54 protein-coding genes are annotated in these 57405 nt (G+C 47.7%); 29 read left to right on the top strand and 25 right to left on the bottom strand.

Annotated features, from left to right (window positions below):
* The first annotated feature begins 121 nt into the window (after positions 1-121).
* The gene (locus tag QGP82_RS18975; protein ID WP_499060683.1) at positions 122-790 is read left to right on the top strand and encodes a hypothetical protein; all 669 of its coding nucleotides are present in this window, start codon (positions 122-124) and stop codon (positions 788-790) included.
* Here the strand turns inward: QGP82_RS18975 and QGP82_RS18970 are convergent.
* Positions 758-988, bottom strand: coding sequence for a hypothetical protein (locus QGP82_RS18970; RefSeq protein ID WP_499060682.1), 231 nt, complete (start codon positions 986-988; stop codon positions 758-760). The genes QGP82_RS18975 and QGP82_RS18970 overlap by 33 nt on opposite strands.
* A gap of 135 nt (positions 989-1123) precedes the next feature.
* On the opposite strand from QGP82_RS18970, the gene QGP82_RS18965 reads away from it, so the two are divergent.
* Entirely contained in the window at positions 1124-1429 is a 306-nt protein-coding gene (locus QGP82_RS18965) for a Uma2 family endonuclease (protein ID WP_499060681.1), read from the top strand.
* Between the two features lie 40 nt (positions 1430-1469).
* Here the strand turns inward: QGP82_RS18965 and QGP82_RS18960 are convergent, their stop codons facing one another.
* Positions 1470-1691, bottom strand: a complete 222-nt coding sequence (locus QGP82_RS18960) for a hypothetical protein (RefSeq protein ID WP_348918081.1) — start codon at positions 1689-1691, stop codon at positions 1470-1472.
* Between the two features lie 106 nt (positions 1692-1797).
* Here QGP82_RS18960 and QGP82_RS18955 point away from each other — a divergent pair, with 106 nt between their 5' ends.
* Together QGP82_RS18955 and QGP82_RS18950 are read left to right on the top strand one after the other, a co-directional pair.
* Positions 1798-2967: a DUF58 domain-containing protein gene (locus QGP82_RS18955; protein WP_499060680.1), complete on the top strand. Its 1170-nt coding sequence runs from the start codon at positions 1798-1800 to the stop codon at positions 2965-2967.
* Positions 2968-3166: 199 nt separating this feature from the next.
* The gene (locus tag QGP82_RS18950; protein WP_163702728.1) at positions 3167-4033 is read left to right on the top strand and encodes an MBL fold metallo-hydrolase; all 867 of its coding nucleotides are present in this window, start codon (positions 3167-3169) and stop codon (positions 4031-4033) included.
* Positions 4034-4115: 82 nt separating this feature from the next.
* Here the strand turns inward: QGP82_RS18950 and QGP82_RS18945 are convergent, their stop codons facing one another.
* A complete protein-coding gene (locus QGP82_RS18945) occupies positions 4116-4862 on the bottom strand; it encodes an SDR family NAD(P)-dependent oxidoreductase (RefSeq protein WP_499060679.1) in 747 nt (248 codons plus the stop codon).
* A gap of 283 nt (positions 4863-5145) precedes the next feature.
* Between QGP82_RS18945 and QGP82_RS18940 the strand changes: the two genes are divergently transcribed.
* Positions 5146-5268 (top strand): photosystem II protein Y, encoded by a 123-nt coding sequence (locus tag QGP82_RS18940; RefSeq protein WP_006516626.1) that lies wholly within the window; start codon positions 5146-5148, stop codon positions 5266-5268.
* A 92-nt stretch (positions 5269-5360) separates the two neighbouring features.
* Here the strand turns inward: QGP82_RS18940 and QGP82_RS18935 are convergent, their stop codons facing one another.
* A complete protein-coding gene (locus QGP82_RS18935) occupies positions 5361-6146 on the bottom strand; it encodes a Uma2 family endonuclease (RefSeq protein WP_163702727.1) in 786 nt (261 codons plus the stop codon).
* Between the two features lie 87 nt (positions 6147-6233).
* On the bottom strand, positions 6234-6812 hold the full coding sequence (rdgB, locus tag QGP82_RS18930; protein WP_499060678.1) for an RdgB/HAM1 family non-canonical purine NTP pyrophosphatase: 579 nt from the start codon (positions 6810-6812) through the stop codon (positions 6234-6236).
* Between the two features lie 100 nt (positions 6813-6912).
* Here rdgB and QGP82_RS18925 point away from each other — a divergent pair, with 100 nt between their 5' ends.
* Both QGP82_RS18925 and QGP82_RS18920 read left to right on the top strand, forming a co-directional pair.
* Positions 6913-8667 carry an ABC transporter ATP-binding protein gene (locus QGP82_RS18925; RefSeq protein WP_499060677.1) on the top strand — a complete coding sequence of 585 codons (1755 nt, stop codon included), beginning with the start codon at positions 6913-6915 and terminating at the stop codon, positions 8665-8667.
* Between the two features lie 150 nt (positions 8668-8817).
* Positions 8818-9894, top strand: coding sequence for a formylglycine-generating enzyme family protein (locus QGP82_RS18920; protein ID WP_499060676.1), 1077 nt, complete (start codon positions 8818-8820; stop codon positions 9892-9894).
* Positions 9895-10082: 188 nt separating this feature from the next.
* Here the strand turns inward: QGP82_RS18920 and QGP82_RS18915 are convergent, their stop codons facing one another.
* The 3 genes from QGP82_RS18915 to QGP82_RS18905 all read right to left on the bottom strand — a co-directional run bounded on the left by QGP82_RS18915 (position 10083) and on the right by QGP82_RS18905 (position 13762).
* Positions 10083-11762, bottom strand: a complete 1680-nt coding sequence (locus QGP82_RS18915; protein WP_163666537.1) for a sodium:solute symporter family protein — start codon at positions 11760-11762, stop codon at positions 10083-10085.
* A complete protein-coding gene (locus QGP82_RS18910) occupies positions 11752-12066 on the bottom strand; it encodes a DUF4212 domain-containing protein (protein ID WP_490793344.1) in 315 nt (104 codons plus the stop codon). Before QGP82_RS18910 ends, QGP82_RS18915 begins: the two co-directional genes overlap by 11 nt.
* 238 nt (positions 12067-12304) lie before the next feature.
* Positions 12305-13762, bottom strand: coding sequence for a protein kinase domain-containing protein (locus QGP82_RS18905; RefSeq protein ID WP_499060675.1), 1458 nt, complete (start codon positions 13760-13762; stop codon positions 12305-12307).
* Between the two features lie 298 nt (positions 13763-14060).
* Between QGP82_RS18905 and QGP82_RS18900 the strand changes: the two genes are divergently transcribed.
* Positions 14061-15050 (top strand): hypothetical protein, encoded by a 990-nt coding sequence (locus tag QGP82_RS18900; RefSeq protein WP_499060674.1) that lies wholly within the window; start codon positions 14061-14063, stop codon positions 15048-15050.
* 40 nt (positions 15051-15090) lie between these two features.
* On the opposite strand, the gene QGP82_RS18895 is transcribed toward QGP82_RS18900, so the two are convergent.
* Positions 15091-15912 carry a lysophospholipid acyltransferase family protein gene (locus tag QGP82_RS18895; RefSeq protein ID WP_163666544.1) on the bottom strand — a complete coding sequence of 274 codons (822 nt, stop codon included), beginning with the start codon at positions 15910-15912 and terminating at the stop codon, positions 15091-15093.
* Between the two features lie 428 nt (positions 15913-16340).
* On the opposite strand from QGP82_RS18895, the gene grxC reads away from it, so the two are divergent.
* A complete protein-coding gene (grxC, locus tag QGP82_RS18890; protein ID WP_499060673.1) occupies positions 16341-16649 on the top strand; it encodes a glutaredoxin 3 in 309 nt (102 codons plus the stop codon).
* Between the two features lie 39 nt (positions 16650-16688).
* A complete protein-coding gene (locus tag QGP82_RS18885) occupies positions 16689-17555 on the top strand; it encodes a DUF72 domain-containing protein (RefSeq protein WP_163666549.1) in 867 nt (288 codons plus the stop codon).
* A 755-nt stretch (positions 17556-18310) separates the two neighbouring features.
* Here QGP82_RS18885 and pdxA read toward each other — a convergent pair.
* The 3 genes from pdxA to QGP82_RS18870 all read right to left on the bottom strand — a co-directional run bounded on the left by pdxA (position 18311) and on the right by QGP82_RS18870 (position 22259).
* Complete coding sequence (gene pdxA / locus QGP82_RS18880; RefSeq protein WP_499060672.1) at positions 18311-19327, bottom strand: 4-hydroxythreonine-4-phosphate dehydrogenase PdxA; 1017 nt, start codon at positions 19325-19327, stop codon at positions 18311-18313.
* Between the two features lie 130 nt (positions 19328-19457).
* Entirely contained in the window at positions 19458-20582 is a 1125-nt protein-coding gene (locus QGP82_RS18875) for a tyrosine-type recombinase/integrase (protein ID WP_499060671.1), read from the bottom strand.
* 354 nt (positions 20583-20936) lie between these two features.
* Entirely contained in the window at positions 20937-22259 is a 1323-nt protein-coding gene (locus tag QGP82_RS18870; RefSeq protein ID WP_499060670.1) for an AAA family ATPase, read from the bottom strand.
* A gap of 298 nt (positions 22260-22557) precedes the next feature.
* On the opposite strand from QGP82_RS18870, the gene QGP82_RS18865 reads away from it, so the two are divergent.
* The 5 genes from QGP82_RS18865 (at position 22558) to QGP82_RS18845 (ending at position 25029) form a co-directional block, all read left to right on the top strand.
* Positions 22558-22815, top strand: a complete 258-nt coding sequence (locus QGP82_RS18865) for a helix-turn-helix domain-containing protein (protein WP_499060669.1) — start codon at positions 22558-22560, stop codon at positions 22813-22815.
* A gap of 412 nt (positions 22816-23227) precedes the next feature.
* Positions 23228-23815 (top strand): hypothetical protein, encoded by a 588-nt coding sequence (locus QGP82_RS18860; protein ID WP_499060668.1) that lies wholly within the window; start codon positions 23228-23230, stop codon positions 23813-23815.
* 27 nt (positions 23816-23842) lie between these two features.
* Positions 23843-24262, top strand: a complete 420-nt coding sequence (locus tag QGP82_RS18855; RefSeq protein ID WP_499060667.1) for a hypothetical protein — start codon at positions 23843-23845, stop codon at positions 24260-24262.
* A 1-nt stretch (position 24263) separates the two neighbouring features.
* The gene (locus QGP82_RS18850) at positions 24264-24629 is read left to right on the top strand and encodes a hypothetical protein (RefSeq protein ID WP_499060666.1); all 366 of its coding nucleotides are present in this window, start codon (positions 24264-24266) and stop codon (positions 24627-24629) included.
* On the top strand, positions 24619-25029 hold the full coding sequence (locus tag QGP82_RS18845; RefSeq protein WP_499060665.1) for a hypothetical protein: 411 nt from the start codon (positions 24619-24621) through the stop codon (positions 25027-25029). The genes QGP82_RS18850 and QGP82_RS18845 overlap by 11 nt, the downstream gene beginning before the upstream one ends.
* A gap of 167 nt (positions 25030-25196) precedes the next feature.
* Here the strand turns inward: QGP82_RS18845 and QGP82_RS18840 are convergent, their stop codons facing one another.
* The 7 genes from QGP82_RS18840 to QGP82_RS18810 all read right to left on the bottom strand — a co-directional run bounded on the left by QGP82_RS18840 (position 25197) and on the right by QGP82_RS18810 (position 28326).
* Complete coding sequence (locus tag QGP82_RS18840; RefSeq protein ID WP_499060664.1) at positions 25197-25481, bottom strand: hypothetical protein; 285 nt, start codon at positions 25479-25481, stop codon at positions 25197-25199.
* 63 nt (positions 25482-25544) lie between these two features.
* The gene (locus tag QGP82_RS18835; protein WP_499060663.1) at positions 25545-25892 is read right to left on the bottom strand and encodes a hypothetical protein; all 348 of its coding nucleotides are present in this window, start codon (positions 25890-25892) and stop codon (positions 25545-25547) included.
* A 7-nt stretch (positions 25893-25899) separates the two neighbouring features.
* Entirely contained in the window at positions 25900-26568 is a 669-nt protein-coding gene (locus QGP82_RS18830) for a hypothetical protein (protein WP_499060662.1), read from the bottom strand.
* The gene (locus QGP82_RS18825; RefSeq protein WP_499060661.1) at positions 26568-27161 is read right to left on the bottom strand and encodes a hypothetical protein; all 594 of its coding nucleotides are present in this window, start codon (positions 27159-27161) and stop codon (positions 26568-26570) included. The genes QGP82_RS18830 and QGP82_RS18825 overlap by 1 nt, the downstream gene beginning before the upstream one ends.
* Positions 27158-27664 (bottom strand): hypothetical protein, encoded by a 507-nt coding sequence (locus QGP82_RS18820; protein ID WP_499060660.1) that lies wholly within the window; start codon positions 27662-27664, stop codon positions 27158-27160. Before QGP82_RS18820 ends, QGP82_RS18825 begins: the two co-directional genes overlap by 4 nt.
* A gap of 3 nt (positions 27665-27667) precedes the next feature.
* Positions 27668-28054 carry a hypothetical protein gene (locus tag QGP82_RS18815; protein WP_499060659.1) on the bottom strand — a complete coding sequence of 129 codons (387 nt, stop codon included), beginning with the start codon at positions 28052-28054 and terminating at the stop codon, positions 27668-27670.
* 38 nt (positions 28055-28092) lie between these two features.
* Complete coding sequence (locus QGP82_RS18810) at positions 28093-28326, bottom strand: hypothetical protein (RefSeq protein WP_163702913.1); 234 nt, start codon at positions 28324-28326, stop codon at positions 28093-28095.
* Between the two features lie 354 nt (positions 28327-28680).
* On the opposite strand from QGP82_RS18810, the gene QGP82_RS18805 reads away from it, so the two are divergent.
* Both QGP82_RS18805 and QGP82_RS18800 read left to right on the top strand, forming a co-directional pair.
* Positions 28681-28995 carry a hypothetical protein gene (locus tag QGP82_RS18805; protein ID WP_499060658.1) on the top strand — a complete coding sequence of 105 codons (315 nt, stop codon included), beginning with the start codon at positions 28681-28683 and terminating at the stop codon, positions 28993-28995.
* A 227-nt stretch (positions 28996-29222) separates the two neighbouring features.
* Positions 29223-31265: a hypothetical protein gene (locus QGP82_RS18800; RefSeq protein ID WP_499060656.1), complete on the top strand. Its 2043-nt coding sequence runs from the start codon at positions 29223-29225 to the stop codon at positions 31263-31265.
* Between the two features lie 128 nt (positions 31266-31393).
* On the opposite strand, the gene QGP82_RS18795 is transcribed toward QGP82_RS18800, so the two are convergent.
* Entirely contained in the window at positions 31394-31756 is a 363-nt protein-coding gene (locus QGP82_RS18795) for a CU044_2847 family protein (RefSeq protein WP_499060655.1), read from the bottom strand.
* A gap of 88 nt (positions 31757-31844) precedes the next feature.
* On the opposite strand from QGP82_RS18795, the gene QGP82_RS18790 reads away from it, so the two are divergent.
* The 3 genes from QGP82_RS18790 (at position 31845) to QGP82_RS18780 (ending at position 37519) form a co-directional block, all read left to right on the top strand.
* Positions 31845-34982 (top strand): NB-ARC domain-containing protein, encoded by a 3138-nt coding sequence (locus QGP82_RS18790; protein WP_499060654.1) that lies wholly within the window; start codon positions 31845-31847, stop codon positions 34980-34982.
* 394 nt (positions 34983-35376) lie between these two features.
* Positions 35377-36135, top strand: coding sequence for a DsbA family protein (locus QGP82_RS18785; RefSeq protein ID WP_499060653.1), 759 nt, complete (start codon positions 35377-35379; stop codon positions 36133-36135).
* 61 nt (positions 36136-36196) lie between these two features.
* Positions 36197-37519: a four-carbon acid sugar kinase family protein gene (locus tag QGP82_RS18780; protein WP_499060652.1), complete on the top strand. Its 1323-nt coding sequence runs from the start codon at positions 36197-36199 to the stop codon at positions 37517-37519.
* Here the strand turns inward: QGP82_RS18780 and hslO are convergent, their stop codons facing one another.
* Positions 37520-38428 (bottom strand): Hsp33 family molecular chaperone HslO, encoded by a 909-nt coding sequence (gene hslO / locus QGP82_RS18775; protein WP_163666557.1) that lies wholly within the window; start codon positions 38426-38428, stop codon positions 37520-37522.
* 219 nt (positions 38429-38647) lie between these two features.
* Here hslO and QGP82_RS18770 point away from each other — a divergent pair, with 219 nt between their 5' ends.
* On the top strand, positions 38648-39052 hold the full coding sequence (locus QGP82_RS18770; RefSeq protein ID WP_163666559.1) for a hypothetical protein: 405 nt from the start codon (positions 38648-38650) through the stop codon (positions 39050-39052).
* 16 nt (positions 39053-39068) lie between these two features.
* Here the strand turns inward: QGP82_RS18770 and hisD are convergent, their stop codons facing one another.
* Positions 39069-40361, bottom strand: a complete 1293-nt coding sequence (gene hisD / locus QGP82_RS18765; RefSeq protein WP_163666561.1) for a histidinol dehydrogenase — start codon at positions 40359-40361, stop codon at positions 39069-39071.
* A gap of 160 nt (positions 40362-40521) precedes the next feature.
* Here hisD and rpsT point away from each other — a divergent pair, with 160 nt between their 5' ends.
* The 5 genes from rpsT to QGP82_RS18740 all read left to right on the top strand — a co-directional run bounded on the left by rpsT (position 40522) and on the right by QGP82_RS18740 (position 51546).
* Positions 40522-40818: a 30S ribosomal protein S20 gene (gene rpsT / locus QGP82_RS18760; RefSeq protein WP_163666563.1), complete on the top strand. Its 297-nt coding sequence runs from the start codon at positions 40522-40524 to the stop codon at positions 40816-40818.
* A 6-nt stretch (positions 40819-40824) separates the two neighbouring features.
* Positions 40825-41634, top strand: coding sequence for a TatD family hydrolase (locus QGP82_RS18755; protein ID WP_163702721.1), 810 nt, complete (start codon positions 40825-40827; stop codon positions 41632-41634).
* Positions 41635-42086: 452 nt separating this feature from the next.
* On the top strand, positions 42087-45440 hold the full coding sequence (gene rpoB, locus QGP82_RS18750) for a DNA-directed RNA polymerase subunit beta (RefSeq protein WP_163666567.1): 3354 nt from the start codon (positions 42087-42089) through the stop codon (positions 45438-45440).
* 187 nt (positions 45441-45627) lie between these two features.
* Positions 45628-47493 (top strand): DNA-directed RNA polymerase subunit gamma, encoded by a 1866-nt coding sequence (locus tag QGP82_RS18745; RefSeq protein WP_163666569.1) that lies wholly within the window; start codon positions 45628-45630, stop codon positions 47491-47493.
* A 54-nt stretch (positions 47494-47547) separates the two neighbouring features.
* On the top strand, positions 47548-51546 hold the full coding sequence (locus QGP82_RS18740) for a DNA-directed RNA polymerase subunit beta' (protein ID WP_499060651.1): 3999 nt from the start codon (positions 47548-47550) through the stop codon (positions 51544-51546).
* A 232-nt stretch (positions 51547-51778) separates the two neighbouring features.
* Here QGP82_RS18740 and QGP82_RS18735 read toward each other — a convergent pair whose 3' ends face one another.
* Positions 51779-52954: an HhoA/HhoB/HtrA family serine endopeptidase gene (locus QGP82_RS18735; RefSeq protein WP_163666573.1), complete on the bottom strand. Its 1176-nt coding sequence runs from the start codon at positions 52952-52954 to the stop codon at positions 51779-51781.
* Between the two features lie 262 nt (positions 52955-53216).
* Here QGP82_RS18735 and QGP82_RS18730 point away from each other — a divergent pair, with 262 nt between their 5' ends.
* The 3 genes from QGP82_RS18730 to QGP82_RS18720 all read left to right on the top strand — a co-directional run bounded on the left by QGP82_RS18730 (position 53217) and on the right by QGP82_RS18720 (position 55034).
* Positions 53217-53630: a glutaredoxin family protein gene (locus QGP82_RS18730; RefSeq protein WP_499060650.1), complete on the top strand. Its 414-nt coding sequence runs from the start codon at positions 53217-53219 to the stop codon at positions 53628-53630.
* Between the two features lie 120 nt (positions 53631-53750).
* Positions 53751-53855, top strand: coding sequence for a cytochrome b6-f complex subunit PetM (gene petM, locus QGP82_RS18725; protein ID WP_006516600.1), 105 nt, complete (start codon positions 53751-53753; stop codon positions 53853-53855).
* 222 nt (positions 53856-54077) lie between these two features.
* Positions 54078-55034, top strand: a complete 957-nt coding sequence (locus QGP82_RS18720; RefSeq protein ID WP_163666577.1) for an SDR family oxidoreductase — start codon at positions 54078-54080, stop codon at positions 55032-55034.
* Between the two features lie 18 nt (positions 55035-55052).
* Here QGP82_RS18720 and QGP82_RS18715 read toward each other — a convergent pair whose 3' ends face one another.
* Both QGP82_RS18715 and QGP82_RS18710 read right to left on the bottom strand, forming a co-directional pair.
* Positions 55053-56558, bottom strand: a complete 1506-nt coding sequence (locus QGP82_RS18715; protein WP_163666579.1) for a sensor histidine kinase — start codon at positions 56556-56558, stop codon at positions 55053-55055.
* 194 nt (positions 56559-56752) lie between these two features.
* A complete protein-coding gene (locus tag QGP82_RS18710; RefSeq protein ID WP_163666581.1) occupies positions 56753-57079 on the bottom strand; it encodes a late competence development ComFB family protein in 327 nt (108 codons plus the stop codon).
* Positions 57080-57405: the final 326 nt, after the last annotated feature.

The raw sequence follows: 57405 nt of genomic DNA, 5'->3' as shown, positions 1-57405 counted from the left end.
TGTGCCCTCATATTTTTAGAATGAAATAGCCCTACTAGTATTAAAGAATCATGCGGTTTGGTTGATGTGTGCGTTGAAAAAATTAGAGAAAAGCATCTCAAACCATATATTTGGTCATACTATGCCGCTGCATGAGTTCAAAAAAATTGTCCAAGGCACTACCCATAAACATCGTCACAATCTTGGAAAACTAACCGCCTCTGGTTTTGGTAGTGATGTTGATACTCTGTGTAATCACATTCGCTATCTCAGGGCAGGTAGTATTGGGCAATTGTTTTGGGATGAATCGTGGAAACAAGTTGTAACTGATGTAGCTGATCACATTGGTATTGAATGGTTAGCCACCCTCAAAGGACGACGCTGGAAACAATTAGAAACTCATGAAATTGAAACAGCTGTGGTCGCTAAGGTTTTTCAAGATATGTTCGACCGCCTGACTCTAGAGCAACAAGAGCAAGTAATTATGGAGACGCAGCGCAGTAGTAATGACCCCAGAGTAGAAGCTTTTTTACTTACAGGTAGTGTTATGACTGTTGCTAAGGTCAGTGGGTTTGGTGTGTATCTGATGGCCAGTACCGTACTTGGAGGGCTGACTAGCACTCTGGGTATTACTTTGCCTTTTGCTGTGTATATGGGAATGAGTCAAGCAATTGCCCTCGTGATTGGTCCAGTGGGTTGGTTAGCCCTTTTGGGCGGTCTCTCATTTACGCTTAACCAGCCCAACTGGAGTCGTCTTACTTTGGCCGTAGTTTATGTTTCAATGATTCGCAATTCTCCTGCGACAAAATAGCTCTGGTAGTAAAGTGAGCCAGTCATTTAAGGCTCTTGGTTGGTTCCTGAAACTCTTTTGTGGAAGTAGTGCGAGATTGTCACTGACCTCGATAATCTCCAAACCAAAATCAACACCCTCCGCACCCTCCAACCCCAAACCGCCATCGAACTCGATGCCCTGCTCCCCGCCATCCTCGACAAAGCCTTCAAAGGCCATGTCTAAAGACCTATCCACCCATCACCCAAATCCCATCACCCCACCGCTGAGTAAATTGCGCCTGTACTAGGCTTAAACCCAGGCTCCATAACGAGTTGAAGGTTCCTTATGGTTCAGGGGCGGGTAGCAAGCCCGATGAATTTTGAGGCTTTCCTGGATTGGTATCCAGACGATGGTTATCGGTATGAATTGATTGAGGGCGTTGTGGTTGAGATGTTGCCAACCGGTCCCCATGAAGATATCGGCGGCTTTTTGAGCGCAGAGTTCAATTTTGAAATTCGGCGAAATAAGCTACCTTATTCGATTCCTCGTACTTGTCTAGTGAACCCCCATGCAGAAAAGTACCAAATTCGATGGTTTGTAGCGGGAGAAAAGTTGGTTTCTAGGGTATTTCCTGAGTTGGATTTGACTACAGATGCCGTATTTGCGTCAGGGACCTAAATCTCATCTGGATCGATGCCGAGCGATCGCAACTTCTCTGCTAAAGCGTCAGCTCAGGTGAGATAACGGCCTTGGGGTTTCCTTCTTCGTAATAGACAAATAAATTGCCAGACACATAAACGCTGCCACGGCTTTTAAAGTAAAGTCTGAGGGCTTCAACGCTATAAAACAAATAATCGCGAGTAGCGTCACTTTTCGCTATTGGCTGGCCGTCGGACTCAGGATATGTAACGTTGTGTAGCGTAGAGCGGGGATTAGGCATGGTTAAATCGCTCAGAAGCCATCTATGGTGTCATTAGTTTAACCTAATTACTTAGGGCATCCTGAAGCGCAGAAAGGTAGCCAATCGTTCTTTTCGAGCATAGTTGATGTTTTTATTAAAACGTTTATCTCATTGGATGGAAGCCAACTGGGTGACCCCTGCCTATAGTGGTTGGGTGCTGCTGGGGATTACGCTATGTTTTTTCGGCGCGGCAACTAACACCATGGCAGGTTGGCTGTATGTGATTAGTGGCATCATGATTGCCTTATTGTCGGTGTCGTCGATTTTGCCGCAGCGAGCGTTGCATGGGCTATCTGTGGCTCGACAAATGCCGCGTCCTGTCTCGGCAGGAGAGGCCCTAGCTATGGTGGTGACGCTGAAAAATGCCACTGCTTCCCCTAAGAGTTTGCTCCAGATGCAAGACCTTGTACCTGCTAAGTTAGGGTCTCAGCCGACCCATGCCATTGCCAGTTTGCAGGCGCGATCGCAACACACTTGGCGTTACGAAATTCCAACTGAAAAGCGAGGTATTTATACCTGGCCTGATGTCCGTCTACGAACGGCGGCCCCTTTAGGATTGTTCTGGTGCAGTCGTTTGCATGCCGCTCACGCAAAGGCTGTCGTCTATCCTCAAATACTGCCCTTAGAGCGTTGTCCAGTCATCGACTCCTTGGGCGATGAAACAGGACGGCGGCAGCTGCAAAAAACGGCCATCAATGCCAGTGGCACGGAAGGTATCACTCGTGCTCTGCGCCCCTATCGCTGGGGTGACCCCACTCGATTAATCCACTGGCGCACCAGTGCCCGCTACGGAGAACTGCGGGTGCGCGAGCTAGAGGTGTTAACCAGTCACCAGAGTTTAATTATTGCCTTAGATACCTCTGAGTCATGGGATATTGATAGTTTTGAACGAGCCGTAATCGCAGCAGCATCACTCTATCACTATGGTCAGCGCCAAGGTCTGGCGACTCAGTTTTGGAGTTCCAGGACGGGGCTAGTGCATGATTCAACAGCGGTTTTGACGGTGTTGGCAGGCATTCAACTAAACGATGTCGGTAATCAAAAATTGCCAGCCCCACCCATCATATGGCTGACAGCGCAAGCGGGTAAACAATTGCCCCGCAACAGCGCTGAAGTTTTGTTTTTATCAAAAACTGCCGCCCACTCTAGTGAGTATCTTCCCAATGAAAGCGAGATTTCTGGCTTGGTGATTAATCCTGTCGATGATCTACAACAGCAATTACAAAATAATCTGAATGCCAGTCCAACAGTTTAAAAAGCGCCTTCATTACTCATATGCCCAGGCGAATGGACGATGGATTGTAGTTTGATATGTCAGATCTGGCGGCTCTTTTCTGGAGATTCTTTTCAACTAAGAGTCTCTTTCGTAGGTTCTTTTCTTTGATAATTTCTTGTATATATTAAACAGTTTCTAATGCATTGACTAAACTGGAACTATAACAAATGGTGATGTTATGGCTCAGCTTAAAGCTCGTCGTCCAGAGAATGTAGAAGGTGACTTTTTTGTTGATACTACGTGTATCGATTGCGATACCTGCCGCTGGATGGCTCCTGAGGTGTTTGGTCGAGATGGAGAGATGTCGGCGGTGCATGCTCAACCGACAACTACAGAGCAGCGGATTCAAGCGTTAAAAGCATTGTTGTCGTGTCCTACCGCATCGATTGGGACGGCGGCTACACCCAAGGATATTAAACAGGCCCAGGAGCAACTGCCGGATCTAATTGAGGACAATGTTTATCATTGTGGCTATCATTCCGAGAAATCCTATGCGGCGGCCAGCTATTTTATTCAACGGCCTGAGGGAAATGTTCTGATTGATTCTCCTCGGTTTACCCCACCTTTAGTAAAACAATTGGAGGCTATGGGTGGGGTGCAATACCTCTATCTCACCCATCGGGACGATGTGGCGGATCATGCTAAGTTTCAGGAGCATTTTGGGTGCGATCGCATTCTCCACCAGGACGATATCACCAGCGATACCCAATCCGTCGAAATTCAGCTTAAGGGACAGGACCCTTACCAACTAGCACCAGATATCACCATCATGCCCGTCCCTGGCCACAGTAAAGGCCATACCGTACTGCTGTATCAGAACAAATTTCTGTTCACAGGCGATCACCTGGCCTGGTCGGCTTACCTGGAGCACCTCTACGGTTTCCGGCGTTATTGTTGGTACTCCTGGGATGAGCAAATCAAATCCATGAAGCGCCTGACCGATTACTCGTTTGAATGGGTTCTGCCGGGGCACGGTCGTCGCTTCCACAGTAGTAACATGGCAAGCGAGTTGCAGACATGTATTGAGTGGATGGAAACAGCCTAAGACGCTTACAACTAAAACCCATCCACTCATCTACCCATTCACCGATCCACCGATCCACATCAGACTTTGATGTCTATGCCCCCTAACTCGATTGCTGAGTCGGCCTTAGCAAGATGTCATGGACCTGTACATGGTCGGGTTGGCTGAGGACATAGCCAATGGCATTAGCAATGTCATTGGGCTGGAGTACCGGAAATTGATTGTAGACCTGTTGAGCTTGTTCTTGACTGCCGGAGTATTTTTCGGCAAACTCGGTTTCCACAAAGCCAGGGCTGATGGATGAGATGCGAATGGCGCTGCCGTCTGCTCGGAGCTCCTGACGTAGTCCTTCTGTGAGGGCACGTACGGCAAACTTAGAGGCGGAGTACATGCCGCTGCTGGGAACTCGATGGCCTGACATGGAGCTGATGTGGACAACATGACCCTGGTCTTTGCCAAGGTTTTGCATTAGCTTAATGGCTTCGCGGGTGCAGATGGAAAGGGCAATAACGTTAACATCAAGAGTTTCGCGCCATTTTTCGGTACTGCCGCTGGTGAGGGATTCTTGATAGCCGAGACCAGCGTTGTTGATCAGCACATCGAGGTGGTTAAAGCGGGTTGCGATCGCGCTAAACCAGGCCAAAATTTGGGATTCATCGCGCAGATCAACGCTTTGAGTTAACACTGCGGCCCCATGTTGCTGCGATAACGTATCGGCTAGTTCTGTCAGACGCTGCTGACGACGGGCACACAAGGCTAAGTCATATCCATCCGCCGCTAGGCGAGTGGCAATAGCACTACCAATACCGCTAGAGGCTCCGGTAATAGCGGCGACAGGCCGGTTAGTCATAGTAATTATAGAAATGATTTATGAACCTTTTTGATGTTGTGAACGGAAGCGTCCGCTGTCAAACCTGAGATGCTTGAGGTGTTTGGTTTTGCGACCCGCTCTAAATAAAATTATCTACATAAAAAGCCATGTACACCCATGGGGCTAACCCTATTTCCCGCTCCTTTCACCACTCATTAACCTTCGGCGAAGATCTTATCCCCACTTCAAACTGCGCCTAGTTTATGAGAATATTATATATAAGTATTTACATAAAACGTTTTTCTCCGCAGGAGGTTCGGTAATGGACATTGATTTCCGGGTTGTAGCTGTACTTGCTCCCATTGCCCTAGCTGCGGGCTGGGCTGGTTTTAACATTTTCCAAGCTGCACTGGGCCAGATTCAATCCATGTTTGGCGAAGAATAAAGAAAGCCCTTTTCGTAACGAAAAGTTATCGAATTACTCATATAAGCTGCCTTCTCCTGAGAAGGCAGCTTTTTATTGATGCTGACACAGGGTTAATTAGAGGCCTGTATTGAAATGACAGCTTTTTCAGATAGGGTCAACGCTTCAGCTACTTGTTGAGTGGTTAGTCCCATGGATAGTAACTTAAGAACGGCTGCATTTCGAGTTTTCTCAGCCTGTTCTGCTCGTTGGCGCTCTTGGGCAGATAGCTCGCTGCCCCAAAGCAGTAACTGTCCCTGGGTATCCCACCACCGTAGCCAATAACCTGAACGATTTTCACGAATACCTTCCCACACTCCCAGGGAAAGACCCATATTTTCTATCAAGTAGCCATTCTGGTTATCAGGCATCTGTAGTTGATACCCATTGGCGTCATCCAGACGATAGACTTCGAGGCTACCATTGGTCGGCTCAAAGATGATGTAATAGGGCACTTTGAGAATGCTCTCATAGTAGAACCATTTACCCGGTGGATAGGTGGCTTTAATGGAGTATTCACCTCCCTCGGTAGCTGACAGAAACTCCATCACCACTGTGGGCGGATCACCTTCTAGATATGGGGTATAACTTCGTTCGATATCTGCTCTAGGTACGGTGATGTGGGGAATAAATGCCCAATCAGGAGCTTTGACTACGGTTTTGTCATTGACTGTGGCACAGAGACCATAGTTGGTTGTTATCAGGGCTGTTTCCGAAATCCGACCAGCAATAGAAAGACTTTCACTCAACGCAGCGGCAATAAAGGGTTGGCTGATATTGTCCACAGGGTCATCCGGTAGAACATAATGCTTGGGTAGCTTTTCCCAACGAATGCTCAGTTTGGTGGACGTGGCAACCATAGGTTTCGGGAATTCAAACGCTAGCCTCAGTATATTGTAGGTTCATTTGTACTTGTTTTTGATGACCCCCTAACTTCACTTGTTTGCTTAGGGCATTGGCAATTGCCTCAGCTGCTCCATAATTTGAGCAAAGGCAACACCCCGATGGCTGTGGGTTTCTTTTTGTGGGTCGCTCATTTCAGCAAAGGTTTTACCCTGGCTCGGGACGTAAAAAATAGGGTCGTAGCCAAAACCGTTGCTACCCTTGGGCTCAGTCAGAATTTCCCCAGGACAGATGCCTTCTGTTTCGAGGGAGATGGTGCCATCGGGGCGGGCGAGGGCCAGGGCACAGACAAACTGAGCACTACGGTCCTCATTGCCGCTTAACTCCCGCAAAACTCGATTAATGCGATCCTGGTCATCCTTGCCATAGCGGGCTGAATAGAGACCTGGTGCACCGTTTAAGGCATTAATTTGCAGCCCTGAGTCATCGGCAATGGCCCACTGGTTGGTTGCGATCGCAACTTCCCTTGCCTTGAGCCGCGCATTCTCAATAAATGTTATCCCTGTCTCATCCACATCAATTTCTTGGGGCTTTAGCTGCAAATCCCAGCCCAGGGGTGTCAGATACACCTGCATTTCTTTGAGTTTGCCAGGGTTACCCGTAGCGACGATGACGGTAGGCATAATGATGTGCGAGTCTCCAATGTGCGTTCATTTTAACCACGGTATTTAACCACGGTAGGGGCGGTGTCTTGTACCTGCCCGGAACCTGGTAGCGTAATCCATGACACGCCTATTGGTTCAAAACGCCTTGGATAATCGCCCCAACTATTGGCAGCTGCTGCCCTACATTCGTCGTCAGCAGGCAATCTTAATTCCTGCCTTTATCTGCACCCTGATTTTCACCATTTACTGGCCAATTCTTGCCAAGCTAGGTGGTCTGGCTATTTCCACCCTGGTGCAGGGACAAGTTGCGGCCTTTGGTAAAGTTGCTGCGCTTACCCTGATCGGTTTGCTCATCCAAAAAGCGGCTCAGTATGGCCAAGACTCCCTCATGGCGAAAGCTGCATTTCGTGTTGCCCATCAGCTGCGTACCCGTGTCTATGGCCATCTGCAAACCCTCAGTCTGACCTACTTCGAACAAACTAAAACGGGCGATCTGGCCTATCGCTTGACCGAAGATGTGGATCGCATTGGCGAGGTTGTCTACAAGCTATTCCACGATTTTGTGCCCTCTGCGCTACAGCTGGTGGTGGTGTTTGGCTACATGATCTATCTCAACTGGCAGCTAACGGCGACGGCGTTGATCCTGATTCCGTTGCTGGCAGTCTTATCTGGCTGGTTTGGCGAAAAGATGCTGACCGCTGCCCGTCGCAGTCAGGACAAAGTTGCCGATCTCTCTTCTCAGGTGGCGGAAGTTTTTAGCGGTATTCGCTTAGTTCAAGCCTTTGCAGCTGAAGACTATGAAATTGATCGCTTTGCTAAGGCCTCCGCCAACAATCGTGATGCCCGCTATTCTGTGGCTTGGTTGCAGGCAGTACAGTTTCCGGTTGTTGGGTTTCTCTATGCCGGCATGATTGTGATTTTGTTGCTTGTCGGTACCTGGCAGATTAGCCTTGGCAATTTGGCCCGTGAAGGGTTTGGCACCTATGTGATCAATGCGTTACTGCTGATTGATCCGGTCAACCATGTGATTCAAAATTTCAATGAGTTTAAGCAAGGGGAAGCGTCCGTAGACCGTGTGCTAGAGCTGTTGCGGTTCAAGCCCTCAGTGCAGGATGAGCCCCATGCAAAATCGCTGCCGACGGTTGCAGGGAAAGTGGACTATCGCGATGTTAGCTTTGCCTATGAAGCCAACCAGCCGGTGTTAGATGCGGTGAACCTTTCTGCAGAACCTGGCCAAACTATTGCTTTGGTGGGCCTATCAGGGGCCGGCAAAACTACTTTAGTCAATCTGTTGCCGCGTTTTTATGATGTGGCCACGGGAGAGATTTTGCTTGATGGTATCAACGTGCGTCAGGTGACACTACAAAGTCTGCGTCGTCAGATTGGGATTGTGCCCCAGGAAAACGTTTTGTTCTCTGGGACGATTGCCGAAAATATTGCCTTTGGTCAACAAGACTTTAATCTGGCAGAGGTGGAAGCTGCGGCACGGGTTGCCAATGCCCATGGATTTATTAGCCAGTTCTCCCAGGGGTACCACACCTGGGTGGGGGAACGGGGCGTGAATTTGTCAGGGGGGCAGCGGCAGCGAATTGCGATCGCACGAGCCGTTTTATTTGATCCAAAGATTCTAATTCTAGATGAGGCAACTTCTGCCCTCGATGCAGAGTCAGAGTCGCTAGTGCAGGAAGCATTGGAGAGGTTAATGCATGGACGGACCGTGTTTGTAATTGCCCATCGACTGGCGACCGTAAGACGGTGCGATTGCATCCTAGTCATGGAAAAAGGTCGTATTATCGAATCCGGAAACCACGCTGAACTGTTACAGCAATCGGGACGTTACGCCAGCTTCTATGCCAAGCAGTTCCAGACATAAACCAAGTATGTGATGATAACAATGCATTTGTAAAACTTCACAAATGCATTGGGTTTTGGTTTTTTTACCTCACTAGTTCAGTGTTGCCGAAAAAACGAGCGAATTATCTGGTATTGGATCACTGGGAAGGGTGTCCTTATTTAAGGAGTTATGGCAGGCAGTCGTCGTTACCAGGTCATCAAACAAATAGGCGGGGCTAGCATGGCTGCCCTGACCCAGGATAGTCGTATTTGCCATAATCCTTTTTGGAGCAGTCGCAGTCTTCAGTATCAATGCTCACGGCGTAAAGCATTGAAGTTCTTAGGTGTGTCAACCGCAACGGCTGTAGTGACCGTAGGCTGTAAAAATGCAGCGGCGACCATCACACCTACGGGACAACCTTTAAAAAGCCGAGGCTTGAAGACAGTTCAAGTCGATTCGAATGGCCAGATCACTGCGGAACCGTCTATCAGGGTTGATTACTTTGATGAGCCTCTTCTACGTCGGCAGTTGCGTAAAGTGCTACCTCTCCGCATGGTGCAAATACCGGCTGGCGAGTTTCTAATGGGGTCTCCACCATCCGAGCCTAAACGTGAAGAACAAGAAGGGCCTCAGCGTTCGATCCAGGTGCCTAGCTTTTACCTGGGGGCCTTTGTGATTACCCAGCGACAGTATGAGGCTGTCATGGGCAACAATCCGTCGTACTTTACAGATGATCAAGGCGAAGATGGGGCCGATTTGCCAGTAGAGCAGATTACCTGGGACGATGCGGATATATTTTGCCAGCAACTGAGTGAGCTGACGGGGCGTAACTATCGATTACCCAGTGAAGCTGAGTGGGAATACGCCTGTCGTGCTGGAACAACAACCCCATTCTCTTTTGGTGAAGCCTTAACAACAGAAATTGCTAACTTTTTTGCAGACTTCTCCTTTACTGAAAACTATGAAGAGAACTATCGCAACAACCCAGTAAAAGCTGACAGCTTCTGGCCCAATGCTTTTGGCCTATACAACATGCATGGCAATGTTCATGAATGGTGTTCCGATGATTATCACGAGAGTTATGAAGGTGCTCCAAGCGATGCTAATAAATGGCTGTCGGGTAATGCGACTGCTTCTAAGGTAATGCGCGGTGGCTCATGGTTTAACGATACGCACTTCTGTCGATCAGCTGCCCGTGATAAAAACACTCAAGTGGGGCGTAGCAATTCCTGTGGCTTTCGAGTGGTGTGTGAGCCTAAACGCTAGGTTAAGCTGAAAAAAGAGTCAAAACACCTGCGTCGTTATTGTCAAATTTATTATCCTGTATGTTTCTGATCTATGGGGAGATCTTGGCGTAAGGTTCTCAACCCTTATGTCTAAAAAGCGAGAAAGGTTCCCAAGAAAATCTTAGAAACCTTTTTGGACCCTTTAGATGCAGACCATAACAGTGTTGGTTATGCAGCTATGGCAGGGTCATCTCCAAGAATGTCTTCGGGAGATCTCAAATCTTCCACCAGTTCTTGAATGTGAAGTGGTGGTGGCGGTGTCAATCGGGAAACAACAAGTGTCACTATCAGATTAAGAATCATACCCAAGGTGCCAATACCCTCAGCGGAGATATTAAAGAACCAGGTGGGCATGCCGAAGAATTTCACACCGATAATGTAGAACGAGGTGAAAATCAGACCGACAAGCATACCTGAGATCGCACCTTCACGGTTAGTGCGCTTGTCAAAAATACCCAAGATAATCGCGGGGAAGAAGCTGGCTGCGGCTAAGCCAAAGGCAAAGGCTACCACCTGACCGACAAAGCCAGGCGGATTAATGCCAAAATATCCGGCAATTACCAGGGCAAACCCTACCATCACACGACCTACAAACACCCGTTTCTTTTCTGAAGCTTCTGGATTAATCAGTCGATAGTAGACATCATGGGCGATGGAGCTAGAAATCACTAGCAATAAACCTGAGGCCGTTGATAGGGCAGCGGCAAGACCACCAGCGGCAACCAAGGCAATTACCCAAGGTGCTAATTTAGCCACCTCTGGTGTGGAGAGCACAATGATGTCGCGATCAATGGTGATTTCATTGCTGGTTTCCTCAGAAGTGAGCTGAAACCGACCGTCCTGATTTTTGTCGTTAAAGGCTAACAGGCCCGTGTTTTCCCACTTTTGTGCCCAGTCCAGCTGTTGTACTTCTTCAACAGTGGCATTGTGCAATGTGTTGACCAGGTTATAACGGGCAAACATCGACAACGCAGGTGCTGTTGTGTAAAGCAAGGCAATAAACAACAAGGCCCAGCCCGCAGAGAATCTTGCTGAACGCACGTTCTTAACTGTGTAGAAGCGCACGATTACATGGGGAAGACCGGCGGTGCCCACCATTAAGGCAATAGTGATGGCCAGCACATCCAACATAGATTTGTTGGCAAAGGCCTGGGTGTATTCGGCAAAGCCCAAATCCACCTGGATTTGGTTTAGTTTGGTGCTGATGTCGCCAAAGGTCATGGCGAACTGGGGAACAGGATTACCGGTGAGGAGGAGTGCGATCGCAATCGCCGGAATCATGTAGGCAATAATCAGCACATAGTATTGGGCAACTTGCGTCCACGTAATACCCTTCATGCCACCCAGAACAGCAAAAAAGCCGACAATCAACATGCCGATAAACACGCCTGTGTTTACATCCACCTGTAGGAAGCGGCTAAAGACGATACCGACCCCCCTCATTTGGCCCGCGATATATGTGAGCGACACAAAGATCGCGGCTACCACAGCTACCAGACGAGCCCATTTGGAATAGTAGCGATCACCCACAAAATCAGGCACTGTGTACTTGCCAAACTTCCGCAGATAGGGCGCTAGCAACAACGCCAGAAGAACATAACCACCGGTCCAACCCATCAAATAAATCGAACCGTCATAACCCATAAACGAGATGAGACCCGCCATGGAGATAAACGATGCTGCCGACATCCAGTCAGCGGCAGTAGCAGCCCCATTGGCAAGAGCGGGAATACCTTGCCCAGCCACATAAAAGCCTTTACTATCACGAACGCGAGAACGCCATCCGATGTAGATATACATCAGGAATGATGCAGCGACAAACAAGCCCGTCCAAACCTCAGTTGGCATGTTCCCTCCTTACATCATGCTCAGCAATACTTGCATGACGTTTATTAAGTTGTTGAGCTCGATAATGCTTGTCGAGTTTATCCATCTGATAGGCATAGACAAAAATCAGCACCACAAAGGTGAGAATTGAACCTTGCTGCGCAATCCAGAATCCAAGCGGTAGACCAAAAAACTGAATCTGATTGAGGATGTCTACCAACAAAATGCTGCAGATTAGGGATACAAATCCCCAAACCGCCAGTAGCGCCAGAATAAGGGTAATGTTGGCACGCCAATAAGCATGCCTTTGAGCAGGATCTCTCATACGTTGAAAACTTTAGATTGGTTAAGAAAAGAACGGTTAATTGCCCCAATCTTTTCTAGTGTTCTTGATTTAAGCAGGTTCCTGTCCCAAATTTACTTTTGGTTATTTAATCTTCAACATTTCTAATAAACGACACAACAAGATGGTTTTATGATACCTGTTATGCGCTCGAAGGCGAACTATACAGACAGGTTGACTTATCTGTTGACTTATCTCTTGAGATTTCTATTGCAGCCGCTTATTGTAGCCCCTTGCTGTATCGCCAATGCCAGGGTTCATCTTCTCCTGCCGGATTACCCTGGGGATATGACAGCTCAAAGCCATAGTTTTTTGCATATCGCTTCAGCCAGCGATATGCATCGGTCTGCTTAAAACTAATGTCCCAGTCAGTACTCTCATCAGCGTTTTTGTCGCCAATGGCTACTGCATACCCAGTATGATAATCACTTTTTTTAAGCCACTGATTAACATCTATATCTGTTCTCCCTTGAAGCCGTCGGCGTTGTTCAGATAACGAGAGATATCCTGCTAAAGGAAGTAGTTCAACACCTTCGTTTTTGGCCGCAGCCACCATGCTCCAAAAAGCGTCTACCATATCAGGTCTGGCTTGAATGCTGCCGTCGTCTAGCAGGGCTACCAACTCTCCTCGTTTGGCTTCATCATAACCTCTTGGGGCGGCGGTCACAGTATCCCATTTTCGACTGATGTTATAGGCGGCCCATTGATACCCTTTGACGCCAAACCCGAGCACGATCAAAACTGCTGTGACAAAACCTATGACTTTTAAAATAATCTTAGGTGGGATTAATTTCACAGGTTTTGTTGTCGGTTTAGCATCTACCGGTGGTAAGACGCCCGCCGCAACATGGGTTGGCAGGCGGCTATCTTGCCCAACGCGAATGCCTGTAATTGTTCTTTCAAGCGCTTTGAGAGCTTCGACCGCAGTCTTATAGCGGTTTTTGGGATTAGGCTCTATGAGTCGTTTAATAAAGGTTTCAAGGGCTGGACTAATAGTCTCATTAGCCCATTGCACCTGATGCGTGATGGGATGAATATTTAATTGTTGTGGATGAATGTTGGTGAGTGCCGCAATCACTACCATGCCAACGGAATAGAGATCACTGGCGTAGCAGGGTTTACCCCGTGCTTGTTCGGGAGAAGTATAGCCCGCTGTACCAACTTTGACCGTGGTTGTTATCTTGCCGTTGTGATCGATCTGACTGTTGCTTAGGGTTTTGACCACCCCAAAATTGATCAGGCAGATGTCGCCGTTATTGGTTTGGCGAATCAAATTGGCTGGCTTAATATCGCGATGAATGGTTCGATGCTGATGAACAAATGCCAGCACAGTCAAAATATCCTTCAACAATTTTGTGACGTAGCTTTCGTCTAGTCGGTTGCTTGTCTTGATTTCTTGTCGCAGGTCATGGCCATGGATCATTTCTTGAGCAATGTAGAACTTATTGCCCTCATCGAAGTAAGCCAGGAGCTTCGGAATACGAGAATGTACACCTATTTTTTCTAAGGTGTTGGCCTCTTGGCGCAACATTCCTAAAACTTTGGGGCTAGTGTGGATCAGCTGCTTAATTACGCATTGGGGGTGACTGGGCTGGTGATGGTCAATTGCCCGATAGGTAATGCCATAGCCACCTTGATCCAGAACTTCTAGTATTTCAAAACGATGGGCAAGCTTCATGGTGAGTAGGCTTTTCTGTCTAGGTCTGCAAGGTGGCTATATTTAGGATGGGCATGGCTGATCCTCGGTATGGTTACGTCTATCCAATTTGAGCTAGTGGCAAGTTTTATAGATCGATTTATCCTTTGAATCAGCAATGGCGCGGATGCATTCACTAACATTGTCCGTTGAACATTACCAGGTGGCCTTTAACCCATAGAATTCTTTTAGTCTCCAATTAGTCTGTTATGCCTTAACTCAAGGTACGGTTCTGGTTGGAAAATTGGTTTGAGCCGTTGTCTATAGAGAGCTATTTTCCATGGTTGGTCGCTGTAAGCATGTATTCCCGTTAGCATTGTTCGCTTCCATTGCAACTGTTATAGGTAAAGATGCCATTAACCAACCACTACAAGCACAGCCTGGTCCCATCATTGTTTGCAGTTATGACCCTAGTACAGGTGCGCCTAATCCATTGGGAATGCGGACGTTTATCACCCTAAGGGAAGCTGAGGGGACAACCGAAGTATCTTATGAGCAATTGGGGACATTTGTTCCTGGTCCCGTAGAAGCTGTTCTTACCTCAGAGCGAACATTGGTGTTCCCAAATCAGTCTATTGATCGGGTGCGACAGCTGTTGCTAACCAATGATACGTACTATCAAGAATTGGTTGGATTTGATGATCCAGAAGGGTTTGCGCCCGTTAATAGTACGTTGATTTGTCGTGCTGAGACGGTTGCTCGTCCAGTGGCTCGTCCTGAGCCCCGCCCGCCCGCTGCGGCAGAACTACCTGATCTCAGTGGTACTCGATCTCGTTCAGAGCTGCCTGATCTGGATAGTCCAGCCCCCAGTGGTGCTACTGGTAGCTCTACTGGTAGCCCTGCTGCTACACCCCCGACGTTTTATGACACGATTGCTGGCCTTGCTGATGGTAATTATCGGTATGTTTCAGGGGCCGCTGAGGATCGGGCCTATTCTGAGCAGGAGTTACTGAGTCGAGGTGGCGTTCTGTTTGTTTTTCGCAAGACAGGCGATGAGATTATTGGGTCCTATAGTTACATTGATGGCGAAGCTATCTGTGTAACTGGCCGAGTTAGTGGTAACACGGTGAGCGGGCAAGCCTATCCGTTTGATGGTGTTACCCGTGACTTGGGCGAAGACTTTACTTTTTGGGGACCGGCTACATTTCTGCGGGTGCGTCGTACCCGTGGTGATGAAGGTAAGCGCTATTACGCTAGCGCTACCCTGGAACTCAATGATTTTTCTCGTATAAATGCCGGGCCTTCCTTACCACCCAGCAACTGCCAATAGATATTTATTTGTTTTGGAGGGTAGTTGCTGTCGGCCCTCCTTACGTTTCAATTAATTGGTCAAGATTTTGTTGCATTTGGTCGACAACTTGCCCATAGCATTCTTGAACATATGCCTTGTCCTGGGCAGCGGCACGACCTGTGCGTTCAAACATAATGGGAGGACACACACGGGTTTGGATTTGGTTGGGCCATGGAATATGGGGCAAGGGGCCAAGGGCCAAGCCCCAGGGGAGCCCTAGATAAATTGGAAAAACTTCTGGGTCGATGTCTTGAAACCAGGGTAGAAGACCTTGCTGGTTAAGCCATTTGGCTTGTTCGTAGCAGTTTTCCAGAACTATAAAAGTGTCGTGGGCACCTGTGGAAATCACCGGTACGATGGGGACTCGCTCCCTGAGGGCAAGTTTGATAAAACCGGTACGTCCCATCAGTTGGATTTGGTGTCGCTCGCGGTGGGGACGAAAGACGTCTTGGGCTCCACCTGGAAAAACCAGGACGCTGGCCCCGCGTTGGAGAGCTGCGATCGCAAACTTAGGTTGAGCCGGTACAGCACCACATTGACTAGCCAGCTTTGCCAAATCAGGATTCACCTGCCAGATTTTGGCATGCATCAGGCCATACATCGGTCGCTCGTAACCAAAGCGGCGAAACCAGTCCACCATCATCATTAATAGATCAGGGGCCGCCAGTCCGCCATTGTGAGAGCCAACAAATAGAGCCTGTTTGGGTACATGGTGCCAGCCATCGGTACGGGTACGAAAGTAATGGTTGTAAAACCATTCCCACTTGGGCATTAACGATGCGATTACTTGAGGATCACGTTCTGACAGCGCTGATTCAATGTCATAGCTGCTACCGGGCATAGACTCATGTTAATTAGGGCAGCCCTCAGCCTACCGAAGATTTACCAACATACTTATCAAGATTTGATAGATGAGGAAAAAAGTCCTGAGTTGTGTCAATTAATCAGGATATTGAAGTACTTCAGCCTACACAATGCTAGTTGGCATGCTCCCATGTTGGGTGCATACAAAAAGGGCCCCCACCGAAGTGGGAGCCGCAGTAAGCGTTATTCCTTAATGACTTAATTGTGCCAGGGAAATTTAGTCTGAGTTGTGACGATGATCATGCCCTGGTCGTGTTTAAGTTCATATCCCAGTACTGATCTATTCGGTATCATTATTGTCAAGGGTTTGCAAAGAGTTTCGACCACCTAAAAAAGATTTACCATATAGATACTAGCGCTGTGAATACGACGTTAGTGCAGATCTATTGTCTAGGGACGCACACCATGGAATTGCTCAACCGTTTGCTAGGTCGCACCCCTGATACTGTAAAGGCAAATGTGGAAATCTATACATGGCAGATCTGCCCCTACTGTATCCGCGCCAAGCTACTGCTGTGGTGGAAAGGGGTGAATTTTACGGAATATAAAATTGATGGTGATGAGGCAGCCCGTGTCAAGATGGCGGAACGGTCTAATCAGCGCCGCAGTGTGCCTCAGATTTTTATCAATGATCATCACGTTGGTGGCTGTGATGACCTGTATGCTCTTGATAGCAAAGGCCAGCTCGATCCCCTCTTAACCCAAGTGGCATAGGGTGAGAATTGGGATTCAACGCTTTTAGGAACAGAACAATTGGCAGATTTTCGCATCGGCTGTGCCGTATGGGCTTATAGGGAATGGCTCGGAGATTTTTATCCGAAGGGCAGTCGTGCTAGCGATTTTTTGCGTCTCTATGGCGATCGCATGACCTGCGTTGAAGGCAATACCACTTTCTATTCAATTCCGACATCAGAGACGGTGCAGCGCTGGGCTGAAAATACGCCTGATGCATTTCGGTTTTGTCCAAAACTGCCTCGTACAGTAACCCACAGTGGTGAGTTAATGCCGCAACGGTCTGCTGCTGTGGATTTCCTCACCTTGATGCAGGGGCTGGGGCCAAAGCTGGGGCCAATATTTGCACAGCTGCCGCCGAGATATAGCCCCAGATTGTTTGCAGACTTGTCTAAGTTTGTGGCGAGCTGGCCTCATCAGCAATGTCCTTTATCGTTAGAAGTCCGTCATTTGGATTGGTTTAAATCTCCTCACTTAGAGCGGCTAGACGAACTATTAACTCGATGGAGTGTAGGTCGAGTCTTGTTGGACACTCGTCCGATTTATACCTGGAGTAATCCAGCAGAGGACCCGCAACTACGCTCTGAACGCAAAAAGCCTCGGGTTCCTTTGCTGCCAGCAGCGACTGCCCCATTGGTGCTGGTGCGCTACATCAGTCACCCTGATCTGGATCGCAATCGTGATTTTTTAAAAGGCTGGGTGCAGCAGGTAGGAGATTGGTTAGCTCAAGGTATCTCGGTTTATTTTTTTGTACATTGTCCCCACGAAGCAAAGTCACCAGCCATTGCTCGCTATTTTCAGGAGCAGCTAGAAAAAGCAGGTGTGGATGTGCCGCCGTTGCCTTGGTCGTTGATTCAATCGCCACCTCAGCAGTTAGGATTGTTTTGAAGAGGCAGAGCCCAAGAGACTCTCACGAAATCAATGATTTAGAACTTTGCGAGTCTCTCAGTATTTTCAAAGATCTTATCGATATTTGGGACGATAAACGTGAAAGTCGATGAGTATACAGACGACGTGTGAAAACTTACTATATCTTTCTCCTAAAGCTCAGCAGGATTAATCTCCTTCTCTTGTAGTGAGTTTTTAAGCTTGGCTAATACTACATCAGGTGTGTCAGCTCATTTAGAAGAATTATCTCAACCCCAATAACAGTTATTGCTGAAGGCTATAAATAATAACAGCTATGTGCGCAGCAAACTGCTGTTGACGTAGCCTCTCCTGTGGAGATATGCATTCAGCAGTTTGGCATACATGCCCAACCTGTTCAAAGTCTAGGTTGACGTGTCATGTTACAGCTTGAAAGGACAGTCAGCGTAATTTAAGGTTGTATACATCTTTTCCAATACAGTTCTAGAACCTACTTCGGTCTGGCAATTTCTTAGTGGTTTCTAAAATGACTAAGAAAAAGGGGACTAGATAGTCCCCTAAGGTTCCTTGAAACAAAACTTGTATGTCACTCGCTATTGTACAGATCAAATCCCACTTTGAACCACTGAATTTGCTTGATTTTTGGGTTTTTTATTTACATGTAAAATTGCCTAAAAAAATACGTGTCCCTATATAGAACGTCCCAAAAAGCTCCAGGGAAATGACGGATTTCTCTCGTTACCCTATGTGCTTTTTTTAACACCAAAAGCCATTGATTAATTGTGGCCATTGACTTGGCGTTGTACTGCTAATTCAATGGCAAGGTCGATAGCCGCTACCATGCTATCGGGTCGAGCTATACCTTGACCAGCGATGTCAAAGGCGGTGCCATGATCGGGGGAAGTGCGAATAAAAGGCAGACCAATGGTGGTATTTACGGCTTGGTCAAACGCCAACATTTTGACTGGAATCAATCCCTGGTCATGATACAAAGCCAAGTAGCCATGGTGGGCCTGTTGTTCCAAATGATGCCAGGCTTTTGCTGGGCTTACCCACAGTGTATCTGGTGGTACTGGACCTTCTAAAGTTACATGGGGAAATCGCTGTCGTTGACTGTTGAGCCAAGGAATTAGCCAGTCTATTTCTTCTCGACCGATTTGCCCTTGTTCACCGCTGTGGGGGTTGAGACCTGCGATCGCAACCTTTGGGTTCTCTACCCCAAAATCCCGTTCTAAACATTTTAATAGTAGTTCCAGTTTCAAGGTCAGCACCTCAGGTGTCAGCACCTCAGGCACCTGACGCAGAGGGATATGGGTGGTTGCCAACAGGGTGCGCATGGTCCAATCAGTCATGGGTGACCGTGCCACAAATAACATGCCAAACCGCGTGACCTCCGCCATTTCTGCCAGTAGTTCTGTTTGACCTGGGTAATGGTGACCTGCTGCCAACCAAGCTGATTTGGCAATGGGAGCTGTGATCACACCACTATAGCCATCTTTTAAGCAATAACCAATGGCTGTTTGCAAGCTGCGAAAACTAAGATCGCCGCTGACAGCATCACCCTGACCGATACGGATCGTTTGATCGGCTGCCAAGGGGACATCGATAATTGGATGGTCTGCCAATGGTAGCCCTAGCCGTTTGCTACAGGCCATCAACTGTTGCTCATTTCCTACCAATGTGAGCTGTGCTGTCTGTTGCACCACAGGTAATGCTTTAAGCACGACCTCTGGCCCAATCCCGGCCATGTCGCCTAAGGTTACCAATAACTTGATTTGTCTAGCATTACCCATAGCTCACACCTCCTGATGACTCCCCTCAATTTCCCCAACAATAAACCAAAGTACTAGCGTTATTTCGCAATTTCAACGGTTTCATGGGGTTTTCAGACCTTGTTTTAGGCAAAATACGTACAGTTTACGTTCACAACATGTCAATCTTAGGCATAGCTGGCCGGTCTACCATATGGGCGTAAGTATCGGCCATGACCCCTACAGAATTTCCGGCCAGCGCCGCCGCTTGAGGCAGACTCCATCCTTCCTGCTCCAAGCCCCAGCTAATAAAAGTATGTCGAGCAGCATAGGGCGGTCTGTAGGGAATGTTTGATTGTTCAATAGCTTGCTTCCAACAGTGATGCCGGTAGTTGGATAAATTGATTAGTCGTCCATTCGGTGTGGTAAAGACTAGGTCCTCGGGTTGAGCATCTTGTGACCTATGTTTTGCGAGCAGCTGAGCCACTGAATCAACTAAATCCAGCTGCCGGATCACACCGTTTTTGGTCCCTTTCCTTAGTGGCTGCTCACCATCAATCCTCACGATCGCTTCAGCAATGGTGACTTGTTTTCGTTCTAGGTCGACATATCGCCACCTTAATCCGATGGCTTCACTCGGCCTTAGTCCAAGGGCGAACAGACACAGCGTGAAGGGATAGTAATGTCGCAGTCTTGCATCATTGGCGATGGTTTGCAGCAATAGCGTAACTTCTTTTTTGGTAAAGGGTTGTCGATTAAAATTAATGCTGTTTTTGGTGACTCTTTTGGCCTTAAATCCTTCAAATGGATCGTGACTCCAATGGTGATTGCTAACGGCCCATCGGCCAAAGGCTTTTAGCCTCGATAGAGCATGGTTATAACCCTTGGTATTGCGTCTCTCACTAAGTTTGTTTAACAGTTTCTCTGCTTGTTGTTGGCTTTTGATTGGGCTAAAAGATTTTATATATGGTCTCAGTGACTTGTAGTGACAAGTAATATTTTGCTTTTGAACTCCCTGAGACTCTTTATATGAAATGAACTCGTCAAACAATTCCAGGGTATTTGTTGCCATTGATGGCAACTGCGGGCGATAGCTCACCAGACTGTGATCAAACTCCCCCAGAGCGATATCTATCTGGATTTTTGCCGCCAACTTTTCTGCACCTGCGCGATTGATTGGAGTATCGGCCAGACCCACGGCCAGCGAGAATTCTTTCCCCGCATAGCGCCAACGAAGCCTAAGCATACCATTGCGATTATGTACAGCTACTGAGCCTTTTTTATTTCGCTTAGCCAACTGTCCTATAGTACACCTGTGGAAAACTACACTTGTTTTGCTGCGATTTGTTAAGCATTTTCAATAAGGATCGCCAGATCACTTGCAAAATCACTGCCAGATCACTTGGGAGATCAGTACAACTTTTTGTAACAACCCTATTGCTAAAGGCGAAAATTGCGTTTTTCTAACTGTTGTATATGCAAGTGATCTAAGTGATCTGTGTTTTTAGCAATTCTCACTTCAAAAAAAATGCGATTTTTACAGATCACTTAGATCACATAAGCTCTATCCTCTGTTGGGTAAGGGATACATCAAGTGATCTGTAAAAAGTGTCCGTTGGATCACACAGATCACTTGGTCAGTTGATTTATGTTAAGTGTCACAATCAGCTAATTGAGACTGAACAAAATCTCGTAAATCACCCACGTAGTAAGAAAAGTGACGGTTATTCTTGAATCGTTCTCTATGAATTCGGCCCGTTGCCCATAGCTCCCTAAGTAATCGCCTACTCGTGTTGGGGGCTATGGCCAAGAACTCAGCTATTTCAACCGCTGACCACGGGATACCTACCCGATCATCTTCGTTAAGCCACAGCCGGATCCGTTCTTCCTGGTTGGTCGTGTCTTCCACTTCACCATCAGCATCTTGATCGCCCAGTAGCTGATAACTGAAGTCGCTATCATCAAAGGCAAACGCATACTTACCCGGCGGTTTACCGAGTCGCGTTTTCTCCACTGCCAGGACTCGACGGTAGGGGCCATCCATCCGCAGCGCCCATACTTCCGAAACGCTGTTTTTAATGGCAGTCGTGCCCCTAACCCCACCCTGGGCGTTGCTGTGGTGGATGACGATGACGCAGGTGTCAAACCGCTCTGCAATGTCCCTCAAGTGGAGCAATGGCCTAGCGTATTCAGTGTCTTTTTCACTGCACAGACTTTCTTTATTGATGGTGCTCAAGCTATCGATAACCACCAGCTTGGGGCGTTGTTGCTCGATGTAGGTGGCCAACTGTGGCAATGCAGCGGATGACCACTCACTGAGGATCTCCAAAGGTGCCTCATCAGCAATGTTTCTAATATCCATACGTTCAGAGGTGACCAGGCCCGGTTCATCTGTCTGAACCAGCAGCGCCGGACCTTTCTCTATCGGGTAGCCGTTCCATGAGCCGGTTGAAACAATGGCTTCAAAAATTTGATACGTAAATAGCGTCTTGCCTGCTCCACCATCCCCATGGATCAACAGTGTGGTCGAAGCAGGAATCCAGCCAGGGATAAGCCATTTCATCCGGCCTTTGTTCTTTTTTCTGAACTCTTTGATCGATAAGGGCTGGACTGGTTTCTGGTTAACCAGTGCCTTAATGTAGGCTTCCTGAAGCTGGGAATAGGAGCGATGATAACGCTTGGCGATCGCTTGCAGTTTCCATAGACGCAGGCCCTCGTCAACGATATTTTCTTCAATCCATTTCACCTGCTGGATGGCTGCGTTAAACTCGTCATCATCAAGGTTTGCGCCATTGGCAGATTGCAATATATCGTTTGCAATTGCACGCACAATATCCAACGGCAAAGCGTGAGCAAACGCTATCTGAGCCAGGGCAGCGTCTTTAAACTTCGCACCGACGACTACGCCTAGCGTGTCATCGAAAAGCTGTCGATCTCGCTCAGAGCGGATCGAGTCAATTATGTCTTTATGCATGGCTATTTCTCAGTTTTTTTTGTACGCATCAAAATCGCTCAAACCATTGCTAAAAGAGGGTTTCGAAGTGGACGAGCACTGAGAAATATGTAATAATACTGATAGGGTACATTCATCGTTCAAAACTTAATTACTTTGACAGGCGGTTTCTTCCATGCAGGGAGGGAACCGCTTTTTAGTGCCACCGTTCACGTTCTGAACGGTGGCAAAATGCATTCGGGGTGAGTAGTCGCCAACCGCACACCCTTAATGCAATCGATAAAAGTACACGTTAAACGTAACTGTTTTCCGTGTACTCATGGAGTATACTATGAACGAACATCGGAATGAAGAGGCCCGTACATTGAAGTCTCTAAGAGAGGCAGTTCCTATAAGCCAAGTGGTTGCAGCTGTTGCTATTAACGTGAGGCCAGCTACGCTAAGCTCCTGGGAGAACGGTAAATCTGTTCCACGTCTTCCCCTTGAAGACTGGTGCAAATTGGCTGAACTCTATGGCGTTTCGATAGATGAGCTTCGTGATGCAGTAGCAAAATCACAACAAAAAAGCGGGAGGTAGTCCCGCTTTAAATGGTTTATTTAGCAATACATTTCACTCATGGGAGGTGATCGACATGTTCAACAGCGTAGCTGAGCCAGTATTCCAACCCCGCCTCAGCTACACCTAAATCCAGTTCCAAGTAAACCTCAAAACCAGACATACCAATGATAGACGATCAGTCAGCATCAGATCGCCAAGGCTTTGTAGTAGCCATCTTTGAAATCAAAGACAGATTTTGGTACTTCACTCTACAAAGCAACGTTTGACAGTCTTGTCCCTGAACATACACACGTCACCATTATTCGCTCTCCTCTCGGAGTAATAAAGAGAGTTTTAGAGATCGAGTAGCGCACATCAGAGCGCAACAGCAGCGCACCGCAAGTGCAACCAACCGCGCAACACAAACCATTGAAAATAAAGGAATAGCACAATGACAGCACAACAAACGCACATCCCAGAGCACAACACGCCGCACACTCAGAGTGCAGTGGAGCGCACCGGAGCACACTACAGCGCAAAACAACTAGCCGAAGAACTAGAGACCGTCAGCTCTACCCTAAGAACTCGCTGGTTTCCCTGGCTTAAAAAAGTAGCCCCCGAGCAACTACTCAAAACCGGCCAAGGCTACACCGAACTAGCCAGAACACTCTTTTCTGAGTTCAAAACCGTAGACCCAAAAGAGAGAGACGCCTGGGTAGTCGATGCAAAACACCGCTATTCCCAAGAATGGGAATCAGCCGGAGTGATCGAAGGTGAGTTAATGCCTGAAGAGGTCGGCGGAGTTTTAGCCATACTCTCAAGCCAAAATACATCAAGTGAGATCGCACTACAACAAGATTTAGACGACTTAGACGAGTTTATTAATAGCCTCAATCAGGCAGAGTCTAACTTCTCTGACGCTGAGGTGGCCCGATTTCGCCTTAACGGTGCTCAACGTGGCGTTGCTCGGTTCAAGATCGAGGCTAAGGCAGAGGCAGAAGTTTACAACAGATTGCAACAAAAGAGACTAGAGAAATAACAATTGATTCCTGCTTTCTCAAGCCATATGCACAAGAAAAGAAGCCCAAAAAACAACATCATCCCTATCAATCTGGCCTTACTCCTGGCCCTCACCAGCTGCACCGACGTTATGACGGATGTCATCAACGACATCACCAACGCTTTCACTAGTGAAGCCATAGCCGTAGGCCAACAAACCGGACTAGTTGCCCACGGCAAAGGACCAGGCTCCGACGCCTTTCATATGGTGGGCAGCGCTGGCCAGCTCAGTACCGCCCAAACGACCACACTATTACATCTCAGTTGGCCCCAATCCCACCAGGCCATCGAAAGCGTCCTAGGGCATCCACACACCCGCGCTACGTACGCGGACTACTACACCTTACCCAACGGTCATACAGCAACGATCTACTACTCCGGTGGAAACGCCACCGGCTATAGCTTAGGAGACTCAGGAACAGAATAAAATGACTCAGAAAAAACGCACAATCCCCCCTCACATCGCTAGCAAGCTCAATCAGAAGCAACTAGACACTTTACAGACAGCCTTAGACGACTTTGACAATAACTACAATTCATTGATGAAGCGCTTAGCCGCACTAAAAGCACCGAAGATTGTGTATTTCATGGTTAATGGAGCGATCAAAGCAACCATGCTCAAAAGTAGGTCAGATGTAGATTTAAGTGATCAATTTGAACTTGAACTATGGGCCACAGGTTACAATAGAACAACTGAACTAATGGAAGACCTGAGCGATCCGGCTGGAACGGCTCGTGAAGGATTCACTCAAGCCAAGATGCTTAAAGGCGTTATCTCATACGATGCAAATTAACGACTCTCAGACCTCTAAAGAGGAAAAATCAATGTCATTAGTAGGCTATCCATCCTGGTTACTTGATTCAGAGATGATCATCAAAGACACCCTAGACTGGTTACAAGAATTTAAAGACTACAGTTGTCGAACTTCAATGCGTGAAGGAACTGAAACATTTGGATTTTTTGTTGATTACACATCTAAGTGTTTAGAAGATCCAATCTACAGTGACACAGCTCTTGCCGCTAAACACTTAGATGAAGCATGTACAAGCTTGATTAGTCAGCTGCCCTTGGAAAAACAACCAGAATTCACCTATAGAGTGCTTCGGATGAATCAGCATTTAGATAAAGCTGTTGCCAAGCACAGCGAGATTTTTAAAGTTACTAGAAAAGAAAAATCTTCTGATGCTGCATAAATTCAGATAACGCAGACAGGCACGATTAGCAGCGTAGGGCATACTAAAGCCACTAGCGTAGCCAATAGTCTAAACACTCGTAGAGATCTACGAGTGTTTTTTTGATCAATAAGAATCATCCGTAGAAAAATACAAAAATAAATGAGATGAAATTTATCACCTCAGAATTACCCTCTTTTATCAGACGTGTTATGTCTTGTCTGAGCAATCAATAACTGATTGATCTCTCTAACAATCGCTGACTCTTTTTCTACCAGATCCATACGCCGCTCAAGCTCCTGAGTGATGATATTCATATTATCAGAAAGGCTTTTGCAATCTCTCTTCAGATGATTTATGTCACGCTCAAACCCATAGTTTCGACGTACGCGACCAATCCCCCAACCGACTACACCGGCAAGCGCAGATGCCAGACCCAATGCAACCCCTAAATTGTTCAATAAAAAACTCATGGCAACTCTGAAGAAAAAGGCCAGTGTGTCACACTGACCCTTACTGCTCACGTATCTACGTGTCTACCGTTTTTCCATAAAGCCTATAGACTCTATGCTTATCGTGTTGTTATTTTGCCCGATACAACAAGCCGGGTAAACAACAGCTAGGACAGGTGTAAACTGATTAGGATTTGAAAGCGTCCAACAATCATGAGGTTGAACACTTTCAACCTTAACCGCTTGATGATAATCAACCTGATCACCATCAACCACTAACACCCCCCACTTTTGAACACCCACAGGCCGATCCTGGCTATGCACCAAAACATACTGTTGATGATGCGTTAGCTTCTCAAGCCATGGCCCAAAATCAAGGGTTAACAGATATCTATCTTTAGGAATCGATATCATCCCATTTGTTAATTTCATAGCTGACTTAAAGTGTGTCAGGGACATCCTCACCAGCTGGGGTCTCTTCACCAGCTGGGAGTTCACTATCATTCACGTCATCCAGGGACGTGGGAAGAACACAATCAATGGACAACTGTTGAGAGAACGCATTGAAACCCGCTTGAACCGCGTTATAGATATCTGTGACCGCTTCACATCGGATCTGATTCGGATCAAGCCCTAGGGTTTCCCAGTCGAGATTATCAATCGAGCTTTGCAACGTTGCTAGCTGTTGCCCTTGTGTTGCCTGAGTCGTCTGTAAGTTGGCAATAGACTGCCCGTGCTGGCTTAATTGTTGCTGTTGTTGGTTATAGCTAGACTCTAGGGCATCCAGACGATCCTTAACCTGTTGTAGGTCGTTAACACCATCCCCATCCTGATCCTGTAGGGTATTGATCAGGTTTTGCAACTGTGCAACCTGGTCAGCAAACCCATCTTGATCAACCAGAGTATCAATAACGTTTGAAAACTCTTGAAACTTGGTTAATACAAAGACCCGATCCTCTAACCTGCCAGAACAAACAGCGGCATTAAGAGCCTGTCCCATGTCCTCAAAAAATTGAGCTAAATGAGCAGGATTAATGCAGGTTCCATCGGTTCCCGTATACTCAGAGAACCCTTGAGAACCGACGTTAGAGTTACTTGCAGTTACCATCAGTCTTTCCTTATAAACATCAATGAGCCATAAATCTCAGGCTCTACAGTCGTCCGATACCCAAACCCCCAAGACTTAGACCGATTGCGGTCACACCACATTTCAGTCACAAACTGAGTTAGCTCAGTGGCTTCTAGCAGCCCGTTCAAGGGGATATGCCAGCTGTAATGATTGGAATAAGTGCTGGCACTATAAACCGGGGTTAGCGAGCCGCCCAGGGGTCTCAGACGGCACCGCATGCCCGAATTTTCCATTCCCGTTAACCAGCCAGTCACGAAATAACGGCCTGATGGCAATTCAATCCGGCCAGCGCCGGGAAATGGAGTAATGGAACCAAATTCATTGAGCGGATCAGCATAGTTAAATGCTCTCTCTATCCACGTATTCGGAGGATGGAAGCTTCCACCACTCTGACTAGACGGTTTTCGGATTTGAAACATTGCCCAACTCACCGCCGCTAACGAATTAGCCCCATTGATGGATGGGTGAGGGTTTGCCTTAAACGATTGACTGTCTCTAGAGACATACAACAGATCGCTTGCCTGAAACGGCATGGGTAATAGTGGCAAGTCATTAAAATCTGTCCCACTCATGGAAAAACGATCAAGTCTCCAAAAAACGTGAATTCTTCAGTCAGCCCCTCACCCGTATTGAACAACAACAAACCACCTTCGTTTCCAGTCTCAGGAATCACAACTGCTGTTAACACAGCTTTAGCCCATAGCTCGATCCGATAATCGGTAATCCATACATGAGGCCAAAACTCAAGATAGTGCTCTAAACCTGTGTAGGCAATAGAGACATGTTGTTGACCAAAATACAGTCGTTCAACCGCTTGGACCGACTCACGAATCGGTCCACCCGTTAGCAAATTGGCAAGATACCCAGCCCGATGCCAGCCTTTTTGATTGGCAATAACGCTCGTGATCTTGACCAGCACATCAGCCGATTGATTGAGCCTAAACGAAAATCGATATCCTTTGTGAGAAAGAAGAGATTTACTCTCTAATCGTCGATACTGATCCGTTAGCCGCGCTAGGGATAGTCCAATCGCTACCCCTACAGGCTTTGTAAATGGCCAGCCTTTTGAGCCCACAGCTTAGTAGTAGCAGCGCTTTAGCGGTCGATAGACACGGATGACAGCCCGGCCAAAGATTTTCTTTTTCGCTAGAGATAGCATGGCATCTTCAGCTTTGTCAGGGTCACAGTAAAAATGAAACCGCTTAGGTTTGTCTATCTGAGCCGCGTTTTTTACGGCAGTCCCGACAGCGGTACTGTAGACCAGCACTAACTTGACGAGTACGCGCTTGGCCTCAACACCAGAGACAACAATACCGCTACTGGTCGCCCCTGAGGTGGCTTCTGTCGCCGGAGTACCGCCAATGATTTTCTTGACGGTCTTATCCGCATAAAACCATCTTGCACCACTGATCTGATACGTGTTTTTTCCAACCGTGAAATTGACGTTGATTCGTTCTGTTCCCATGATCTAATCCTCCTAGGGTTTACGTATTCCCTAGCTGATTAGCTTAGGTATTCAGACGCGGACAACGTGAAGGCTCCACCCGTACCGCTCAAAGCCGTTGGTAGAGTCATGGTGATCGACACCAAACCACTTTCAATATCCGTATCAATCTGGACGTTATTCAACGGCACATCAGCCGTAGATTGTGCTGCTTCTAATACTTGAAGCTCGCGAGCAACTTCAAGCGCTTGTCCTTCAATACTCGTTGCTGATGTCGTCATTGCAGCAGCCATACCAAAAAATCCTCGTTAATAGACAGCGGAGTTTCTCCACCCAGAAGGTTGGCTAAAACGCTTGCAAATCCATCATGTTAGAAACACTTTTGTCCCTTCGGCATTAAACCCAAAGGGGTTAACCACGCTTTGTTAGAATGAGCCACTTACCGGCAATCTTGTAAGCACGTAATTGCTTACATTTACATCGTCTTCTTACGGTTCTTTCGTGAATAAAAAATCTTTCTGAATAGTCAGAAACACTGATGAGCTCAAAACCTTTAGGGATTTGATTTAATCCTGTGATAGTTCTACGTTTGTTGTAAAAAATATCCACCTATACTATGGAGCGAAGCTACACCCGAATCATCCATCATGACAATCCCACTCACCAGAGCACAAATACCCGATAGCGCATTCATCAATGGCCTTGAGAGTTTAGCGGCATGGGCGAATGCTGTGCTTGAGTACATGAACAATGGGGAGACCTATAACGAAGCGGAAGGCATCCGAGTAGACCGCGTGCAACAATCTCTCTTTAGAAACTATGACAAAGAGATTTACATCAGTTATCGGTCTAACTTAAGGTTGCACCCAGACTATAATACAGGGGCGTATGGGACGTTATGGGAAGCCACGAAACCCTATTATTCGGGAACCATACCCAGTGAGTTCTTGCAAAGTAGCTGATAATGCCTACGTATGTGTCACCAGGGAATACGGCTTCTATCCTAGGCCCTTATACAACAGGTGCCGGAGGGAGCGGTATTACGTCGGGGAATCTAAGCGCTAGCCCATCGTCAGGGGGCTTAAGGTTACAACGGTCTCCAGCCACTGCGCCGAGTCCAGGCTCATTGCCGTATAAAGAGCCTGGACTCAACTTACAGCGGCAACTCAATCTCAGGAAACCATTAAACTTGAAGCCTGCGCCGACTCCTCAACAGGGGCATGGCCTGTCAAATGCATTAAATCGGAGTTTGCAACGGCATCAACAGAATTTTTCTCAACATGGCAACAGAACCTCAACCAGTGGTCCTAGAGGAACCACACAATCCGCCCAAAATATCACTAAGTTTGGATCTCAAACCAGGAACGTTGCGAGTAATTCAGGGACGGCAACAACCGGCAGTGCTAGAACGGCACAAGCCATACAAAACTGGAATGCGGCAAAACGTGCTAGTTTGAATGCGCCACAGGGCACAAACCCTATCCATAGCACAGCGGCTAAAGGGACAACGTTAAGTGCTGGTGCTGCGGGTGGCGGTTCAATATTATTTACGCCTGTTGCCAGTAATCCAGCGGGTGTTGTGGCAACGTTAGGCACGGCTGCCTTTGGCATTGGTTTATATGCTGGCAATAAAATTTATGAGGGAATGGGCTCGCCTTTTGGTCCAAGTTTAGGAGAACACTTAAAGGCGGCACTTGGAAAGAATGATCAACAGTTAGAACCCAGTACACACGACTCTAAACCTATCGCTGAAGGGCTCACTCACGATCCTGAAACCTATGGGGAAGCAGGCAAGAAGTATACCGTAACGTATAGAACAAAATCTGATTATGGGCCAGATCATTCTGAAGGTCCCCAAGAAAGACCATGGAGAGAATCAAAAACGTTAACGGGTAAAACAGGACCTATCGGAACCGCTGTTTATAGGAATCCGAATTCTCAACCAGAAGGGAAACACTACTTTAAAGGAATTACCGGAGGCAATGCCCATCGTGACCATCAATTTTATGGTGGTGGTGGTGATTTGCTAGATATGGGATTTATTACAGGAACCGGAACTAATAACCGTGATGTTTTTGTAAGCTCTTTAGAAATCTTAGACGTTGTTCCTTTAGATGACAATAATAATCCTTCGGGTAATCCTATAGAACCTCAGGTGATCAATCCCTCGAAAAGCTGGCCTGATATCAGCGAGTTACCTGATTTTTCTGGAGACACCCAACCGCCTAGCGACATACCGGATACAGCACCAACAGACCCTTTAGGCTCCGCTGAACAACCCGAACAAACACCGAGCAATTCAGATGTCCTTAAGGGTTTAGATGTTTTGCCACATGTAAACCCAGTCAATCCAAGGGAAGCTAAAGAGAAAAAGTCGTCTAATGACGATAGCCCTAATCTTCCGCCTGTTCCGTTTATTCTGGGTAGGGTACAGCGCAAAAAGTCTAGACGTGTTACTAGAACAAGCCCTCCACCTAACGTCACTAGCAAAAAGAAGACGACTCCACCGACCACGAAAAAGAATCCTGAGTCTGACTGTCAAACAACGTTACGAGTCATCAGAGAAAACATAAACAATAAGTGTTGTGAAGCTAGCGCGAATAATCTCGAACAGTTACTAAATGAGATACAGGAGATAAAGAAAAAATTTGAGGCGTCTGGGTTCGGAAGTATTAATATGACTGAGTGTGAAAGCACCTTGCCCTATCTCTTGCCATGGTCAGGATCTGGATTGCATGGGATTTATGCGGCCCTAGAGAGACTTTCTGAAGCAACTGAGCGAGTGTGGGACAAAATCAAATGCCCACCTGAAACAAATGCAGCTGTTCCTATATCTTGGGAAACAAAAACAGGAGAACACCCGCAACTAATTATCCTTTGGAAACCATCAGAGGGAGGTCATAGTCGCTGGTCTATGCATATCCCTCATCCCAAAAAAATGATTTCACACACCTATGATTTTAACTTTCCAACGTACACAAAAGGCGCTGTTAGAGGAAGTTTAGTCTTAAACGACAATAGTAAAGTTGTTGTTAATGGTCAGTCTGAAGCCGAATGTAAAAAGGTCTTAAGCTATGCTAGAAACCTGATAGAGTCGAGTTACCTAGTGGGGTCTAGAGAAATATTCTCTAAAGGTGGATTGACAAATAAGGTGCAATCTGTTAAAGCGATTTACATAAAAAGCTTTGCTGGTCATTTGGATCAAGCGCCACTGTGGGTTAAAACTCTCTGATTATCTGCAACGCCCGCAACTAGTCAACAGAATAATAGCCATCGTAGCCGATGGCCTCAACGGAAAAATAAGCATTCTGCCTATGTGACAGTGGGCTAATTTAGCCCACTTTTAAGCCAGTAATAATGTTAGCTCTTGGGTTTACACGTCACTTCCACTTGAAAACATCCTTCTGCAGACCCCTGGGTCAAAATGGGCATGCCGGTAGACCCTGCGATTTTGATGCCAAACTTTAAAGTGATTTCTTCAACCTCTGCAAACGCTACCTTGCTAAAAGCACCCATGGCGTAATAGGTATAAGCTCTCAGGGTGCCGTGAATATCTTTGAGCTTGGCTTTCACATCATCGGTGATGCCCATGGACTCGTATTCATCATCATCAGTGCTGGTAGCGGGTGTTTCAGGGACGTCTATTGGTTCAGACGCCTCAAAAAACATGGTGTAGGCATTGCCATCATCATCTTCAAAGGTGAGCCGTTCTACGTCAGACATAGGGATACCTGGGCTTTAGTTTAGACATCGGCTATGTTAGGAGGAAATACGCATTGTCAGTAAGTTTTCCCTTGAAAGTTTTAAGTCTATGGCCCGTTACGCCCTCGTCATTGGCATTTCTGAGTATAAAAGCAAACATCTGGCTAATTTAAGTAAACCAGTTCAAGATGCTGAGGCCATTGCCAACCTACTCCAAAAATACGGACAATGTAATACAGAGCCCAAGGTACTCAAAGGAGAGGTTACCACTAAGCAACTGGCTGAGGCGCTGCAAACGTTTCTGACCGAGCAAGCGGTTAATAGTGAAGCAATTATTTATTTCACCGGTCATGGCATCAGCATTAAGGAACTATTTGGAGCGTCTCAGGGATATCTGGCGACATCGGATTGTGATGTAAGTGTGGGGAGCGATCGCCAACCCACTGGTCAACAACATGCCATTTCCTTCGCCAATCTCAATAGTTTGATTCAATGCGCCAATCTGAGCAGTTTAGTCATGCTCATTGATGCCTGTCACAGTGGAAACTTTATTGAACAAACGACGGTTGAGGAAAGTTTTTCAGCCTTCAGTTCAAAGCAGAATCGTCTGCTAATTACAGCCTGTCGAGATTTTGAGTCAGCCTTTGCTAAAAAGAGTGATGACCACAGTCTCTTTACCGGTGCCATTCTCGATGCACTCGTGCCAGAAAAGGCAGATCCTACTGATGGTGTGATCACAGGCGCTAGTTTAACCGATAGTCTCAGTCGAGCGCTCAAGGGAAGTCGTCAAGAACTGGTGTGGTGTGGTAAGGGAAGATTGATTCAGATAGTTCAATTTCCCAAGGAGCTATTGCCAGAATCGATAGCCTCGGAGGACGGCAAGCCAGCTAAACAAAGGCGCGTGTCTATCGTGCCTATGCAAAGACCGCCATTACCGGATCATTTTGTCGAACGACCTGAGCATCAGAAAGCGGTTAAAGACAAGCTCCTGTGCGAGAAAACCAAGCTTGGGACTCTAGTGGTCAGTGCTATCTACGGTTTAGGCGGCATTGGTAAGTCGGTATTGGCGTCAAAACTAGCCCATGATGATGAGGTACAAGCACACTTTTGTGATGGTATCTTGTGGGCCACACTGGGCCAGAATCCAGATATCTTGCCGTTGCTCAGCGGGTGGATTCAAGCACTCGGCGATCATGATTACAAACCAACAGCGATTGAGGCCGCATCCAATCATTTACGGACACTTCTGTACAGTAAGCAGGTACTGCTGGTGGTTGATGATGTTTGGCACCCTGAGCACTTAGACCCATTTAGAGTCGGTGAAGATGGCTGTTGCGTTTTAGTAACAACACGCGAAGCAAGAATTTCAGGCGCTGACCGATATGACCTGGATGTGATGACGGCAGACCAGGCGCTAGAACTGATGACTCAAAAACTCTCTGATACTCTCAGTGTCTCAGATCGTGAACGAGCACTAGAGTTTGCAACCCGTGTTGGCTTTTTACCCCTAGCGCTAGAACTCGCAGCGTCTCAGATTGAGGAAGGCGTAACCTGGCAACAGTTGTTTGAAGATTTCCAGACTGAAGTTGTGCGGTTAGAAACCTTAGATATCTATGGTCAGGATGAAATTCCTGATGATGCCAAGCGACGTAAATATAGCTTGCTAGCTTGTTTTAATTTGAGTCTAAAACAACTTTCAGGAGAACAACTGCGACAGTTTGCCTGGTTAGGGGTGATTCCTGAAGATGTGAATCTGACTCAAGAAATGGCAGAAACCCTGTGGCAGTTAACCTCGCGACAGTCAGGCTCAATCTTACGCATCTTTCGAGCCAAGGCGCTTGTACTACAAGGCGTTAAGCAGGCTAATGGTCAGCCCAGCTATCGGATGCATGACCTGATGCACGATCTAGCCGGACGCTTACTGATGAGTTCGCCTCAGCCGATTCGCGAAGGGGAGTTACCCGGTCTAGGACTGACCAAAGCTGAGGCCCATAGTGAATTGCTAAATCGCTACCGTGCCAAAACATCACATGGACAATGGTACACCCTTGAGGATGATGGCTATATCTATGCCCATCTCACCTGGCACATGGAGCAGGCGAAACAGCCGCAAGCGATTCATCGGTTGTTGCAAGCGAGTAATGAGCAGGGGTGTAATGGTTGGTATGAGGCCTGTGATGCCATTGGTAAACCGGCAGGTTTTGTGAATGATTTAGGTCGGGCGTGGCAGTTAGCAATCAAACACTATGACCAAGTGCCCAGTGAATCTGTTGCGTTAGTGTTTCGCTATGCTTTGATACGCACTTCCCTCAATAGTTTGGCCAGTAATGTACCGGCTGAATTAGTGAGTGCATTGGTTGAGAAAGGCGTTTGGCAAGCAGCCCAAGGATTAGCCTATGCCCAGCAAGCCCAGAATCCATGGCATCGAGCCGAATGCATTGCTGCGATTGTGCCCCATATGCCCAAAGCCTTGCTACCTGAAGTAATAAAAACCATCGATCAGATTAACGATGCCGTTTATCGCTCCTATGTTCTTAGCAAACTAGCTGAGACCTTTACTGAGGTCTGGCCTAACGTACTTGCAAGTATTCAACACATTCAGGATCGTTACGGAGACCACCGGCAGATCACACAAGGCTTTTCATATCGAGCCTTTGCCCTCGAACACATCGCACCCTTGTTGCCACGGCAATATCTGCCAGAGGCCATTGAGATTACTCGCCAAATTCAGGATGCGGCGGATCGATCCAGTGCTTTGATTAAATTGGCTCAACAAACTGTCGAATTATGGCCGGAAGCACTGGAAGTGACGCGCCAAATCCAAGATGAATCTTCTCGGTCGCGTGCGCTGAGTGCGCTGGCCGAGCACCTGCCCGAGTCGCTGTGGCCCGAAGCGCTGGCGGTGACGCGCCAAATCCAAGATGAAGATTCTCGGTCGAGTGCGCTGAGTGCGCTGGCCGAGCACCTGCCCGAGTCGCTGTGGCCCGAAGCGCTCGATATTACACGGGATATCAAGGATAACTATTACTGCGCCAATGCACTACAAAGATTTCTACCCTACTTAGAGCAGCTCTCGATATCGTTCACTCAGTGGACTGATGTCCTTGATACGTTGGCCTATCAGAATCGCTCTCAGTTAATCAACACGTTACCTAAGAGTCGGTCGATGATTGTCAGCTTCGGCCATGAGCAAGCATTTTCTGAAACCTTACAAGCTGTCCGAGACGTCTGCCAACAGTGGCCTTAAATTACGTACGCGTTAAGTGTATTGACCTTTAAAACTAAACATGAGCTTGATGCATATTCATCCGCTTCATGCTTCTATACATGAGCATCTATATTCGAAGGTTGGGAGCTTACGTTTAGCCGCGTCATAAATCGTTGTCGTTAATTCAAGTCAAAAAAATCTTTTCAGGGAAGATTTTCAGGGATTTTTGTGCGCTTTTGAGTTAGTAGGGGGCGCGTCCCAATTACGTCCAGTTCAAAGGTATTAGTCCATAAAGAACTGACTCATTTCTGTGAGATCTACGTCCGTCTAACGGCTACTGTAATCGTTATCACTCTCAATGTCTTGATGTAAAAGGGCCGGTGACTGCCCCAAAGTGTTAGCGTTAGTGAGTTGCTACTGTCAGTCCTTTCCCATGGCATTCAAAAACGTCTTGATGCGCACAGTTGCGATCGCTACTTTGCTCGCTCCGATTGGCTGTACCTCTGCGACTGATTCAGCACAGCCCTCTGCGGCGGAACAGCCCGCAACCCAGCAACAGGCGGAAGCCCCCCCAACTGAAGATGAGCTTGAGTCCGCCGAAGCGGAATGGCGCAAACGTCAGGATGAGGTCAATCAGGTTCTATCATCCATGGATCGGGCTACCTTTATTGGCGGCTCCCCCACTAAAGGTAATCCTGATGCTGAAGTGGTGGTGGTCAAGTTCTCCGATTTTGAATGTCTGTTTTGTGCTGTTGCAGCGGGCCATATGAAAGACTTTGTGGAAGAACGCGGTGAAGAGGTGCTCTACGTGTACAAGCATCTCCCCCTCACCAGTATTCATCCAGAAGCAGTGCCATCATCTAAGGCGTCATGGGCTGCTGCTCAGCAAGATCAGTTCTGGCTTTATCACACAGGCCTCTTTGCCAATCAAGAACGATTAGGAGATGAGCTATACGTGGAGTTAGCTGAGCAAATAGGGTTGGATATGGAACAATTTGAGCGCGATCGCAACAGCGATGCTGCCCAAGCCGCCATCGATGCCGACCTGGCTCTAGCTGGACAACTGAAACTACGCGGTACCCCGAGTTTTTTAATCGGTGGTTTGCTCATTCCCCCTGGTGTTCCCCCCGAGAGCTTTGGAGAATTGCTAGACAACCTCAAAGCTGCTCAACCGGCTCAATCGGCTGAGTAATATTAAGGTGGGCACTGCCCACCACCCTGTTCGAGTTAATCTACCAGTATGCTGTTGCCCCATGCCTGATTCCCGCCGCCCCAAAATTATTGTTATCGACGACGACCCCACCGGTTCTCAAACAGTTCATAGCTGTTTACTGTTACTGAAATGGGATGTGACCACCCTAAAACAAGGCCTCTTAGACGCATCTCCCATTTTCTTTATTCTGGCCAATACCCGTTCGCTCACCCCTGCTGAAGCAGAGCGTACCACCCGTGAAGTCTGTCATAACCTAAAACAGGCACTGGTTGAAACCAACACACAAGAGTATTTGGTGGTCAGTCGTTCAGATTCGACCCTGCGCGGCCACTATCCCCTCGAAACCGATGTGATCGCGTCAGAATTGGGTCCCTTTGACGCCCATTTTATGGTGCCAGCATTTTTTGAAGCAGGACGTATTACTCTCGATAGCACCCACTATATTGAAACCGATGGCGTACGCATCCCTGTTCATGAGACTGAGTTCGCTAAGGATTCAGTATTTGGTTATAGCTATAGCTACTTGCCTGATTATGTCGCCGAAAAGACATCTGGCAAGATTGTTGCCGATCAGGTGAAACGGTTTACCCTGGATGTGATTCGCCAGAATACAATGGAGCGCTTAATGCAGCTGAGTAACAATGTTTGCGTAGCTGTTGATGCCCAAAACCAGGCTGATCTCGATCAGTTTTCCCAAGACCTATTGGCCGCCGCCGCCCAAGGTAAAAAGTTTCTCTTTCGCAGTGCTGCTAGCTTGCTCACATCTCTCGCTGCTTTACCCGTACAACCGGCTGGCCCGAGTGAGATGTCACGCTACACCTGTAACCATAAACCGGGTGTGATTTTAGTGGGCTCTCACGTTAAAAAAACAACTCAGCAACTGGAGTATCTTCTCAAGCAGCCAGGGGTAACTGGTGTAGAAGTTGATGTCTCTCGGTTAAATGAGAATCCTGACCAAGCGCAGGATATGGTAGTTGAAATCTTGGCCCAGGTGAACACCCTCTACGCTCAGGGGACAACAGCGGTGGTTTATACCAGCCGCAAAGAACTTACCTTCGCCGATGTGGCCACTCGTTTGGCGTTTGGTGAAGCTGTTTCTCACCTACTCATGGATATTGTGCGTGGCCTGCCTACGGATCTGGGTTTTTTGATCAGTAAGGGTGGCATTACCTCTAACGATACCCTTAGCAAAGGCCTAGCTCTAACATCTGCCAGGCTTTTAGGTCAGGTTATTCCAGGGGTTTCGGTGATTACAGCGGGGCCTGAGCACCCACAGTTTCCAAATTTGCCCGTTGTCCTATTTCCCGGTAACGTTGGCGGCGACGATGCTGTTGCTGCCGCCTACCAGCGTATGGCGAAATGATTATGCTCGATTCGCATTTTCCAATCTGAGTTCAGCTAGCAACTCGGTTAAGCGATCGCACTGAGCCTCATAGGTATCTCCACAAAAATGGCAGATGGCTTCAGCAGGCTCACTTTTGTCGATCATATCCTGGAGCTCATCTTCGCCCAGTAGTTTGAGGGCAGATAGCATGCGCTGACCATTACAGGGGCAGTGGAAACGTAGGAGTTGGCTCTCCGGAAAAATGGCTAACCCCATATCTCCCACCAGGTCCTCAATGATTTGAGGTAGCGTTTTTTGTGCCCGTAGCATGGGGGTGAATCCAGGTAAGGATGCCAGTCGAGATTCTAAGGTGGAGATCAGGCGCTCATCATGGGATACCTGAGGTAAAACCTGAAGGAGCAAGCCACCTGCTGCTTCTACGCCGTGTTTGTCGACGAATACACCTAAAACTAAGGCTGACGGTGTTTGTTCTGATGTGGCCAGGTACTGGGTGAGATCTTCGCCAATCTCCCCTGATACCAATTCCACTGTGCTGGAATACGGATAACCCAGGCCCGAGTCACGCACGACGTAGAGATAGCCATTGCGCCCCACTGCTGCACCCACATCAAGTTTGCCTTGGGCATTGGGGGGTAACTCTACATACGGGTTAGAGACATAACCCCGGACGCTACCGTCTAGCCGGGCATCAACAAGAATACCGCCAATGGGTCCATCCCCTTGAATCTGAATATTAATGCGCGAATCTTCTCGTTTCATATTAGAAACTAGAAGTGTGCCAGCTGTTAGTGCTCTGCCTAGGGCAGCCGTGGCAACGTAAGAAAGCTTGTGGCGAGTCCTGGCCTCTTCGACTAAACGGGTGGTGATGGCTCCAACAACTCGGATGCCGCCATCTGCTGCTACTGCTCGAATGAGCTGATCCGCCATGGTTTTACTTTGTTTCTACAGTTTTGCTCCGCTGCCGATGGGCGAAATAAATCTATTTGAACTGAACGTGACTTGTCCAAACTTCTCAGATTAAGTTCGTTTGAGGATCAGCAACGCTTTTGAATACTTAATATTGTAGTAGGTAGAGCCGTCGCGTCAGGTTGTCGGTTATTTAGAGTTTTATCACCTGCTATATCGCTAGAAAGTAGTACTCAAGATATGTTTGGGATTTATCAACAAAGCACCCTCAGGATTGAAATAGATGCGACCATGGCTCAGTTGCGGCACGGGTTGACCCAGCCCGACCAGCTTCGTCAGTGGCTCTGGCCACAGCAGTTTTCTGAAAGCTTTAAGGCACCGTTAGGGGTAGGGCAAACCTTTTCTAGTTACGTTGGCCCCATTCAGATTGATCACACAGTTGATGAATGCTCGGATAATGCCATCCGATTTTTGCTCCATCGAGGTGTGGATGGTTTTCACGAGTGGTACTGGGGTGATGGCTGGGTACAGTCTCGCTTAGAAGGTGTGTCCACATTGCCCCTTAACATCGCTCAGGCAACCAGTTTGCTGAGATTACAATTATTTATGGCAATGCAAAACCGCCAATCAAAAGAGACCCCATAGGTTTTGAGCAGTAAATTTACTCTTCTACGCGCAATCTCACCGAATCCCCATGGGAAGGTAGACCTTCAGCATTGGTAAGGGCATCAATGGCCCCTGCAACATTGAGCAGGGCAGATTTTGAATACTGAATCAAACTGGAGTGTTTCATAAAGGTTTCAGTACTCAGGGGGGACGCGTAGCGAGCGGCTCCAGACGTAGGCAACGTGTGATTGGGGCCTGCCAGGTAGTCACCCACAGCTTCTGGTGTGTCATGACCCAGAAAAATTGCGCCTGCTTGGGTGATTTTTTCTAACAGTGCCCAAGGATCTTCAACTTCAAGTTCTAAATGCTCGGGGGCAAACTGGTTGGACAGTTGGGCAGCTTCTTCTAAGGATTCTACGACGATGGCGATGCCGTAATGGGCGATTGCTTTTTCGGTGAGGATTTGGCGGGGGTGGCCTGCTAACTGGCGGTCGACTTCAACCACAACTTTATCGGCTAGTTTGCTATCTGTTGTCAGTAAGATAGCCGCAGCCATAGGATCGTGCTCGGCTTGGGCTAACAGATCTGCCGCAACGTGGACAGGATTAGCCGTGTGGTCAGCAATAATCAGTACCTCGGATGGACCCGCTAAGGAATCAATGCCAACGGTTCCATAAACCTGCTTTTTAGCCAGGGTGACATAGACATTCCCAGGGCCGCTAATGACGTCCACCTTGGGGATGGTCTCTGTGCCGTAGGCCAATGCCCCGATAGCCTGAGCGCCACCCACTCGATAGATTTCTTGCACCCCTGCTTCTTGGGCTGCGACTAACACTGCTGGGTTCGTGTGACCTTTGGGGGTGGGGGTAACCATGACTAAACGTTCCACCCCTGCTACCTGGGCAGGAATGGCGTTCATGATCACTGTGCTCGGGTAAGAGGCTCGGCCGCCTGGTACATAGATTCCGGCGTTGGCAACAGGGGTATAACGTTTACCCAGGACAACGCCGTTTTCTTCAAAGGTGACCCAATTTTTAGGCAAGCGTTGTTGATGGAAAGCCTTGACATTCTTGCAGGCAAGGCGAATGGCCTGGAGCAAGTCACCGGAAACTTGCTGGTAGGCGGTGTCAATTTCCGCGCCGCTAATGCGAAGGGTTTGGGGGGTCAGGGTTTGTTCATCAAACTTGGCAGTATAGTGCAAGAGTGCCTCATCCCCTGACTGTCGGATGGCGTTTAAGATTTCTCGAACGGTGGCTTCTTGCTCAACCACCTGATCGGTATGGATGCGATCGCAAATACGCTGGAGTTCAGCCTGCGCTTCGCTGATCTTGTACAAAGTTCGCAACATTGAGGCGGGTGGCGAGAGTGGGAGGAGTATGACTGTTATAGCTTAGCGCGGATTAGTGAGGGTCAGCCGGATAGCCCAATCAGATTATGACAGTTCAAGCCCTTGTGCATGCTCTTTGATGTTATAATTCGGAATCCTGACAAAAATACACTGGCAAATAGTGGCAAACATTAAATCTGCGATGAAGCGCATCCAAGTTGCGGAGCGCAATCGTCTACGTAATAAGTCCTACAAGTCGGCGGTTAAAACCCTAACCAAGACCTACTACGCTGCTCTAGACGCGTATGCTGCAGATCCTTCTGATGAGGAGAAGAAGCAAGCGGTTGATTCTTCCATGTCAGCTGCATTTAGTAAAATCGACAAGGCAGTCAAGCGCGGCAGCATCCATAAGAATGCAGCGGCTCGTCGCAAGTCCAAGCTTGCCCATGCTCGTAAGAAGCAAGAAGCATCAGCATAGTCATCCATGCAGCTGGTTGATTCCCACGTTCACATTCACCACAGCTTTGATAACTTAAGTTTTCAGGCAGACTTAGATGAGGTGGCAGCAGCTTGGCGACAGGCTGGTGTGGTTCACCTTGTTCATTCTTGTGTTCAGCCTTCAGAGTTTGCTGCCATGCAGGCTATTGCTGATCAATTTAGTGAAGTGTCCTTTGCGGTGGGTCTACATCCAGAAGATATGGATAAGTGGACGCCAGACTTGGCGGAGAAAATTCATCATCTGGCACTTTCCGATCGTCGGGTAGTGGCGATTGGAGAGACCGGGCTGGATTTCTACAAGGGCGATGATCAGGCAATTCAAATTGAAGCTTTTCGGGCCCAATTGTCCGTTGCCCATGGGTTAGATTTGCCCGTAATCATTCATTGTCGAGATGCAGCGGCAGCAGTGCGCGATGTGCTACAGGCGTTTATCCAGAATCATGGTCCTGTGCAGGGTGTAATGCATTGCTGGACGGGTACCCCTGAAGAAACTCAGTGGTTCCTTGATTTAGGTTTTTATATTAGCTTTAGCGGTATTGTGACCTTTAAGAGTGCTAAGCAGGTTCAGGCCTCGGCTCAAATGGTGGGATGCGATCGCATTCTCGTAGAAACTGACTGTCCGTTTCTATCTCCAGTGCCAAAGCGAAAAGAAAAACGAAATCAACCAGCTAATGTACTCCATGTGGCTGAGTGTGTCGCTAAGCTGCGAGAGGTGCCTTTAGAAGTGCTGGCAGCGCAGACCACTGCTAATGCAAGATCCCTGTTCAAACTTCCTGAGTCTTCGTTCGATCTTTAGTGACAAACCTTAATAAATGATGTAGGTATGTAAAAAACAGGTGCTTAATTTGTGAGCGAAGTTTAGTAAAACACTGTCTCTGTGGTGATTCATCGCTAAATAAAAATACAAAGCGACAAGAATATTAAATTTCACTGCTGATTTGTGATATACTACCTCGGCTGTACGTTAGCCTTACTATAGCCGACTGGCTCAGCTTTTTACACTTATCCTATTCATAACGCTGGTGCCCAACGGTTGCTTCAAAAATGCCCATTGCACCTATTTCAGCTATCGGATGCTAGCAAAACCCCGAAAAATATTAGCCCGACTGCATTGCCCTACAAGGGAGTGTAGTCATTCTTTTGTTTGTCGCTTAGCATTACTGGTTTCGATTTAACTAAACCCTCTTATATCTCACTCTCTCACTTTTATACCCCATTTATTTAGGCCCGACCTGCTTGAGGAGACGAATGACTGACCTAACCATTTCCCAATCCTCCTTTGTATTACCTGACCTAGTTGAGATTCAGCGCTCTAGTTTTCGCTGGTTTTTGCAAGAAGGTCTAATTGAAGAACTTGAGAGTTTTTCGCCGATTACTGACTATACGGGGAAGTTGGAGCTGCATTTCCTTGGTAAGGATTATAAGCTCAAAAGCCCTAAATATATGGTTGATGAGGCTAAGCGTCGGGATAGTACTTATTCAGTACAAATGTACGTCCCAACGCGCCTCATTAATAAGGAAACTGGGGAAATTAAGGAGCAAGAGGTATTCATTGGTGACCTGCCACTGATGACCGATCGCGGCACCTTCATTATCAATGGTGCTGAGCGTGTGATCGTAAATCAGATTGTCCGTAGTCCTGGTGTTTACTACAAAGCCGAAACTGATAAGCACGGTCGCCGTACTTACAATGCGAACCTGATTCCCAACCGAGGTGCTTGGCTTAAGTTTGAAACTGATAAGAACGATCTAGTTTGGGTCCGCATTGATAAAACCCGTAAGCTCTCTGCTCAAGTCCTCTTTAAGGCTCTAGGCCTAAGTGATGGCGAGATTTTTGACTCCTTACGTCATCCTGAATACTTCCAAAAGACCATTGAGAAGGAAGGTCAATTTAGTGAAGAAGAGGCACTATTAGAGCTATATCGTAAGCTTCGTCCTGGCGAGCCTCCCACAGTATCTGGTGGTCAGCAGTTACTACATTCGCGCTTCTTCGATCCCAAGCGTTATGACTTGGGTAAAGTTGGGCGTCATAAGCTTAACCGTAAGCTGCGCCTGAATGTGCCAGATGCCGTTCGCGTATTGACACCTCAAGATGTCTTAGCGGCTATTGATTACCTCATTAACTTAGAGTTTGACATCGGCATTATTGACGATATCGACCACTTGGGTAACCGTCGTGTTCGTTCCGTGGGTGAGCTTTTACAAAACCAGGTGCGTGTCGGTCTAAACCGTTTGGAGCGCATTATCCGTGAGCGGATGACTGTCTCAGATGCTGATTCCCTAACGCCTGCGTCTCTGGTTAATCCTAAGCCTTTAGTCGCTGCCATCAAGGAATTCTTTGGTTCCAGTCAGCTGTCTCAGTTTATGGATCAAACTAATCCTTTGGCTGAGTTAACTCACAAGCGCCGCATTAGTGCCCTTGGGCCTGGTGGTTTAACCCGTGAGCGTGCTGGTTTTGCTGTTCGCGACATTCACCCCTCGCACCACGGTCGTATTTGCCCAATTGAGACGCCTGAAGGTCCTAATGCTGGATTGATTGGTTCCCTGGCAACCCATGCGCGCGTCAATGATTTTGGCTTTATCGAAACGCCATTTTTCCCGGTAGAAGATGGTCGTATTCGTAAAGATCAGCCGTCAGTTTATATGACAGCTGATGAGGAAGATGATTTCCGTGTAGCGCCAGGGGATATCCCCATCGATATCGATGGCAACATCTTGGGTGAATCTGTCCCTGTTCGTTACCGTCAAGACTTCATCAGTACGTCAGCCTCTGAAGTAGATTACGTAGCCGTCTCACCGGTTCAAATTATCTCGGTGGCTACTTCACTAATTCCTTTCCTTGAGCACGATGATGCGAACCGTGCTCTCATGGGATCAAATATGCAACGCCAGGCTGTTCCCCTGCTGCGTCCCGAACGTCCTTTAGTAGGTACAGGTCTGGAAGCTCAAGCCGCTCGTGACTCAGGGATGGTAGTCGTCAGCCCGGTTGATGGTGAAGTTACTTTCCTTGATGCCAAGAAAGTAGTGGTTACTGATGCTGATGGTAAGCAATATGCCCAAGAACTCCAGAAGTATCAGCGCTCTAACCAAGACACTTGTTTGAATCAACGCCCCTTAGTTTTCTCTGGAGACAAGGTGGTTGCAGGCCAGGTGCTAGCAGATGGTTCAGCCACTGAAGGGGGTGAAATTGCCCTGGGCCAGAATGTCTTAGTTTCCTATATGCCTTGGGAGGGCTACAACTACGAAGACGCAATTCTGCTGAGCGAGCGTTTAGTATACGACGACCTCTACACCTCTATTCACATTGAGAAGTTTGAGATTGAGGCGCGTCAAACCAAGCTAGGGCCTGAAGAAATCACTCGCGAAATTCCTAATGTTGGAGAAGATGCTCTGCGTCAACTAGATGAGACCGGCATTATCCGCATTGGAGCCTGGGTTACCTCAGGCGACATCTTGGTGGGTAAAGTTACACCCAAGGGTGAATCTGATCAGCCCCCAGAAGAAAAACTGCTGCGGGCAATCTTTGGTGAAAAAGCTCGGGACGTTAGGGATAATTCTCTACGTGTACCCAATGGTGAAAAAGGTCGTGTGGTCGATGTGCGTGTCTTCACCCGTGAGCAAGGTGATGAGCTTCCTCCGGGTGCCAATATGGTGGTGCGGGTTTATGTGGCCCAAAAGCGCAAAATCCAGGTAGGCGATAAGATGGCTGGTCGCCACGGTAACAAAGGTATTATTTCTCGGATTTTGCCCATTGAAGATATGCCCTATCTCCCGGATGGTACTCCGATTGATATCGTACTCAATCCTCTGGGTGTACCGTCTCGTATGAATGTAGGCCAGGTCTTTGAATGTTTGCTGGGCTGGGCCGGAGAGAATCTCAATGCACGCTTCAAGATTACGCCTTTTGATGAGATGTATGGCAGTGAAGCGTCCATGGAAACTACCCATGGCAAGCTCCAGGATGCTCGTGATAACACGGGTAATAGCTGGGTGTTTAATCCTGAAGATCCAGGTAAAATCCAGCTTTACGATGGCCGTACTGGGGAAGCCTTTGACCGTCCGGTGACAGTTGGTAAACCCTACATGCTGAAGCTGGTTCACCTAGTAGACGATAAGATTCACGCTCGTTCTACAGGTCCTTACTCGCTGGTTACTCAGCAGCCCTTGGGTGGTAAAGCTCAGCAAGGTGGTCAGCGCTTTGGAGAGATGGAGGTATGGGCACTCGAAGCCTTCGGTGCTGCCTATACTTTGCAGGAACTGCTAACTGTCAAATCCGATGATATGCAGGGACGTAATGAAGCCCTTAATGCCATTGTTAAAGGCAAGGCAATTCCTCGACCCGGTACGCCTGAATCCTTCAAGGTATTGATGCGTGAGCTACAGTCCCTCTGCTTAGACATCGCGGTGCATAAACTAGAAACCCAAGAAGATGGCACCAGTCGTGATGTAGAGGTTGACTTAATGTCAGATTCTCTTAATCGACGTTCACCATCGCGGCCCACCTATGAGTCTATTTCTCGAGATGAAGCATCTCCTGAGGCTCCCCCTGCGGCTGCACCAGCTGCGACTCCTACCCCTGCCATTGAGGAGCCGCCCCTTTAACTCTGTGAATGAGCATAAGCGTTTAGCCGTCTGTTTTTAGCTCTATGCAAAGTAGCTAGAAAAGACCTGAACGCTTATGTCATCACTTTAGAATCGAGGCGAAGCAACCTTTTGTAAACAACTGTCCCTCGATTCGTCAACAGAAACTATGTCCTGATGTGTAGGCCGCGTACAAGGAATCAAGAGAATGCCAAAACTAGAACAGCGCTTTGACTATGTCAAAATCGGCCTGGCTTCGCCTGACCGTATTCGTCAATGGGGTGAACGTACGCTTCCCAATGGCACGGTTGTAGGGGAAGTAACCAAGCCAGAAACCATTAACTACAGAACTTTAAAGCCTGAAATGGACGGGCTGTTCTGTGAACGCATTTTTGGGCCTGCTAAGGATTGGGAATGCCATTGTGGTAAATATAAGCGCGTCCGTCATCGCGGAATCGTTTGCGAGCGTTGCGGTGTAGAAGTGACGGAGTCACGTGTGCGTCGTCATCGTATGGGCTATATCAAACTGGCTGCTCCCGTAGCGCATGTTTGGTATCTCAAAGGTATTCCTAGCTATATTGCAATTTTGCTCGACATGCCTCTTAGAGATGTTGAGCAAATTGTGTATTTCAACGCCTACGTTGTTTTAGATCCAGGTAATGCTGACAGCTTAAGCTACAAACAGCTCCTGACTGAAGATCAGTGGATTGAAATTGAAGATCAGCTTTACGATGAAGAGTCTGATCTGTCTGGTATTGAGGTTGGCATTGGAGCTGAAGCTCTTCAGCGTCTGCTACAAGATTTGGAGCTTGAAGCTGTTGCTGAGCAGTTGCGGGAAAATATTGATAACTCTAAAGGTCAAAAGCGGGCGAAGTTGATCAAACGTCTACGTGTGATTGACAACTTTATTGCAACCGGATCTCGTCCAGATTGGATGGTGTTGGATGTTATTCCCGTCATCCCCCCTGACCTCCGTCCGATGGTACAGCTAGATGGTGGTCGATTTGCAACATCGGACCTCAACGACCTCTATCGTCGTGTGATCAATCGGAATAATCGCTTGGCACGACTGCAAGAGATTTTGGCACCTGAGATTATTGTCCGTAATGAAAAGCGGATGCTTCAGGAAGCCGTAGATGCTCTGATTGATAATGGTCGTCGTGGCCGAACAGTAGTTGGCGCTAATAATCGACCTCTTAAGTCTCTCTCAGACATTATTGAGGGTAAACAAGGACGTTTCCGTCAGAACCTGTTAGGTAAGCGAGTTGACTACTCTGGTCGTTCCGTAATTGTGGTTGGCCCCAATCTAAAAATTCACCAATGTGGCCTGCCGCGTGAGATGGCTATTGAGCTTTTCCAGCCTTTTGTGATTCATCGTTTGATTCGTCAAGGTTTGGTGAATAACATTAAAGCCGCTAAAAAACTGATTCAGCGCAATGACCCGAGTATTTGGGGTGTGTTGGAGGAAGTCATTGAAAATCATCCGGTTATGCTTAACCGAGCGCCAACTCTACACCGTCTTGGTATTCAGGCATTTGAACCAATGTTGGTAGAGGGACGAGCTTTACAACTGCACCCGCTTGTGTGTCCGGCATTTAATGCTGACTTCGATGGTGACCAGATGGCGGTGCACGTGCCACTATCACTGGAAGCGCAGTCTGAGGCGCGGCTGCTGATGTTGGCATCTAATAACGTTCTTTCCCCAGCCACAGGGCGACCCATTATTACGCCTAGTCAGGATATGGTGCTGGGTTGCTACTATCTCACTGCGGAAAATCCCTATGAGCAAAAGGGAGCTGACTCACATTTCGCCAGTATGGAAGACGCCATTGTTGCCTACGAACAAGGCATGGTAGATCTCCACGCTTGGGTGTGGCTGCGATTTGATGGTCCTGTGGAACACGACGGCGACCCGGTTGAGGTGATTGATAACGGAGATGGCTTTGTGACTAAGCGTTATGCCCATCGTCGTGTTCGCGAAGATGGGGACGGCAATCTCCTATCTCAACATATCTATACGACCCCTGGGCGCATTATTTACAACCATGCTGTCCATGCGGCCCTTGCCAGTTAAATTTTTTAGTTTTTTATCCAGTTAGCCAGTACCACGTTGAGGCAGAGAGACCCCATGGCAGATCAAGGTAACGAACAAGCCAACTCCATCATTTTTCGCAACCGTATTATTGACAAGAAGCAGCTTAAAAACCTGATTTCCTGGTCATTTGATAACTACGGCACGGCTCGTACAGCTGCAATGGCTGATGAAATCAAGTCCCTTGGTTTTAAGTACGCTACCCGTGCGGGGGTTTCTATCAGTGTTGACGACTTGCAGGTTCCCCCGAGTAAGCGAAAATTGCTGGATGCAGCGGAGCAGGAAATTCGCGACACTGAAGAGCGCTATACTCGGGGCGAAATTACTGAGGTAGAACGTTTTCAGAAGGTAATTGATACCTGGAACGAAACTAGTGAAGAGTTAAAGGATGAAGTAGTCCGTAACTTTAAGGAGAATAATCCGCTCAACTCGGTTTACATGATGGCGTTCTCTGGGGCTCGCGGTAATATCTCCCAGGTACGTCAGCTGGTGGGAATGCGCGGTTTGATGGCAAATCCCCAGGGTGAAATTATTGACTTGCCGATTAAGACTAACTTCCGCGAAGGACTGACGGTTACTGAGTACATTATTTCTTCCTATGGTGCCCGGAAAGGCCTTGTGGACACTGCACTACGTACAGCTGACTCAGGTTATTTGACCCGTCGTCTGGTAGACGTTTCACAGGATGTCATTATTCGTGAAATTGATTGTGGTACGGATCGGGGCATTCCCCTAAGTGCCATGACAGACGGTGAGCGGGTGTTAATTTCTCTTGAGGACAAGCTGTTAGGAAGAATTCTGGCTGACGATGCCGTTCACCCTAAAACTGGTGAAGTCATCGTTCCTCGCAATCAGCCTATGGACGCAATCATGGCTAAGGCTGTAGACGATTCTGGGATTAAACAAGTTAGAGTTCGTTCTGCTCTGACCTGTGAGGCAGCCCGTTCTGTTTGCCAGCATTGTTATGGTTGGAGCTTGGCCCATTCGCATATGGTGGATTTAGGCGAAGCTGTCGGTATTATTGCGGCTCAATCTATTGGTGAGCCGGGTACTCAGCTGACTATGCGTACCTTCCATACCGGTGGTACATTTACCGGAGAACTAGCACCCCAAGTTCGAGCAAAGGTAGCTGGTCAGTTCCAAATGCCTTCGAGCCTTCGTAGCCGTCCCTATCGAACTCGTCATGGTGAAGACGCTCTTGTGATGGAGGCGAATACCGACGCCAAAATCGTTATGGAGAACGGTAAGACACGCGCGGTTGCTTTACCACAGGGTTCCATTGTATTTGTTGTTGATGGGACTGTTCTTGCAAAGGGTGACTTGATTGCAGAATTACCTACCACTGGGCGAGTCCGTAAAGTAACTGAGAAAGCGAGTAAAGACGTAACCTCCGATATGTCGGGTGAAGTGCTATTTGCTGGTTTAGTGCAGGAAGAGAAAAAAGACCGTCAAGGCAACATCACTAAGTTGGCCCAACGTGGTGGGTTGTTGTGGGTGCTCTCGGGTGAAGTTTATAACTTACCTCCTGGTGCGGAGCCTACGGTTAAAAATGGTGACATGATTGATTCCAACGGCATTTTGGCTGAAACCAAAATTGTCACTGAGCGGGGTGGGGTGGTTCGCTTGCCTGATCGTTCTGATAGTAAAGGTAGCCGTGAGGTTGAGATTATTACTGCTTCGGTGATGCTGGACACCACGGAAGTCACGGTTGAGAGCGGTCAAGGACGTGAGCATTATTTTCTACAAACCGATCAGGGAGTACGTTACTCCTTAATTGCTACACCGGGTGCCAAAGTCACTGGTGGTCAGGTGATTGCAGAACTCGTTGATGATACTTACCACACTCAGAGCGGTGGCATCATCAAGTTCTCAGGTGTAGAAATTGCTAAGAAGAGTAAGGGCAAGCAAGGGTACGAAGTTACCAAAGGTGGAACTCTCCTTTGGATCCCAGAAGAAGCCCATGAGGTCAATAAAGATATCTCCCTACTAATGGTTGAGGATGGCCAGTTCATTGAAGCTGGTACTGAAGTTGTTAAGGATATCTTCTGTCAAATTAGCGGTGTGGTTGAAGTCACCCAAAAGAATGACATTCTACGGGAGATTGTGATTAAGCCAGGGGATATTCACATGGTGGATAGCCCAGATGCTGCTAGTGGTAAGGATGGGGTGCTGGTTAGTGCTGGTGAGGAAGTGATTCCTGGAGTAACGGCAGAAGCTCTTCGATTTGTTGAGTATGTAGAAACCCCTGAAGGAGCTGCGCTGTTATTGCGCCCGGTGCAGGAATTTGATGTGCCTGATGTGCCTGATGTGCCGACGCAACATGCTGTGAGTGATAGTGAAGATAATTCTATTGGCATCACTGCGATTCAACGTCTCTTCTTTAAGGATGGCGAGCGTGTGAAGTCGGTTGATGGTGTTGAGTTACTGCGGACTCAGCTAGTTCTGAATGTGGACAATGAGTCGTCACAACTGACAGCTGATATTGAGCTGGTGCCCGATCAGCATGATCCAGAGATTCAGCGCCTTCAGCTAGTGATTCTAGAGACTCTAGTCATCCGTCGTGATATTGCTGCTGACCAAACCCAGGGTAGTACTCAGACGCGCTTGCTTGTTGAGGAAGGCCAGGAGATAGAACCTGGTGCTGTTGTGGCACGTACCGAAATCCAGTCTAAGGAAGCTGGAGAGGTTCGTGGTATTCGTCAAGATGTGGAATCTGTTCGCCGTATCCTAGTCGTGCGTGATAGTGACCTGGTAACAATTGCTATGGATGGCAAATCGCCAACTGTGAAGGAAGGAGATTTGTTGGTTGATGGTTTTCCATTAGCTGAGGGGGTTATCTCTGAAGACTCTGGTCAGGTTGTAGCGATTAATGGCGACAGTGTTGTTCTACGGATTGCGCGTCCTTATCGTGTATCAACAGGTGCGGTACTGCACATTGAGGATGGTGATCTCGTTCAGCGGGGCGATAATTTGGTGTTGTTGATCTTTGAACGTGCCAAGACTGGGGATATCATTCAAGGTTTACCTCGGATTGAAGAGCTGCTTGAGGCTCGTAAGCCTAAAGAAGCTTGTGTCTTAGCGGAGCGACCGGGTAGTGCTCAGGTTGTTTATGGCGATGATGAAACGGTAGAGGTGAAGATCATTGAAGATGATGGTGTGGTGACTGAGTATCCAATTACTCCGGGGCAGCCTATGATTGTCTCCGATGGTCAAGAGGTCGCTTTGGCTGAACCACTGACAGATGGACCTCTGAATCCTCACCAGATTTTGGAGTTCTTCTTCAAATATCATCGTGAGACTAAAGGCGTACATGAGGCTGCCATGATCAGCCTGCAAAAAGTACAGACTTTCTTGGTGAATGAAGTACAGTCGGTGTATCAATCCCAGGGGATTGATATTGCTGATAAGCACATTGAGGTGATCGTACGCCAGATGACTTCTAAGGCCCGTGTGGAAGACGGTGGTGATACCACAATGCTACCTGGCGAGCTCGTTGAGATTCGTCAGCTAGAACAGGTGAATGAAGCGATGTCGATTACAGGGGGGGCTCCGGCGGAATACACTCCTGTATTGTTGGGCATTACTAAGGCTTCGCTAAATACCGATAGCTTTATTTCAGCAGCAAGTTTCCAAGAAACAACTCGTGTGTTGACTGAAGCGGCTATTGAAGGCAAGTCTGATTGGCTACGTGGTCTGAAGGAGAACGTGATTATTGGTCGCCTAATCCCTGCTGGTACAGGATTTAATGCCTATGAAGAGCGTTCAACTCCTGAGATAGATCCTTCTTTCGATAAGGCTTTTCTATCGGATGATATGGCTTTACAAGATATGGTCTTAGACGATCGCACCGCTCGTGCCTATGATCGTGAAGGTGGCCTTAACATGTTTACCGACGATATGTTGGGCGGTACTCCAAGTGGTAATACTCCTGGAGCAAATGCATCGGGACCCGGACCTGCTGAGACAACTCCAACGCCTCCATCTCCGTTTTTGGATGATAATGCTTTGATTGATGATCAAACGGCCGCTCCTTAGATTATTTAGGATTGCAAGTCTAGCTAATCCTCTAGAAAAATAAACATCTAAGTAAAAGGGGCTAAGGAAATTCCTTAGCCCCTTTATTCTTATTGGCTCAGATTACTACTTTGGGATTTGACCTTATGCGGAATGCTGACTGATAGCGCCCAGTATGGAAGAGAACTAATCCCTAATGGAGTGTCCCTACAGGATTGCCCTTTCAATCGGGTTGAATGAATTCGGATTTGTATTATGCGTCTAGATCTAGTGCTGCGGCTTTGATTGTGATTGTCTGCGTCTGTTCTCCACGATGTAGGCTTAGGTTTAATTGCTGCCCAATTTGGGCTTGGTCAACATAGGACTGTAGCTGATTAGCTGTTTGAAAATGCTGCTCATCAATTTGCGTTATCACGTCTCCACGGCGTAACCCAGCTTCAGCAGCTGGTGTTTCAGGAAGAACACGGATAACTAAGACTCCGCTAATTTCTGGAATGATCATGCTGGCATTGGGATCATCATTGTTGCGTTTTGCCATTTCTGGAGTTAGATCAGCAATTTGAATGCCCAGATAAGGATGAGCAATGCGCTCACCATGGGCTAGCTGGTCTTGAATAGATTTTGCTTTGTTGATAGGAATAGCAAAACCAATACCCATGGCATCTGCTCGAATTGCGGTGTTGATACCGATGACTTCGCCCTGGCTATTGAGGAGGGGGCCACCAGAGTTACCTGGGTTAATGGCGGCATCTGTCTGAATAAAATCAAGTCGTTTGTCGGGAATACCAACAGTGGCACTTGATCGTTTCAGCGTGCTGACAATCCCCAGGGTGACGGTATTGTCTAATCCCAGTGGATTGCCTACGGCAATGGCCCAATCCCCGACATCGATTGTGTCAGAGTCCCCTAAGGAGGCTACTGGTAAGGTTTTACTGTCTGTATTGATTTTGATGACGGCTAAGTCAGTTAGTTCGTCTGATCCTTCGACCGTGCCATCAAAATGTCGGCCATCTTTGAGGGTGACCGTAACGCGGTCTGCTTGGTTGACAACGTGAGCATTGGTGAGAATATAGCCCTTGCTATCTACGATGAAGCCAGAACCCTGACCACTGAGACGTTCCTGCTGGGGAATTCGCTGGAATGTATCAGGGCCAAAGAATCCCCTAAAAAGGGGATCGTCGTAGAGTAAATCGGGTACGTTGCGGGTGATTGTGCGTTCGGTGTCGATGCGCACAACTGCTTCACCAACGCGTCGCACAGCTGCGGCAACAAAGCTTTCGCTCGATAGTGAAGTTGTTTCAGCTGCTGGTTGAGTCAGAGCTGCTGCTGGTTGGATGCCTGCCAGAAAAAGCAGTATTGCTGAACAGCAAGTAATCAGCCATCGAATTATTCGATGGCTGAAGGGCTTGGGTAGATCAAAAGGCGTCATAAGGTCATGCTCTGAGACAACAACGGCCCTAAAGGACTCTCGTAAGGCCTGTACTAGACTTTGTTGGGGAGCTAGTTTAATGGCTAAAAGTTGGTTCTATTGTGCCAGTTTCCTTAAGAATCGTGTGCGGTAACCCGCCCTGGAAATCATCACCTGCGATTTTGGAAAATTTTAGCCATTTCTTCTAGTGCCAAGGGTTGTGCTCATGTAAGGTAATGGTCGTTACGGGGGGATAAACGTCATGTTCGGTAGGGGTTTTTGGATGGTTTTGTGGGGGGTAACGATAGTGGTTGCGATCGCAAGCTGCCAGGATTTCTCCATCGGCCAGCTCATTGCCCCCAGCTATGAATTTCAGTTAGCTGATTACCTGTCAAACACGGGGGCAAAAATGTATGGAGCTTACTGGTGCCCGCACTGTGCCAGGCAAAAGCAAATCTTTGGCGACGCTGCCCTGTCAATTCCATATGTTGAATGCGATCTGCGCGGGGTTAATCCGCAAGTAGACCTCTGCAATGCAGTGGGTATCAACGCGTATCCCACTTGGCAAATCAACGGAGAATTCTATTTAGGAGCTCAACCCCTGAGGCGTTTAGCAATTATCTCAGGCTTTGAGAAATCGAGTGAGCCCCTTGAACCTAACCATGGGGAATGGGGTGGGTTTAGTCCTGCTCTTTAAGCAGAACGGTATAGACCTTGCTAGAGTTAGATGCCCAAACTGCTTTAGAATGTAACCAAAGAATTTAAGCTATGCCGTCTCTAATTATTAGAGACATACGCAGGAGGATAATTAGGCACTATGGGCGGAGAAATTTTTTCGGTTGCGGTCACAATGTCTGTCATTGTCATGGTGGGGCTTGGTGTTGGGTTTCTAATGCTGAAGCTTCAAGGTGCTGAAGAGTAATCGTTTGGATTTTCACAGCTTGATTGGTGCTTTTTGTGAGTGCTGATTTTAATCTTTGATGGATTCAGATTAAGGCTCATTCAAATTGCCTAGTTTATTAAAAAAGCAGCGAAACTAGCCATTTGGTGAAGCTCCGCTGCTTTTTTAACTCAAACCTAGGTTTTCGAACGAAGCGGCGTCTGTTAAGCTGAGTAAAGCGTTAAGTTTTGTGTAGAGTCCTCCATGAGCATATTGGTGGTTGGTGCAACGGGCACGCTGGGTCGTCAGATTGTTCGCAATGCCTTAGATGAAGGGTTTGACGTTAAGTGCCTGGTGCGTAACTTCCAGAAAGCCGCATTTCTTCGAGAATGGGGAGCCCAGTTGGTCCAAGCGAATCTCTGTGGCCCTAAGTCATTGCCACCATGTTTTGACGACGTGACTGCTGTGATTGATGCAGCAACGTCCCGCCCTCAGGATTCTGCCTACGATGTGGACTGGGACGGCAAAGTTAACTTAATCAAGGCCGCTGTGGATGCCAAGGTAGAGCGGTATGTATTCATTTCGATTCTTAATTGTGAGAAATACCCCCATGTCCCTTTAATGGACATTAAGCACTGTACGGAAAAGTTCTTAGAAGAATCGGGGATAAATTACACAATTCTGAGACCCTGTGGTTTCTTGCAGGGCCTCGTAGGGCAATATGCGATTCCGCTTTTAGAAAAGCAGGCTATTTGGGTCATGGGCGAAGCAGCTCCCATCGCTTATATGAATACCCAAGATATTGCTCGGTTTGCTGTACGGTCATTGCAGCTACCTGAGACTGGTAAGCGTTCCTTTCCCCTGGCTGGCACTCGAGCTTGGGGAGCCTATGAGCTAGTAAGACTCTGTGAACGTCTTTCTGGTGAAGACGCGAAGGTCTCAACCATGTCGTTGGGCCTATTGCGTGGTGTCCGCAGCTTTGCAAACTTTTTCCAATGGGGATGGCAGTTTGCTGATCGTTTAGCATTTGCTGAGGTCAGTGCCGGCAGTGAGCCCTTGGATGCTGAGATGGATGAAGTTTATAGCACGTTTGGCCTGGATAAGTCGGAAACGACCACTGTGGAAGAGTACATGGGTGAATACTTTAACCGCATTCTTAAAAAGCTCAAGGAGATGGACTTTGAAAGCAGCCGGGAAAGCAAAAAAAAGCTGCCTTTCTAATACCAGTTCTTAGCAGCGCTACACAATGGGGTAGTGTGCCGTTTCGATGGGTAGGAAAACCATCCAAGTGACACCCTGGTTGGTTCGTTCTCGTACTGTGAGCTTAGCGCCTAAGGCTGTGAAGAGGGCCTTGGTGGTTTGTAAATTGAGACTGAGTCCCCCTGTATCAGGTTGAAACATCAGTAGTTTTCCAAGCGACTTCAGGGTGGGACGGTTTTTATCGCAGATCGAGCTAACCTCAGCCTGAAATTCAAGTTTGAGCTGATCACCGGCAGCCATAACGTGCAGCTGAATTTGGCCTTTGGGAGCCACTGTATGGGTAAAAAGTTCTACCAAGCCCGTGAGCACTTGCTGCAGCAAGATGGGATCACTGGCTACCATGGGTAAGTCTTTGGGGAGTTTGACTTCAAGGGACAGGTTACGGCGAGTGGCGGCTTGTTCCCATTGAGGAATGGCGGATTGGATAATTTCACTGAGCGCAGTGGCTGTTAAAGATGAACGGTGGCTTTTGTGGGTTGCTGCTTCTAACTCGACAGCTTTGAAGATGAGATTAAAGCGGTCAATTTGCTGGGTGCAGGCATTGTCGATTTGCTGTAGTCGCTGCTTCGCTTTTTCGACTAGATCTTTGCGGCGGATTAGGGAACGGGTCAAGGTGCGAATTGTCGTCAATGGTGTCCGAATTTCATGGGCCATGGCCTGGAGCAATTCGGTATCCAATCCGTGGGATTCATGGCTGTTGCCAGGTTCACCTGGCACCGCAACAATGCGTTCGATCACTGGGTTAGGTTTGGGGACTGGTAGGGAAGACAGCATCCAGCGGCTAAACTGGCTGACAATTCGGTAATCTGGCTCTGTGGGGACAAATTTTTCAACCAGTGGATTCAGGAAGGCTAGCTGTTTTGGTGTGGTCAAGTAGATGCGCGATCGCAATAATCGCCAGACCTGATTAATAACCTCAGGAGTAAATGAAAACTGAAACCGTAGGTCATTATCAGCATCACGGCCCAGCACCAGTACGACGCTAAAACGCTCGGTCAGCAACAAACAAAACCGCTCGCCGGCTAGAGGGTCTCCGTCAATTAACGGCAAAATACGAGCAGCGGCTGTATTAACGGGCGGTGTATCATCAGCTGGCATTAATTGAGAAAATGCTTGGGATAGCTGATCTAACGGTGGGGGAATAAACACCCAATTGGACAACTGCACCGTAAGCTTTGGTGCATCTAGAACCGGGAATGGCCCACTTAAGAGGATGCCTGCTGGTGTTTGTCGATTACTTTGGCGTGGTTTTGCCGATTTTTTAGATTTAGTGCTTTTTTCAGCACCGTGGGGTAGCGTCTCTTTTAAAAGATGTCCGAGGGATGTAATTGCTCCCTGCCACTCCATTTCAGCCCGCTCTGCTTGATTCTGGTGGTCAGTCTCCCTGGCACTGTCTGAGTTGAGACCTTCCCAAGCCATTGGCTCAGCCCCTAATTCTCCCAAGGCCACCAGACTACTAATTGTGGGTAAAAACTTCTCCACCATGGGCCTCTAGATGCATATAGTTGTCGTACCATACATCAGCAGACGATAGCTGATATGGACAACACGTCTGACAACATGTCTATTTAGAGACTACTGGCAAGATTCCCCCTATGACTATGGGGTAGAACCGAACGTCCATAGGGGGTTTGGAATAATACTATTTGTTAAGCTGATGCTCAAACTACTGGTTATTATTAGCCGAACCAGGTTGAGGGTATTAAGGTGTCCGGTGTGGATGAAATGGGACGCGTGAGTAACTTTTGGATGCCCTGGTACACCAGCTGACGAATTTGGCGATGTTGCTCCGCAGAGTAGCAGTTACGCGGTAGTTCTAAGGAACATTCTTCAGCAATAGTCATATAACGAGCGGGCAAACGACTCAGCACAAACGTGGCTAGCCGGTCGCGAGCATCAGAACTCGTAAAGGTATCTCGATAGGATGCTGAAGGGCCAGTTGCTAAAACATCATCGATAATTTCGTTGACGACGGGTAGCGCGATGTTAATGAGAGTGTTGGCCATCGTGAGGATCTCCGATTCTGGATTGTGGGTAGGTTGCCAAGGGCATGGCTATGGAGTTTATGTAATAGTCAAAACTCTGTCATTTCAACCGTGATTTCCACTATGTAAGTCTGTTGAGAAACCATACCCAAAAGTGGCTTGAATAAGATGATATGAGACTTGTCTCTGACTTCAATTCAAAGGCGGGGATCGCTGTTAAATCTTTGATCCCCGCCTTTAGCTAATGTTATTTTTTCCCACCATGAATCAAGGGTGCGTCATCTTTAATAAAGACTAAATATTTGTCTGGAAAATAAACTTGAAGACACTGAGAAATAAACTATAGT

Source organism: Leptothoe sp. LEGE 181152 (assembly GCF_032906605.1).
Classification (GTDB): Bacteria; Cyanobacteriota; Cyanobacteriia; order Phormidesmidales; family Phormidesmidaceae; genus Leptothoe; species Leptothoe turfae.
The sequence above is the reverse complement of the archived record's forward strand: the minus strand, read 5'-3'. Positions and strand labels throughout refer to the sequence as shown.

What these genes read in the sequence shown, in the direction of transcription:
- QGP82_RS18975 (WP_499060683.1), top strand. Translation starts at nt 122, where the DNA reads ATGCCGCTGCATGAGTTCAAAAAAATTGTCCAAGGCACTACCCATAAA.
- QGP82_RS18970 (WP_499060682.1), bottom strand. Translation starts at nt 988, where the DNA reads ATGGCCTTTGAAGGCTTTGTCGAGGATGGCGGGGAGCAGGGCATCGAG.
- QGP82_RS18965 (WP_499060681.1), top strand. Translation starts at nt 1,124, where the DNA reads ATGAATTTTGAGGCTTTCCTGGATTGGTATCCAGACGATGGTTATCGG.
- QGP82_RS18960 (WP_348918081.1), bottom strand. Translation starts at nt 1,691, where the DNA reads ATGCCTAATCCCCGCTCTACGCTACACAACGTTACATATCCTGAGTCC.
- QGP82_RS18955 (WP_499060680.1), top strand. Translation starts at nt 1,798, where the DNA reads ATGTTTTTATTAAAACGTTTATCTCATTGGATGGAAGCCAACTGGGTG.
- QGP82_RS18950 (WP_163702728.1), top strand. Translation starts at nt 3,167, where the DNA reads ATGGCTCAGCTTAAAGCTCGTCGTCCAGAGAATGTAGAAGGTGACTTT.
- QGP82_RS18945 (WP_499060679.1), bottom strand. Translation starts at nt 4,862, where the DNA reads ATGACTAACCGGCCTGTCGCCGCTATTACCGGAGCCTCTAGCGGTATT.
- QGP82_RS18940 (WP_006516626.1), top strand. Translation starts at nt 5,146, where the DNA reads ATGGACATTGATTTCCGGGTTGTAGCTGTACTTGCTCCCATTGCCCTA.
- QGP82_RS18935 (WP_163702727.1), bottom strand. Translation starts at nt 6,146, where the DNA reads ATGGTTGCCACGTCCACCAAACTGAGCATTCGTTGGGAAAAGCTACCC.
- rdgB (WP_499060678.1), bottom strand. Translation starts at nt 6,812, where the DNA reads ATGCCTACCGTCATCGTCGCTACGGGTAACCCTGGCAAACTCAAAGAA.
- QGP82_RS18925 (WP_499060677.1), top strand. Translation starts at nt 6,913, where the DNA reads ATGACACGCCTATTGGTTCAAAACGCCTTGGATAATCGCCCCAACTAT.
- QGP82_RS18920 (WP_499060676.1), top strand. Translation starts at nt 8,818, where the DNA reads ATGGCAGGCAGTCGTCGTTACCAGGTCATCAAACAAATAGGCGGGGCT.
- QGP82_RS18915 (WP_163666537.1), bottom strand. Translation starts at nt 11,762, where the DNA reads ATGCCAACTGAGGTTTGGACGGGCTTGTTTGTCGCTGCATCATTCCTG.
- QGP82_RS18910 (WP_490793344.1), bottom strand. Translation starts at nt 12,066, where the DNA reads ATGAGAGATCCTGCTCAAAGGCATGCTTATTGGCGTGCCAACATTACC.
- QGP82_RS18905 (WP_499060675.1), bottom strand. Translation starts at nt 13,762, where the DNA reads ATGAAGCTTGCCCATCGTTTTGAAATACTAGAAGTTCTGGATCAAGGT.
- QGP82_RS18900 (WP_499060674.1), top strand. Translation starts at nt 14,061, where the DNA reads ATGGTTGGTCGCTGTAAGCATGTATTCCCGTTAGCATTGTTCGCTTCC.
- QGP82_RS18895 (WP_163666544.1), bottom strand. Translation starts at nt 15,912, where the DNA reads ATGCCCGGTAGCAGCTATGACATTGAATCAGCGCTGTCAGAACGTGAT.
- grxC (WP_499060673.1), top strand. Translation starts at nt 16,341, where the DNA reads ATGGAATTGCTCAACCGTTTGCTAGGTCGCACCCCTGATACTGTAAAG.
- pdxA (WP_499060672.1), bottom strand. Translation starts at nt 19,327, where the DNA reads ATGGGTAATGCTAGACAAATCAAGTTATTGGTAACCTTAGGCGACATG.
- QGP82_RS18870 (WP_499060670.1), bottom strand. Translation starts at nt 22,259, where the DNA reads ATGCATAAAGACATAATTGACTCGATCCGCTCTGAGCGAGATCGACAG.
- QGP82_RS18865 (WP_499060669.1), top strand. Translation starts at nt 22,558, where the DNA reads ATGGAGTATACTATGAACGAACATCGGAATGAAGAGGCCCGTACATTG.
- QGP82_RS18860 (WP_499060668.1), top strand. Translation starts at nt 23,228, where the DNA reads ATGACAGCACAACAAACGCACATCCCAGAGCACAACACGCCGCACACT.
- QGP82_RS18855 (WP_499060667.1), top strand. Translation starts at nt 23,843, where the DNA reads ATGCACAAGAAAAGAAGCCCAAAAAACAACATCATCCCTATCAATCTG.
- QGP82_RS18850 (WP_499060666.1), top strand. Translation starts at nt 24,264, where the DNA reads ATGACTCAGAAAAAACGCACAATCCCCCCTCACATCGCTAGCAAGCTC.
- QGP82_RS18845 (WP_499060665.1), top strand. Translation starts at nt 24,619, where the DNA reads ATGCAAATTAACGACTCTCAGACCTCTAAAGAGGAAAAATCAATGTCA.
- QGP82_RS18840 (WP_499060664.1), bottom strand. Translation starts at nt 25,481, where the DNA reads ATGAGTTTTTTATTGAACAATTTAGGGGTTGCATTGGGTCTGGCATCT.
- QGP82_RS18835 (WP_499060663.1), bottom strand. Translation starts at nt 25,892, where the DNA reads ATGAAATTAACAAATGGGATGATATCGATTCCTAAAGATAGATATCTG.
- QGP82_RS18830 (WP_499060662.1), bottom strand. Translation starts at nt 26,568, where the DNA reads ATGGTAACTGCAAGTAACTCTAACGTCGGTTCTCAAGGGTTCTCTGAG.
- QGP82_RS18825 (WP_499060661.1), bottom strand. Translation starts at nt 27,161, where the DNA reads ATGAGTGGGACAGATTTTAATGACTTGCCACTATTACCCATGCCGTTT.
- QGP82_RS18815 (WP_499060659.1), bottom strand. Translation starts at nt 28,054, where the DNA reads ATGGGAACAGAACGAATCAACGTCAATTTCACGGTTGGAAAAAACACG.
- QGP82_RS18810 (WP_163702913.1), bottom strand. Translation starts at nt 28,326, where the DNA reads ATGGCTGCTGCAATGACGACATCAGCAACGAGTATTGAAGGACAAGCG.
- QGP82_RS18805 (WP_499060658.1), top strand. Translation starts at nt 28,681, where the DNA reads ATGACAATCCCACTCACCAGAGCACAAATACCCGATAGCGCATTCATC.
- QGP82_RS18795 (WP_499060655.1), bottom strand. Translation starts at nt 31,756, where the DNA reads ATGTCTGACGTAGAACGGCTCACCTTTGAAGATGATGATGGCAATGCC.
- QGP82_RS18790 (WP_499060654.1), top strand. Translation starts at nt 31,845, where the DNA reads ATGGCCCGTTACGCCCTCGTCATTGGCATTTCTGAGTATAAAAGCAAA.
- QGP82_RS18785 (WP_499060653.1), top strand. Translation starts at nt 35,377, where the DNA reads ATGGCATTCAAAAACGTCTTGATGCGCACAGTTGCGATCGCTACTTTG.
- QGP82_RS18780 (WP_499060652.1), top strand. Translation starts at nt 36,197, where the DNA reads ATGCCTGATTCCCGCCGCCCCAAAATTATTGTTATCGACGACGACCCC.
- hslO (WP_163666557.1), bottom strand. Translation starts at nt 38,428, where the DNA reads ATGGCGGATCAGCTCATTCGAGCAGTAGCAGCAGATGGCGGCATCCGA.
- QGP82_RS18770 (WP_163666559.1), top strand. Translation starts at nt 38,648, where the DNA reads ATGTTTGGGATTTATCAACAAAGCACCCTCAGGATTGAAATAGATGCG.
- hisD (WP_163666561.1), bottom strand. Translation starts at nt 40,361, where the DNA reads ATGTTGCGAACTTTGTACAAGATCAGCGAAGCGCAGGCTGAACTCCAG.
- QGP82_RS18755 (WP_163702721.1), top strand. Translation starts at nt 40,825, where the DNA reads ATGCAGCTGGTTGATTCCCACGTTCACATTCACCACAGCTTTGATAAC.
- rpoB (WP_163666567.1), top strand. Translation starts at nt 42,087, where the DNA reads ATGACTGACCTAACCATTTCCCAATCCTCCTTTGTATTACCTGACCTA.
- QGP82_RS18745 (WP_163666569.1), top strand. Translation starts at nt 45,628, where the DNA reads ATGCCAAAACTAGAACAGCGCTTTGACTATGTCAAAATCGGCCTGGCT.
- QGP82_RS18740 (WP_499060651.1), top strand. Translation starts at nt 47,548, where the DNA reads ATGGCAGATCAAGGTAACGAACAAGCCAACTCCATCATTTTTCGCAAC.
- QGP82_RS18735 (WP_163666573.1), bottom strand. Translation starts at nt 52,954, where the DNA reads ATGACGCCTTTTGATCTACCCAAGCCCTTCAGCCATCGAATAATTCGA.
- QGP82_RS18730 (WP_499060650.1), top strand. Translation starts at nt 53,217, where the DNA reads ATGGTTTTGTGGGGGGTAACGATAGTGGTTGCGATCGCAAGCTGCCAG.
- petM (WP_006516600.1), top strand. Translation starts at nt 53,751, where the DNA reads ATGGGCGGAGAAATTTTTTCGGTTGCGGTCACAATGTCTGTCATTGTC.
- QGP82_RS18720 (WP_163666577.1), top strand. Translation starts at nt 54,078, where the DNA reads ATGAGCATATTGGTGGTTGGTGCAACGGGCACGCTGGGTCGTCAGATT.
- QGP82_RS18715 (WP_163666579.1), bottom strand. Translation starts at nt 56,558, where the DNA reads ATGGTGGAGAAGTTTTTACCCACAATTAGTAGTCTGGTGGCCTTGGGA.
- QGP82_RS18710 (WP_163666581.1), bottom strand. Translation starts at nt 57,079, where the DNA reads ATGGCCAACACTCTCATTAACATCGCGCTACCCGTCGTCAACGAAATT.